This is a genomic window from Schaalia sp. lx-260 (assembly GCF_021083645.1).
In the GTDB taxonomy this organism is placed as follows: domain Bacteria; phylum Actinomycetota; class Actinomycetes; order Actinomycetales; family Actinomycetaceae; genus Pauljensenia.
Genome location: NZ_JAJNRQ010000005.1, coordinates 57,672 through 100,095, shown reverse-complemented (window position 1 = coordinate 100,095; position 42,424 = coordinate 57,672). Strand labels below are relative to the sequence as shown.

36 protein-coding genes and 1 tRNA gene (1 of these 37 running past the window's edge) are annotated in these 42,424 nt (G+C 47.6%); 26 read left to right on the top strand and 11 right to left on the bottom strand.

All coding sequences use genetic code 11. From position 1 onward, the window contains the following. Nucleotides 1–460: 460 nt before the first annotated feature. Nucleotides 461–533 (bottom strand) — tRNA-Ala (locus LRP57_RS07330). Between the two features lie 341 nt (nucleotides 534–874). Then, complete coding sequence (locus tag LRP57_RS07325) at nucleotides 875–1,528, bottom strand: hypothetical protein (RefSeq protein ID WP_231205884.1); 654 nt, start codon at nucleotides 1,526–1,528, stop codon at nucleotides 875–877. A 949-nt stretch (nucleotides 1,529–2,477) separates the two neighbouring features. Between LRP57_RS07325 and LRP57_RS07320 the strand changes: the two genes are divergently transcribed. The 6 genes from LRP57_RS07320 (at nucleotide 2,478) to LRP57_RS07295 (ending at nucleotide 10,588) form a co-directional block, all read left to right on the top strand. Then, nucleotides 2,478–3,137, top strand: a complete 660-nt coding sequence (locus LRP57_RS07320) for a hypothetical protein (protein ID WP_231205883.1) — start codon at nucleotides 2,478–2,480, stop codon at nucleotides 3,135–3,137. Between the two features lie 89 nt (nucleotides 3,138–3,226). Further along, the gene (locus tag LRP57_RS07315; RefSeq protein ID WP_231205882.1) at nucleotides 3,227–4,369 is read left to right on the top strand and encodes a peptidoglycan-binding domain-containing protein; all 1,143 of its coding nucleotides are present in this window, start codon (nucleotides 3,227–3,229) and stop codon (nucleotides 4,367–4,369) included. A gap of 154 nt (nucleotides 4,370–4,523) precedes the next feature. Continuing rightward, complete coding sequence (locus LRP57_RS07310) at nucleotides 4,524–5,648, top strand: ABC transporter permease (protein WP_231205881.1); 1,125 nt, start codon at nucleotides 4,524–4,526, stop codon at nucleotides 5,646–5,648. 876 nt (nucleotides 5,649–6,524) lie between these two features. After that, complete coding sequence (locus LRP57_RS07305) at nucleotides 6,525–8,441, top strand: DUF7933 domain-containing protein (RefSeq protein ID WP_231205880.1); 1,917 nt, start codon at nucleotides 6,525–6,527, stop codon at nucleotides 8,439–8,441. Between the two features lie 436 nt (nucleotides 8,442–8,877). After that, on the top strand, nucleotides 8,878–9,354 hold the full coding sequence (locus LRP57_RS07300; RefSeq protein ID WP_231205879.1) for a LacI family DNA-binding transcriptional regulator: 477 nt from the start codon (nucleotides 8,878–8,880) through the stop codon (nucleotides 9,352–9,354). A gap of 124 nt (nucleotides 9,355–9,478) precedes the next feature. After that, nucleotides 9,479–10,588 carry a sialidase family protein gene (locus LRP57_RS07295; protein WP_231205878.1) on the top strand — a complete coding sequence of 370 codons (1,110 nt, stop codon included), beginning with the start codon at nucleotides 9,479–9,481 and terminating at the stop codon, nucleotides 10,586–10,588. Between the two features lie 44 nt (nucleotides 10,589–10,632). Here LRP57_RS07295 and LRP57_RS07290 read toward each other — a convergent pair whose 3' ends face one another. The 8 genes from LRP57_RS07290 to LRP57_RS07255 all read right to left on the bottom strand — a co-directional run bounded on the left by LRP57_RS07290 (nucleotide 10,633) and on the right by LRP57_RS07255 (nucleotide 19,674). Further along, entirely contained in the window at nucleotides 10,633–11,736 is a 1,104-nt protein-coding gene (locus LRP57_RS07290) for a hypothetical protein (protein WP_231205877.1), read from the bottom strand. Continuing rightward, a complete protein-coding gene (locus LRP57_RS07285) occupies nucleotides 11,733–12,467 on the bottom strand; it encodes an ABC transporter ATP-binding protein (RefSeq protein ID WP_231205876.1) in 735 nt (244 codons plus the stop codon). Before LRP57_RS07285 ends, LRP57_RS07290 begins: the two co-directional genes overlap by 4 nt. Further along, complete coding sequence (locus LRP57_RS07280; protein ID WP_231205875.1) at nucleotides 12,458–13,438, bottom strand: peptidoglycan-binding domain-containing protein; 981 nt, start codon at nucleotides 13,436–13,438, stop codon at nucleotides 12,458–12,460. The genes LRP57_RS07285 and LRP57_RS07280 overlap by 10 nt, the downstream gene beginning before the upstream one ends. Nucleotides 13,439–13,540: 102 nt before the next feature. Beyond that, the gene (locus tag LRP57_RS07275; protein WP_231205874.1) at nucleotides 13,541–14,233 is read right to left on the bottom strand and encodes a hypothetical protein; all 693 of its coding nucleotides are present in this window, start codon (nucleotides 14,231–14,233) and stop codon (nucleotides 13,541–13,543) included. Nucleotides 14,234–14,600: 367 nt separating this feature from the next. Beyond that, nucleotides 14,601–15,053, bottom strand: a complete 453-nt coding sequence (locus LRP57_RS07270; RefSeq protein WP_231205873.1) for a Dps family protein — start codon at nucleotides 15,051–15,053, stop codon at nucleotides 14,601–14,603. 219 nt (nucleotides 15,054–15,272) lie between these two features. Further along, nucleotides 15,273–17,138 carry an acyltransferase family protein gene (locus tag LRP57_RS07265; protein WP_231205872.1) on the bottom strand — a complete coding sequence of 622 codons (1,866 nt, stop codon included), beginning with the start codon at nucleotides 17,136–17,138 and terminating at the stop codon, nucleotides 15,273–15,275. Between the two features lie 422 nt (nucleotides 17,139–17,560). Beyond that, nucleotides 17,561–18,436 (bottom strand): phosphoserine phosphatase SerB, encoded by an 876-nt coding sequence (gene serB, locus LRP57_RS07260; protein ID WP_442984718.1) that lies wholly within the window; start codon nucleotides 18,434–18,436, stop codon nucleotides 17,561–17,563. After that, nucleotides 18,436–19,674 carry a glucose-1-phosphate adenylyltransferase gene (locus LRP57_RS07255; RefSeq protein ID WP_231205871.1) on the bottom strand — a complete coding sequence of 413 codons (1,239 nt, stop codon included), beginning with the start codon at nucleotides 19,672–19,674 and terminating at the stop codon, nucleotides 18,436–18,438. Before LRP57_RS07255 ends, serB begins: the two co-directional genes overlap by 1 nt. 292 nt (nucleotides 19,675–19,966) lie before the next feature. On the opposite strand from LRP57_RS07255, the gene glgA reads away from it, so the two are divergent. From glgA to LRP57_RS07220, 7 genes are all read left to right on the top strand, one after another. Then, nucleotides 19,967–21,190 (top strand): glycogen synthase, encoded by a 1,224-nt coding sequence (gene glgA, locus LRP57_RS07250; protein WP_231205870.1) that lies wholly within the window; start codon nucleotides 19,967–19,969, stop codon nucleotides 21,188–21,190. A 41-nt stretch (nucleotides 21,191–21,231) separates the two neighbouring features. Next, a complete protein-coding gene (locus LRP57_RS07245) occupies nucleotides 21,232–22,026 on the top strand; it encodes an ABC transporter ATP-binding protein (protein ID WP_231205869.1) in 795 nt (264 codons plus the stop codon). 21 nt (nucleotides 22,027–22,047) lie between these two features. Then, nucleotides 22,048–22,479 carry an NfeD family protein gene (locus LRP57_RS07240; protein WP_231205868.1) on the top strand — a complete coding sequence of 144 codons (432 nt, stop codon included), beginning with the start codon at nucleotides 22,048–22,050 and terminating at the stop codon, nucleotides 22,477–22,479. A 258-nt stretch (nucleotides 22,480–22,737) separates the two neighbouring features. Continuing rightward, entirely contained in the window at nucleotides 22,738–23,634 is an 897-nt protein-coding gene (locus tag LRP57_RS07235) for an SPFH domain-containing protein (protein ID WP_231205867.1), read from the top strand. A 21-nt stretch (nucleotides 23,635–23,655) separates the two neighbouring features. Further along, on the top strand, nucleotides 23,656–24,990 hold the full coding sequence (locus LRP57_RS07230) for a glutamine synthetase family protein (RefSeq protein WP_231205866.1): 1,335 nt from the start codon (nucleotides 23,656–23,658) through the stop codon (nucleotides 24,988–24,990). Next, nucleotides 24,990–27,998: a bifunctional [glutamine synthetase] adenylyltransferase/[glutamine synthetase]-adenylyl-L-tyrosine phosphorylase gene (locus tag LRP57_RS07225; protein ID WP_231205865.1), complete on the top strand. Its 3,009-nt coding sequence runs from the start codon at nucleotides 24,990–24,992 to the stop codon at nucleotides 27,996–27,998. The genes LRP57_RS07230 and LRP57_RS07225 overlap by 1 nt, the downstream gene beginning before the upstream one ends. Nucleotides 27,999–28,031: 33 nt before the next feature. Continuing rightward, nucleotides 28,032–28,733, top strand: a complete 702-nt coding sequence (locus LRP57_RS07220) for a histidine phosphatase family protein (protein ID WP_231205864.1) — start codon at nucleotides 28,032–28,034, stop codon at nucleotides 28,731–28,733. Nucleotides 28,734–28,744: 11 nt separating this feature from the next. Here the strand turns inward: LRP57_RS07220 and LRP57_RS07215 are convergent, their stop codons facing one another. Continuing rightward, the gene (locus LRP57_RS07215) at nucleotides 28,745–28,969 is read right to left on the bottom strand and encodes a hypothetical protein (RefSeq protein ID WP_231205863.1); all 225 of its coding nucleotides are present in this window, start codon (nucleotides 28,967–28,969) and stop codon (nucleotides 28,745–28,747) included. 202 nt (nucleotides 28,970–29,171) lie between these two features. Between LRP57_RS07215 and LRP57_RS07210 the strand changes: the two genes are divergently transcribed. The 13 genes from LRP57_RS07210 to LRP57_RS07150 all read left to right on the top strand — a co-directional run. After that, complete coding sequence (locus LRP57_RS07210) at nucleotides 29,172–29,813, top strand: SixA phosphatase family protein (protein WP_231205862.1); 642 nt, start codon at nucleotides 29,172–29,174, stop codon at nucleotides 29,811–29,813. Nucleotides 29,814–29,890: 77 nt separating this feature from the next. Beyond that, entirely contained in the window at nucleotides 29,891–30,652 is a 762-nt protein-coding gene (locus tag LRP57_RS07205; protein WP_231205861.1) for a YebC/PmpR family DNA-binding transcriptional regulator, read from the top strand. A 4-nt stretch (nucleotides 30,653–30,656) separates the two neighbouring features. Then, nucleotides 30,657–31,562 carry a pyridoxal 5'-phosphate synthase lyase subunit PdxS gene (pdxS, locus tag LRP57_RS07200; protein ID WP_231205860.1) on the top strand — a complete coding sequence of 302 codons (906 nt, stop codon included), beginning with the start codon at nucleotides 30,657–30,659 and terminating at the stop codon, nucleotides 31,560–31,562. Further along, nucleotides 31,556–32,188: a pyridoxal 5'-phosphate synthase glutaminase subunit PdxT gene (gene pdxT, locus LRP57_RS07195; protein ID WP_231205859.1), complete on the top strand. Its 633-nt coding sequence runs from the start codon at nucleotides 31,556–31,558 to the stop codon at nucleotides 32,186–32,188. Before pdxS ends, pdxT begins: the two co-directional genes overlap by 7 nt. Then, entirely contained in the window at nucleotides 32,169–32,798 is a 630-nt protein-coding gene (gene ruvC / locus LRP57_RS07190; RefSeq protein WP_231205858.1) for a crossover junction endodeoxyribonuclease RuvC, read from the top strand. The genes pdxT and ruvC overlap by 20 nt, the downstream gene beginning before the upstream one ends. Nucleotides 32,799–32,939: 141 nt before the next feature. Then, complete coding sequence (gene ruvA, locus LRP57_RS07185; protein WP_231205857.1) at nucleotides 32,940–33,539, top strand: Holliday junction branch migration protein RuvA; 600 nt, start codon at nucleotides 32,940–32,942, stop codon at nucleotides 33,537–33,539. After that, nucleotides 33,529–34,560 carry a Holliday junction branch migration DNA helicase RuvB gene (gene ruvB / locus LRP57_RS07180; protein ID WP_231205856.1) on the top strand — a complete coding sequence of 344 codons (1,032 nt, stop codon included), beginning with the start codon at nucleotides 33,529–33,531 and terminating at the stop codon, nucleotides 34,558–34,560. The genes ruvA and ruvB overlap by 11 nt, the downstream gene beginning before the upstream one ends. A 197-nt stretch (nucleotides 34,561–34,757) precedes the next feature. Next, nucleotides 34,758–35,150 (top strand): preprotein translocase subunit YajC, encoded by a 393-nt coding sequence (locus tag LRP57_RS07175; RefSeq protein ID WP_231205855.1) that lies wholly within the window; start codon nucleotides 34,758–34,760, stop codon nucleotides 35,148–35,150. A 44-nt stretch (nucleotides 35,151–35,194) separates the two neighbouring features. Further along, on the top strand, nucleotides 35,195–37,267 hold the full coding sequence (gene secD, locus LRP57_RS07170; protein ID WP_231205854.1) for a protein translocase subunit SecD: 2,073 nt from the start codon (nucleotides 35,195–35,197) through the stop codon (nucleotides 37,265–37,267). Further along, nucleotides 37,264–38,352, top strand: a complete 1,089-nt coding sequence (gene secF, locus LRP57_RS07165) for a protein translocase subunit SecF (protein WP_231205853.1) — start codon at nucleotides 37,264–37,266, stop codon at nucleotides 38,350–38,352. The genes secD and secF overlap by 4 nt, the downstream gene beginning before the upstream one ends. Beyond that, nucleotides 38,349–38,888, top strand: coding sequence for an adenine phosphoribosyltransferase (locus LRP57_RS07160; RefSeq protein ID WP_231205852.1), 540 nt, complete (start codon nucleotides 38,349–38,351; stop codon nucleotides 38,886–38,888). The genes secF and LRP57_RS07160 overlap by 4 nt, the downstream gene beginning before the upstream one ends. Before the next feature lie 54 nt (nucleotides 38,889–38,942). Then, the gene (locus tag LRP57_RS07155) at nucleotides 38,943–41,279 is read left to right on the top strand and encodes a RelA/SpoT family protein (RefSeq protein ID WP_231205851.1); all 2,337 of its coding nucleotides are present in this window, start codon (nucleotides 38,943–38,945) and stop codon (nucleotides 41,277–41,279) included. Between the two features lie 142 nt (nucleotides 41,280–41,421). Beyond that, a protein-coding gene (locus tag LRP57_RS07150; protein WP_231205850.1) for a DUF349 domain-containing protein crosses the window boundary here: on the top strand, nucleotides 41,422–42,424 show its 5' portion. The gene runs 356 nt beyond the window's last position; the window shows 1,003 of its 1,359 coding nt (coding positions 1–1,003); its start codon is at nucleotides 41,422–41,424; the stop codon falls past the right edge of the window.

Below are 42,424 nucleotides of genomic sequence, written 5' to 3'. Positions count from 1 at the left end.
GGCAACGATGTAGTCGATTCACCCATCACCATTACACGCCCGGGAAAAAAAAGGGGAGTTAACGACCGAGTTTTGACCACCAACACACCACAAAAGTTCACTCCACACCAACAAGATTTGTCGTATAAACCCCACCCGACACCCCGAACCTAAGAACGGACCTTTCCGTGTCACTTCAACAAAAAACCCTGATCCCACCAACAGGATTTGTCCAACCTTAAACTCCAGTCAAACCAACCTAAAAAGGCACCTTTCAGCACCAACACAACAAAAAACAAGAACCCCACCAACAAGATCTGTCGTATAGGCCGTGATGGGGGCTTGTTGAGTGCTTATGTCGGCTATGCGTCAGTTTTTCCTTGTTTTGGGTTGCTTAGTTCTGTTGTAGTGGTGCTCAAGTAAGCCGTCCGGAATTTCTAACGTAAAATCCCGTGATTGTAACGAAATCACGGGATACGTGTGGAGCATACGGGATTCGAACCCGTGACCTCTTCCATGCCATGGAAGCGCGCTACCAACTGCGCCAATGCCCCGATCGGGAAAGTGTTGCATACTTTGACGCAACGACCTATTAAGGATAGCGGTCAACCTAGTGGCCTGACAAATCGGCACAGTATGCAGGGTGCCACATCTATTGAATCGAATGGTAAGGTGGGAGGCTGCTACTCCCATATAAAACCTCTATAGGGGTACAGGTGCAGGCTTATCCTACAGCCCGTCGCACCTCGCATATGCCCGGACTTTCCCCTTCGTAATACTCGCAGGAGGGATGAAAAGATTCCACATGTGATTTTTATATGTGCTCCACAGAAGCAGGTGTGTTTTTGTGGAGCACAGCAACACGACTTATTCATTGCTGAATATTTAGTTGCGTTTAGTGGAGTAGGCCGCTGCAGCTGCCGTCAAGCCAATATTGAGCAAAATCCTGATCGCCTTGACGAAGCCTCGGAAGAACATCAGCCGCGTGACCAGCACCTAACTCTGGATTGTATTTACGAATTGCCTCAAGTGAGGGAAAGCGCTCTAGTTGTGTCAGTGCTTCTTGCACAGCCTGATCGTTTCCAGCTCGTCCTGCTCGAACATATTCTGAAATCCAGGCACATTCCCAACGTAATGCTGCTTGCACTGCGATATCGCCACTTTCGGTGACCACGGTGACATCAGTGGATCCGTCCTGCGGGTTCATGCCTGCACTACGCATGAGTGAAGCGGTGTATGGATTGGAGTCGGGGGAACTGTACACTACAGATTCCCCTTCACTGCTCAAGATTTTGGCACCGTGCGCATAGGGAAGAAGATCCTCTATGCGAGTTGGTGCAACGGTGCTTGGATAAGGTTGGTCGCCAAACTCAGTGAGTTCATCTTGTGCAATGTCGCGTAATGTTTCAGGAATAAGCTGATTTTTCGCTAGGGGCGTTCCCGTAGTTGCTTGGGCGATGGGTTGAGCGGCAAATTTTGCTCCGAAAATCGCTAAAGTCAGCAGAATAACAGTGAAAAGTACCTTGTTTTTGAGTGTTTTCGTTTGCATCAGAATTGAATCCTTCCCCATACACTCCGATATCGCTCATATGGAGGAGCGCCACATGTGCCTTCCATTTTGAAAGACATGACAAAATCGCGGGGTCCGTATGAAGCCAGAGGGAACATTTTCCATGAATAAGCGACTGGTTTAAAGTAAGTTACAGCGAATTGGCTTCCATTTGCTCCTGGCCACCGTAGGGCGACCGCATCACCTCTAGCGCCTCCGCAGTAAGTATTAGTGACACTACCGTCGCTCCATCCGGTATTTCCTCCTTGATTTTCCCAAGACATTGGACCAACGTTATGATGTCGAACCTTTGTGAAAATAGTAAGTGATTTATAATATGTTGCGCTTGTATCTTCGCTGGCAGCATGTGAGATGCTTGGGGTGATGAGCATAAATAGTGTTATCAGCACTGAAGCAAGAAATATGTGCTTGTTCTTGGTAATGCTTATCGGTTGGTAATAATTGATGGATGTTTCCATGCCATCGCTCCTTTGTGATGGATGAGTAAAAAGAGATGACTTGATGCATGTATCAGTCATGATGAGTAGCGCGCAATCGGATATCCGACTTTTTGAGCATAAGACCAATACTTTGTAAAGTCAAGAGTTTGAAAAAAATTCGTGCCATTTTATGCTTACATGAGATTATGTCGGCACTGATGGAGATTGTGCAGTTCTGCTTACGTTCCTCTGTGATTCAAAAGATTATTTTATGCTGTTGTTCAATGAGGGAATTATGTGAAATAAAGTTTTAGTATAGGTAAATATTTCGTATATCTCACGATTTAAGACAGTAAAGGGATTTAATTAAAATCTCTTGATAAAGATTGTGTTGTCGCTTAATGTTTTGCTATCACAGTAATGATGCTGTGATGAATTTATCGTATGAGACGGAAGGAGAACTCACGATATTGATTAGTCACATCAGGCATGCTTCTTCTGTCGCACACATGAGTCACGGAAAAATTATGGGGAATTATAAGCAGCTTATATGGTGCGGGATTGTATTTCTTTCGACTATTGCGCTCACGGCTTGTGCTTCAGAAGTGCACCAAAGCAAGGAATCTGCTGAGCTCAGTGCTTTTAAGCCGGAAGCTGTTCAATCAGAAAGCGGCGAGGCGCAGGATTTTGTTTCCTATTGGGATAAAGCTGAACATCTACCTCCCGCTGCTTCTGATGAAGAATACGAGGAACTATTCGCAGAAGCTGTTGGAAAGTATGCTGACTGCATGGAGGGGCACGGCTGGCCTCGTCCTAGGTTGGATAATCCGCATACGCCCTTTAGTAGTCTTGCTGAGGACGTGCCTCCTGTTGGACAAGAAGCTGCGAAGTTTAAAGATGAGAAAGTATGTTTAGACTTGGCAGCACCGTGGCCGCAAAAACCAACGCTGACCACTGAGTATGTCAGTGCCCAATATGACAAACTGGTGAATTTTCGCCAGTGCATAACAGAGCATGGGGGTACTATTTCCGAACTTCCCAGTCGGGAAAAATACATTGCAGACATGATATCCGGTGATCTTTCGTGGTTTCCTATACCTGAATTGCTCAAGAGTGGTTTTTGGGCAGGGAAGCCCCAAAGCGAGATTTATAAAATTTGCCCGTGGTAACTATCTGAGGGCTGCCTCAATAATTGACTAAATGTGAAAGTCGCTGCTTTTCCCCCTATAAGTGACCGTTACGAGAGGATTATCAGCGTATGCGGGCTAAAGTTTCACCGGGTTTTTTGCTTCTGCTATTTGTGCTTGCGGCGTTATGTGCTGCTGTAGGGTGGGCTGCTCATGCCTTGCTGCTACCTTCCAAAAAAGTGGAACCTGCTGCCCAGTATGCTATCGGTCAGGTCGTGCAGGGTCATTTGGGACGTAATCTGAGTTTGGCGGCAAAAGCTGAATGGGTTGTCCAGTCATCTGTATCAGGTAAGTTTGCTGGTACGTTGACGTCGATTCCTACTGATCGTCAGGGGCGTATATCTGCAGGTGACGTGTTGTGTACGGTTGATTTGCGTCCTATTTTTGTCCTGCCGGGCCAAGTTCCTGCTTTTCGTGACATGGGAATGGGAGTTGAGGGTACGGATGTCGCTCAACTTCAGGCCTACTTATTTGAAGTGTATGGGCGGGATATGGTTCCTAATGGGAAGTTTGGTGACATCACTGAGGGTCTAGTAAAGAAATGGCAAAAGGATCATGACCTTGAAGTGACAGGTGTGATTCCTGTGGGGCAGGTTGTATTTATTCCATCTTTGCCTGTGAATATTGCCTGGGAAGATGGCGTGCATGTGGGTTCAGAAGTGCAATCGGGAACAAAACTGGTGAAAATTTTTGATTCAACACCGACTTTCATGATTCCTTTACCTGAGGGGCAGCTGCGTGCTACTCATGAGGGGCAAGAAGTGCTGTTGGAATATGAAGGGCACACGTGGCATGCGGTGATTGATACGATTATTGAGAATTCTGAAGAACACACATTGCTTGCGCAGCTTGCTCCTGTTTTAGGGCAGGACAGTATTTGTGCAGATACGTGTGAAAGTATTCCCGTTGCAGGGCTAAAAGGAATCTCAGCGAACGTTATATTAGTTCCTGAGGAAGAAGGCGCTCAAATTCCTCTTACTGCAATACGTGTTGACGCGCAGGGCAGGACTGTTGTTGTCGATGTGGCTGGTACACAATATCCGGTGTCGGTGCGGACCAGTGTGGGTGGACAAGCAATTGTTGATGGCATTGATGTGGGAATGAAAATACGCCTGTGGGGTGATCCTCAACAAAATGGAACACAGTTCAATCCGCAGAATGGACTTGGAGAGAAAGCCCAATCAGAGGATTTGAGTTCCCAATCTGAGAAATAACCACGGCATTTTTTTGGGGAGGCTCAGTGTGGAATACGCATACCCGCACAGCAGTGAAGAAGGTGTCGAATGGGATACAAGCTGTGAATCTGACGGTGGCAGTGAGAACTGCGAATGAGGAAAATAATCTTCCCTTCACTTGAGGAGCAGGTGCATGGGTGTCTGGATATTTATTCGTGAAGTACTGGTAGCATGTCGTTCCCAAGGATTAATCTCTGCTGTGGTGGCGATTATTTCAGCTGTGTCGGTGGGCGTGGTATTGGGAACGGCTGGAGTATCTGCTGCTGCGCAGTCCGCAGTTTTGTCCACTGTAGATCAGATAGGTACACGATCGGTGTCGGTGTATTCCACGCAAATGAATGGAGGCATACCAAGCCGTATCCTCGATTCATTAGAACGTGTAGACATTGTGGAAAGCGCAGTGGGTTTTAGTCAAACTGTAGATGTTGCCAATGTATCTTTCAATGGTGGTAAGCGTGCTGCATTGCGCTTGGTCTATGGGCAGCTTGGGCGTGAACTTATGGAACGCGCACACAACATTATGGGTATTGATTCACAAAATACTCAACTAGCAGATTCTTTGGTAGGTTTTGCCACTCAAGACGCTTATGATGTGCTTGCTTTGCCGCCTCAAGGTGGGGGTGCGCGTGTGGTTAATGACGGTATTGATGTTAATATCATCGGCAGCGTCGCTTTGCCTGAACACTTAGAAAAACTTACTCCCACTATTCTTGCTCCAATAGATCACGTTGATACTTTGTCGGTTATTTACCTGTCAACATATAGTCCTGACCAGGTTCCTTTGCTGACAGATCTTGTGCGTGGTGAACTGCGGGATCTCAGTAACGAAGAATATGCAATCGAAACATCTCAAGCCTATGTGGATTTGCGTGCTACCATTGATGGGAAACTCGCTGCATCGCACCGTATCCTCATTATCAGTGTTCTTGGTGCAGGAGCTGGAGCGACCATGCTTATGATCTGGGCGCTTGTTCTTTTGCGACGTAAAGACTTGGGGCGTCGTCGAGCGTTGGGAGCAAGTCGTCTAATGATTCTGGGGCTTATGTTGGGACAAGTTGGCCTTCTTACCAGTCTGGGGGCAGGCGTAGGAGCAATTGTCAGCATGATGGCAATGGCTTTCTTTGAACATCTGAGTCCGCCCATTGACTTTATGAGCGCAGTCATCATTTTGATAGCTGCCGCTAGCACGGTACTTTCTATTATTCCCGCGCTGTGGGCGGCTAATCGTGATCCGCTGTGTGAACTCCGTGTCCCATAGATTAATGAATCTGATTTTTAATAATCTTCATTAGGAAATCTTCTGAAAATTCGTAATATACCTTTTGAATCCTGAATATTTATTTAAGTTTTGGTGCAGGTTTGGAAATTTTGAATATCTACGCATTATTATGCGTGATACGTGTTGTGAAATATAATTTTCATTTGAGCTTAAATTAATAGTTATAAATATTGTTTATATTGAATTCTGTGCAATTAACACTAAAAACTAGAGCGCTCGTTAAATGGCTGAATAATGATATGTAACTCTTTATAGCGTGGCGTGCTGATATAAAAATATTGTGACCAATATGTAATTTATATATTGTTTATATTCATGACCTGTGATGATATTTATTTTATCTAAAAATTAAAGTGGAATATTAATTTTCCCGCTATTTATTGCGATAAATCTGATGTAGTGTGCAATTAAATCTTTTGCTAGATAAAAGGTTATAAATCTGAGGCATTTTACATTTTAAGGATCTGAGGTTTCATGTCTTTTAGATTTCATCAAGTGATAATAGTGGCTTTCGCTGCGAGTATTGGAGCGGCGGCCTTGTGCCCAGCTTCAAGTTATGCAGCAGACGAGGACCATGATCTTTTGTAACCACGACTGATTGGAGGAACAGATTTTACTCCTCCGAATCCGAATAATACGGCCCCCTATTTAATAAATTCTCCAGACTCTCCATATACGGCAGCTCAAGCATGGGATCAATGGAGGGGAAACTGTGACGGAATTATTGTCTCTGGTTCTCAAATTCCCGTCAAAGAAGAAGGATGGTCTGGATATATTGGCCTCCCTCCACGAGCACCACTTGGATGGGCAACTAAAGAATGTCTTATTACGGGTTCTGCAGCTCAGGTGCAATTTATGACCCGTGCTCTGGGAAAATTTGCTGTTGAACTCACAGGAAAAACACCAAGTCACGCAGATGGGACCGCAAACTTTGCCTTGTCATCTCTTACAGATACCGGTTATACAGCAGTTTTCTACGACAATGCGCTTGATGAGCATGGTAGGCTCACACGTCGTCCAACTGAAAAAGATCGAGGTTCTTTTTGGCTGCCAAGTAATGGAAAACCCCCTTTCATGGTACGACTCAAACAAGGTATGCCCTTCACAAAAGGACGCTACTACAAAGGCGTATTGAACTATGCGGTCAGTAGCTGCCAAGCACAATACCATCCACATGTTGCTCTGCGCGTTGAAAGCAGTGACGGTCGAATAGGGAAAACAACCAGATCGGTTGATCTGTGCTCATTAACTGCTATAAAAGAAATGCGGCCTATGGATGTAATGACCGAGCAAGAAATAACCGACTACAAGGTATCGAGAACGCTTCAGGCCAAACTGGGACGTGCTGAAATTGGTTTCCACACACGTGATATGCCCGAAGGAACCTACCATTTCGGAGTTTTGAACCACACTCTCACTGTTGCAGGTAACGATTCAGCATTTGATGATATCTACGTATACGACACAACTCCCTCTATCAAAAAAACTATGTCACCTGCTCTCATTCCTGTAGGTGGGCAAGCAGTTGTGACTCTGACAATCACAAATACAGCAGACATGGAAAGTAAAGAGGGAATATCAGTCATTGACATGCTTGCCTCGGGAATGAAAATTGTGCCCGAAAATCCTATTGAATCATCCAGTACCTGTCGCAATATTGCTGTCACAACAACAGGAACTCCAGATGCCGCGCTAGGTGAAACAACGATTTCTGAGAGTTCCCCACGTTTGACAGCTGATCTTGCTCAAGGAATGAAATCATGCACTATTGCTTTCAAAGTGCATATAACAACTACAGGCGATCATACGAACGGCGTTGATAACCTTGTGACACCTCTCGAAAAAGAAAAACATGAAAGTAGTAACGTGCGCGCATTTGCGCCGACTGATGAACCAGAGGTGGACAGAACAGAATATGCAACACCAAAGACCATTGATCCTTTCGTGAATTTTCAGCCCTCTGAGCACTTACCCGATGAACTGAAAACACATATTCCAGATGACCCACATTTTACTTTTGTGACCAAAGAAGGCCGACACTTAGGGAATACATTCGATGTCCCCGGGAAAGGAACTTTTGTTTACGATCCCCAGAAAAAGAAAATTATTTTCACCCCTGCTGAAGGCTATGTGACGATGGAGGACGGAGGAGCTGTCGCTCCTTATATGTATGAGGACTCGATGGGAGCTGAACTACGATCAACGGCTACAGTTACCGTAGGGAAATTACCTTTAATAGGTGTAGAAAATCAAAGTTCAGGTAAACAAGATGAAACACAAGAAAGTAAATCCTTAAATCCTGTGAATTTGCGACCAGGACAAAAACTCGACCCTAAAAAATCAGGTTTCAAGCAGGCTGATGGCTCATTTGCGCTCACTGTGCCAGCAAAGCGTCAGGATAAAGAAATAGGGACATATTTATTTGATCCGGTACGTGGGAAAGTCACTTTTATCCCTCATTATGACTTTACAGGTACACCAGAACCTGCCCGCGTGGTTTTCACAGATATGTTCGCTACAGAGGCAACTTCAATATATACGCCAACAGTTATAGGCACACAAGAAAAGCCTGCGGGCGAATCTGTAGCTGAGGAACAAAGAAAAGCAAACGAAAAAGCGACCCACACTACTAAAGAACGTGCCCATTCACATACTTATCTTGCTCAAACGGGTACGGGTATTCTCTTTTATCAGGTGAGTACAATCGCGTTGCTTATATGTGGTGGAGGACTTGTCTTTTTCACACAATGCCGCGGTAAAACCGCTCAATAAAACACTGAAACGCATCATGCCATGTTGAGGAAGAAAACTGCAGATCTTTTTCCTCCTCAACATGGCATGTAAGTACTCGCATGGCACGAAAGGTGATTTTCATATGCGTTCACAACTTTCAGGGGTGATATGCAAGGCCGAATGTGAGGAAATAGAAGGAAGTGCCCGAGGATCTGAGCTGTGTAATACCGCGTCAATCTCTTATCGAGTTGGGATACATACGTGAATAAATATCTGTGTACGAATAGTCGAAAATACCGCACCTATGGGGCAGGTGATAAAAGATGAGAGTTTTTCTCATCATAGGGGTGGGACAACTTCATGGTTCACAGTCTTATGAAGTCACACGATATAGTTTATGAACTTACTGCAAAAGTCTTTTATACAAACTATGGTGAAGGTAATCCGTGTTTGTGAATAAGTTCGAGGAGCCTTTATGCCCCGTGCTACTCGTGCCGATGGTGTACGTATCGCCGGTGTGGCACCATCGACTGTTTCCCTCATTGTGAATGCTCGTGGTCCTGAAGTAAAGGTCGCTCCAGCAACGATTGAACGGGTACAAGAAGCGGCCCGCCACCTCAACTACATTCCCAATGCTGCTACGAGTTCATTAAAAGTAGGAAGATCGCGGGCCATCGCCCTCAGTATGGCGCAATTGCCTCAAGATCCTTTCGTGCCTGCTGTATATACCGTACCGACCACAGCCATAATCGAAGCGGAAAAATGTGACTATTTGTTAATCCCTATTTTCCAGACTGGTGCAGAAGATGAAGACACTGATTTTATTCGCGCAGTCATCAGTGATATCCAGTTAGCCGGTGTTATTTGCGAAACAACGTCAGGGCCTCGCTCTGTTGGCTCTATTCTGAATAATTATTGCTGCAGAATCACCAAAAGAAACAGCGACCCATGAATTTGCTACTCATGTCAATCAGCAGGAAATAAATCAAAACTCTGAAGCTACTGTGGTGAATGTTTTACCTACTTCCCCGTGTGGCATCACTCAGCGCGATCACGCAGTTATGGAGAATAAAAACATGCAATGGACAACGCTTGCTCAATTTTCAGATCCTTTCCCCCTTTCCGCTTTCCCTCAGCCTCTGTACCGCATACCTGCTCTGACAGTGACCAATACGGGACGTATCCTTGTTGCCTACGATGTGCGTTCTGATTGGCGAGATTTACCTGCAGATTTTGATATCGCCTTGCGTACATCTGATGACCGCGGACAGACCTGGTCACCTGCACGTCCTTTACGTGCGCATACGCCAGGACACGGTTTTGGTGACGCCTCGCTTATATATGACCCGCATACAGATACTGTGATGTGCTGGTATGTAGGTTCACAAGGAAAATCGTACTTTACCGCAGAAAAAGGGGGAGAAGGCCTTGAACTATGGCTGGCCTCCTCAACAGATCACGGGAATACATGGAACCATCGGGATATGAGCTACCTACGTCCCGAATATGTTGCTGGCATGTTTTGCTCATCCGGAAACGGTGCAGTTGCTCCAGATGGCACGATTTTTCAAACTTTTGTTGCTCGTATAGACGGCGAAAACTATGCAATCTGCGCACATTCATCTGACCACGGGCAGACATGGCATATGGGAGAGCCGATTGGTCCTTGCTGTGATGAAAACAAAGTAGTGGTCACTCCCTCTGGGAAACTCCTCCTGCATGCGCGAGATACGCCCTATCGTCGTCAAGCTATTTCAGAGGATAACGGCCGCACATTTACTCAGCCTCATCCTGTTCCTGCGCTGATTGAACCTGGATGTAATGGGGGATTGATTTGCGTGGGAAATACGCTCATTGCATCCATATGTGCTGATAGTGGAGGGCGCGCACGCTTATCCTTACATCTTTCGGAAGACGAAGGTCAGACGTGGAGCCTTCCTATCCTCGTTGATTGCGGTGCGACGGCATATTCTGTAATGACAGCACTTGATTCAGATACATGCGCTATGGTGTGGGAAGCGGACAACTATCAGCGGATCGTATATGCCACATTTGATGTGAATGAACTGCGTGCTTTGTGCGCTTTTCCTGCCACCTCACATGAACAGCCGCTGAGCGTGCTCTCATGGGAACCTCGTAAAGGAACCCCAGGATATGCTCATCCACCCGCAGTAAATGCTAACTGAGTAGAAAGTGATTACCTGCGAATCCTGTACGTGAGTAGTCGATATTATCGCGCTTTAAAAAGGGCGAAAAGTTGGTTTTCTTGAATACGCAATGCCCCTAAAATAACGCCTAACGCCCCACACAGGTAACTGGCGCTCACAATCAGTATGCCGCTGACCCATAGGTTCCATTGGATAATTCCTGAAGCCGTTGACGTGAAGAACAAGATCGGTAACAGTACTGTCCACGACAGTATGGCTGCGAACCCATATTCCACAGTCAATTGGATGACAAACGACAAACGATCAACACCAGCATGTAAAGCTGAAGCTCCCTCTAGTCTGCGGCTCCACGAAAAAGCTATCCCAATGATCTGAGCAAAACATAGCGCAGCGGCGGTGTAGAACCAGAAAGGTAAGGGGCCAAGCCGTTTGGTGACATCGAAATGCTGACCCAGTGATGTATTAAAAAGTTGAGTTTCTGCTTGAGCTGAATCGTCTTGTCCGTTTACCACTGCATAAGTCAATAACTGTTCTAAAGCGGAGGATTCTGGCCAGATTTCAGCCCAGCAGGCATCAAATAATCCATGAGCTACCACCGGTATCACGATGTTACGGGCAAATATAGGTGCGCGCCCGTCTTCTACCTGTGGGAATATTCCTGAGACAGGCACAATATTAGGAGCTGACGTATCTGAATCAGTATGCAAGATAAGCGATGAAGGGGAGGAATCGTCAGAAAGTAGCGCGGCAAGATCGCTTGACACCCACATGCCGCCGCCACGGGTTTGTGAGTGAGGCGCTTCTACGTGCAGTACTTTTTCCATCCCTGGTGATACTTCGAGCGAGGACATAGGGTTTTGTGGAAGCTGTGCCAATGTGAGTGTAGGACCTGAACGAAGCGCTCCAGAAGCATGAATACCTTCAATGCGGGATAGTGACTCACACAGTTTTCCATTGATGCCTCCGGGGACATTCAGAATATGGATTGAGGCTCCAGCGTTTCTCCACTGGTACGTATCGCGTAAAACATTTCCGATAGTAATAACGTGTACTAATGCTAATCCGCCAATTAAGACAGTCAATATGCTAGCGGTCATGAGAAGGCGAGATGTTCCGCTGATTGTATTACGCCATGCTTCAGAGATAATGGAGGAAAAACGCATCATAGGTATTCCTGCCGATCAGTTGTTGTAGCTGTGTCCTGCTTTCCTTGAGATTGAAGGGAAAACGTGGGTGCTATTTGGTCATGAGCATCGTGAATACTCTGAGCGGAAGATGAAATTTTTTGCTGTGGTGATGCGAATTTTCCGAGGTCAAGAACCGAATGGCATGCTTTGTGCGTGTCGCTATCATGGGTAGCGACGATCACAATGGTGTGTGTTGATGCAATATGCGATAAGACTTTATTTACTGAGGCGGCTAACGTTCGGTCTAATTGAGCGGTCGGCTCATCAACGAGGAGGAGATCGGGTGCTTTCATATGCGCTTTGGCGAGCATGAGGCGTTGTGCTTCTCCACCAGATAATTCTGAAAATCGTTTATCCGCTAAGTGCTCTAAGCCAAAGATGGCGAGTGTTTCTAAAGCGCGCGGATAGGCTTCGCGTCGAGTAAAGCCTTTCGCTAATAACGGGAGGCAGACATGGTCAAGGGTGCTGCGATTCTTGAATCCGAGTGGATTTTGGAATACCCAGGAAATCGAGTCGATGCCTTCGCGGGTGATGTGACCGCGCGTTGGGGATAACCATCCCGCTAATATGCTGAGTAATGTGGATTTTCCACTACCGGAAGGGCCAATAACGGCGACCATGTCACCTGCAGTGAATCTGAATGACAGGTCGGAAAAAAGTTCATGCTGTCCGTCAAAGGAATGTCCAAGGGCGTGTGCTTCTAGGAGCATGAGGCGGCCTTAGGGTCAGGTGAAAGAGTAATACTTCCCAGAGGATTATCAGATACGACTATCGTATTTCCGTAGGATGAGCCAATGATTTGGACTTGTGTGGGTATCTGATCAGATATAAGGCAGGCTTTTTCACCTGTTATCTCGTAGAGCGCACTGGGAGGCACACGGTATGAAGAAATCGGAGTGACTAGGCGTGTGGGAATTGAAATTTGTTTGCCTTCAGGCAATGTTTGGGAAAACTGGGAGAGTTTATATAAAGCCTGAATGAAAGTCTGATTGCTGATAACACCATCGGAGGGAATAATTGTTGCGGTATCACCTGCGAGGGCTTCCCGTTCTCCTGCGAGAATATCGTGAGGGAGCGACACGGTGACGCTTGCGGGTAGGGTTAAGAGGGTAAAGAGTGCTTGATCGGTCGTTACTTTTGTTCCTATGTGTACGTCACATGACTCAGGCGTGACTTCTGTGGAAGGAATCCAAATAATTTCACTCAAACTCAGCTCAGAGGAGCGGGGATCAAGCCCAGCTTTTTTCTTCAAAGAGTTCAGCGCTTGAACGGTGGCGGGACCAAATATTCCATTTGGTGACTCTGAAAAGAAGCCTAAACGTGCAAGTTCGCTTTGAAGTTGCTGTACATCGTCGCCTTTCATCCCTGGTGTGAAATCACGGTAGGGTGGCTGTTCAAGGTGCAGGGCAATCACAGGTGAATCATCAATGGTAAATGCGACTTGTCCTGAATGAAGCGGGCTAGCGGGAAGGCATGAACTGGAACGTATGATGCCTCCAATGGGTGAGGTTGCTATCCACTTTGTCCGTTCTGGGACTTGGAGGGAGAACGAACGCTGGTCATCAAATGTTTCAGCGCTTACGGGTATTGATTGTTCCTGTGTAGATGGGGGAGTGAGAGCAGTTCGCGTACTGTATGTCATGATACCTGCACCGATAGTGCTCCCTAATGCAAATGTCACTATAGCGAGAATAAGGAATAGACGCCAATAGGTGTTTTTATGTAGTTGCTTGCCAAACAATTGACGTTCCTTCGTGTGTGAATCAAATAAGCGGTGGGTGAATTATTTTTGAGGGTTGTCAATTCCTAAGAGAGGTGCACTTGTGCAGGCTTGACCTTCTGGTGTCTGGCTACTTTTGCCGCCTGGAAGTATGAAATCACCTGTCAGGTGGTTGGGGGTTGGTGGGTTATCTGAAGAATTGTATGTGGTGCCATCAGGGAGGGTGCATACACCGTTAAGACATTGTGCTGAATTAGCGGCAATGAAGTCTCGGTAGTCTTGTGCGCTAAATCCTGCGCTGACCAGTCCTTTGCGGACGAAACATTCAGCAATGAGTTTATCCATGTCTTCTTTACGTGGATTGATGATTTGATTTCGATATGCTTCACTGATTCCGGTCGTTTTACCGTCAAATTGCTGATCGCAGTGCTCAAGTGCATCTTCTTTTTCGGCACTCATTTCAGAGAAACCAAACTGTATCAGCCCGAGGCCAAGGTCATCCATATATTCAGAAAACTCAATACCGGCGGCCTTATAGCAGGATGCAAGTTTTTGTCGTGATTCCTTATAGTCGGTAGCGGAGATTGTGCCATTATCAATCGCGTGGGAAAACACCTGTTTGACGTACTGGCTTTCATTGCCATCCCGAGCGCGTTCAAAATCGGTGCGGTATGGGGATTCTTGAGGGTTTGAGCACCCTGTCAACAGAATGAATGACAGTAAAACAGCAGACAATACAGGTATTTCCCGACGCATGTAAATTTCCTTTACAGATGATTGAGGGGTAATTTAACGTTCTTGAGCGCCACCGCCTCCATCAAAGGTATTTTTAGGGCGTTCTATGTACGAGTTTTCAGAGCTTTTCCACTGTCCGTATTTTTTCTGTAAATGCGGATTGTTATCGTGCCAGTAGTTTTTTCTTCATCATTGAATCCTGTCATGTGGGAGAAAATAGAGGGAATACGTAAAGAAAAACCCCTCTAGGACAAAGATACTATGAAGTGATCCGCGTTACAAGAGATTGTTTCATTATTTGATATTTATTCTCACATTTGTCCTATCAATATACAAAAAGTGGGAGGTGCACATGTGCACCTCCCAGCTAGATAATAGCGGCAGTAAATCAGCTCTCCTGAGCAGCCATGCGGAGCATCCATGCCTGCTTTTCTAAGCCGGATGCAATACCGATCAGCAGGTCAGCGCTCAAATGATCTTCTTCGTCAACTGCATCAAGAGTTGCTTTGATGCGATCTGAAACTCCCATTAAAAGTTCTTCAAACTGTGCATACACATCAGCGACCTGAAGCTTACCAGCTTCAAATTGCTTCAACCCAGACTGCTGAGCCACAGTCGCTGCGCGAGCATCAGGGGCCTCGTCAAGAGCGGCCATTCGTTCTGCTACTTCATCAGCTGCATTACGAACTTCGTCAACGATTTCATCCAGAGCAAGGTGCAGAGAACGGAAATGAGAGCCAATGATGTTCCAATGAGCCTGCTTACCAAGCAAAGAAAGATCAGTCAGATCCACAAGTGCTTGTTGGAGGGCTTTGGATACTACGGGTGAAGTGAGCGTCATATTCATCAATCTCCTAGGATATACGGCCTCATAAATCAGCAGAACGAATCATGAGGTATCAACCCGATCTTCTGTTTACTTTCCTATTTTATGTCCGATGAAACAATTATGTGAATCTAGCGTGGAAAGTAAGGTAGGTAAATGTGGTGACTCAGAGATAAACAGAAAAATTTTTCCATAACAATTTCAGGCATAGATATCTGCCTTACACTGTTACTCTTAGCCGTTATTTTTATGCGCTTCTAAAGCGTCAATAATTGCCTGCGCATAATACTGTCCACCTGCAGGGCTTGGATGAATCCCATCTGCTGCGATCTGTTCCGGATGAGCAATGGCAGCGGATTGCCAATCTGCAAGCAAAACATTGGGGAACTCTGAGACAACTTGACGGATCTCAGAATTTACACGTTCTTCCCATGCTACTGGTGCCGACACTGACATGATAACAACAGTACGCTGCGCACACGCTTCAACAACTTCACGTAAAGTCTGAGCGTCACCCACACCATTTACTCCAAGCCCTACAATGACAATTTGTGTTTCAGGATGTGCGGACAGAAAATCAGTAACCAAAGCCGGCCCGTCAACAAGCTGGCGACTGGTGAGTGCGTCAACTGTGATATGTGGAAATGTTTCATACAGAGCAGAAATTGAAGCCAGCATGACAGAATCGCCAACAGCGTAGATTGATGCATTTTGGTAATCATCCGGTATCAGTGGCTTTTCGGGTTCAGATTGAGTTTTATTTTGTAACTCAGGAAGGTGTGGTACTTCAACGGGTTCATTGACAGGTGGCTGTCCCATAGTGACAGATGAATTTTCTGTTGGCGGCTCGCTTTCTTGATCTTGGGATTGCGAATCCCCTTCGCAAGAATTACATGATTGAGCGGAGGTAAGCATACGTTCAACTGATGTTGACTCTGGCGCAATGTAAAACAGTATGGTCGCAACGGCAACTAAAAGTAAACCCATGCCTGCACTAAGTCGTGCGCGTAATGGATGCGAAAAGAAAGCTGTGAACCCTTTTTTTCTAATGGGTTGTTCAACGTAGCGATAACTGAGGACAGTTGCACACAAGACGCATATGATGGCGCAGATGCGACCATAAAAACGTGTGAAACCAGGAATAGCGCTATAGGTGGCATCGGCAATCACAATAAAAGGCAAATGCCAAAGATATAACCCATATGAACGTTCACCGATCCAGCGCAGGGGAGCGATATCAATGACACGGGGAATCCACGAGGGTGCGAGCAGACATCCAAGAATAAGGAAAAGACCTGATACTGAGCCGAAAAGTGTGACAAGCATTTGATGTCCAGCATGGAGTGTCAGGCTCGTAGTCAAAGAAAAAGTGAAACCAAGTATTCCTAAGATCAGAGAAATACAAGAGAAAAAAGACGTCGTAAGGTTACGTTTGGGTGCATAGTGAAAATATCCGATACTAAGCAAAGATCCCAGCAAAAGACCGGTCGAATGTGAAGGTGTCGCAAGATAAGCCTGAGAACTCACGCCATATTTTTCAAGAAATAAAGCGCTAGATGCACTGAGTACTGCAAGTATGCTCACAATGAATAGCTGCGTGTTTGGACGCCTTTTGACAAGGAAAAACAGAATAAATGGCCATATGAGGTAGAACTGTTCTTCTATTGCAAGGGACCAAAAATGATCAAAAAGTCCCGTTTGAGTATGAGCGAAATAGTCACTGCCTGATATCAACATCACCCAGTTCGCTGACAGAGTGAAAACGGAAATCATTGAACGCAAAGCACCAACAGTGATATCCCCACCAATGCATGTGGCAAGTAGACCCGCACAAGTGATAACAAGGAAAGCGGCAGGTAAAAGTCTGCGGATACGTCGAAGGTAAAAACCAGCGAAATCTATGCGACCTGTGTGTTTTTTTTCTTTGAGCAGAAGATACGTAATAAGAAATCCGCTGATAACAAAGAATAAATCCACTCCAACAAATCCGCCAGGAGCTTTGGTGGGAATAACGTGATAGACCAAAACAGCGATGACTGCACATGCGCGCAGGCCATCAAGTCCGAAAATACGATCAGCGTGTGTGTGCGGGGGAGCCATTCCCTGCCTCCAAATGATCGTTCGTGTACTTGATGCGCATTTCTCTCTCTTTCGCGCATGAGTGCGTTCAGCATGTAACGGTCTTTCTCCCTCTAGGGTACGTGCTCAATCACAGGCTGCATGACCAAGTATGTGTGATGAGGACCTGATAGGCCGAATAAAAGGGGCGATATCTTTTATTTTTCCTTTATTTCTATTGAAATTTTTATGTACCATATGTGAAGAAAGTGAGCAGAAAAACATTATTCCCTCGCGTGTCTTTAGGTATGAAAATGCAGGAAATTTCCAGACTTTTTACCGTGTATTTTCAGTAATGGCGCGGAAAATTTATCTATGTCACATACGGGGGGGGGCACATAGGTGTGAATATTTGAGTGCCTCATCCGAGAAAAGACATACGAAACAGGAACGCAGACCGGAGGCTAAGCCCACAAAGCTGTCAAAATATCCAGACGAGGATAATTAATATGCGCATGGACTTGGTCCTGAACTGTTGGCTTAGCACAAAAAGCCACACCTAAACCTGCATGTGACAACATGGGAATATCATTTGCGCCATCGCCAACAGCAAGAACGTGATTTAGGGGGATTCCTTGCTGTGCGGCCCACTGCTGCATCATACGTACCTTGACATCTGCAGTAACAATTTCGCCTACAACACGTCCCGTAAGGTATCCATTTGCAACCTCTAAACGATTGGCAATCCAATAGTCAATGCCCATACGTTCACACAAGGGAGCAACAACTTCGGTAAAACCACCCGAAACAACAGCGAAAGACGCGCCATGATGATGGGCTTCATCAATGAGAAGCTGCGCCCCAGGCCTCGGATGAATATGCTCAAGAACATCATGAAAAACAGAATGTGAAATGCCAGCAAGTGTAGCCACACGGGCACGCAAAGACTGGGCGAAATCACGTTCACCATTCATCGCTTCTGCGGTAATACGTGCCACTTCCTCATACGTTCCTGCCCAACGAGCAAGTTCTTCAATGACTTCTTCACAAATCAGTGTGGAATCCACGTCCGTGACAATAAAATCAGGACCCTTATGTAAAGTCTCGGGAACCATGAAAACACTCGATTGAGGATCAAGTGGCTCATCACTATGCGCCTGTATCCAAGAAAACATGGACTTGGCAGGTAGCGCACCTTCTAAAATAGGCGACTCGCAGACAAGGCCATACCACGTATCAGAGCCAGGTAAATTAACTCCGGCCACCGGACGCACAATCCACCCCTGAGGGGGGCGGATATGCGTAGGTTTGCGTGAAATATACAGAAAACGTTGACTCATCACCGAGTGACAATAGTTCCTTTAGGGACAACAGTGATACCTGACTCAGTGACCGTATATCCGCGAGCACGATCATGTTCAAGATCCACGCCCACAACAGCGCCTTCTTCAACAATGACACCCTTATCCAAAATTGCTTTAGCAACAATGGCGTGACGGCCAATACGCGAATGATGCATGATGACAGAATCGGTGACCTGCGCCCACGAATGTACGTAGACCCACGGTGAAACGATGGAATGATAAACCTCGCCCCCGGAAATAATTGCCCCAGGGGAGACGAAAGAATCAACAGCATGACCCATACGTGAATGCTCTTCACCATAGACGAATTTTGCTGGAGGAAGGGAACCCTCTAGCTGAGTCATCGTCGGCCAGTCCGTGTTATACAAGTTAAAGACAGGATGGACACTAATGAGGTCCATATTTGCCTCATAATAAGCGTCAAGAGTACCAACATCACGCCAATAGTTACGATCACGGTCAGTGGAGCCGGGAACATCATTGTCAATGAAGTCGTACACACCGCATGCGCCGCGCTCAACGAACCAAGGGACAATATTTCCGCCCATATCATGTTTTGAGGCCGGATCTGCGGCATCTTCACGTAAAGCAGCCACAAGGTCTTGCGTAGTGAAAACATAATTTCCCATAGAGGCAAGAACCTTCGTTGGATCGTCAGCTAAGCCTTCAGCATGTGCAGGTTTTTCAAAGAAATTCCGTACAACGCCGTCCTGCGCATCAATAACACCTAACGCAGGGGCAAGCTCGATGGGCTGGCGAATACCGGCAACAGTGCACGGCAGACCTGAAGCAATATGATGCTCCACCATTTGCGAAAAATCCATGCGGTAAATATTGTCCGCTCCGATGATGACAATGTAATCAGGGCGTTCATCCTCAACAATATTGAGGGACTGGTAAATTGCGTCTGCGCTGCCAAGATACCAGTGTGGGCCGCGACGTTGCTGAGCAGGAACAGGAGCAACGAAATTTCCCAACAGAGGCGACATGTACCATGTCTTTGTAACATGACGGTCTAAAGAGTGGGATTTATATTGGGTTAAAACGACCACTTTCATGTAGCCCGAATTGACCATATTCGATAAAGCAAAATCAATGAGTCGGTAGTGTCCACCGAAAGGAACTGCGGGTTTTGCGCGATCCTCAGTTAACGGCATAAGCCGCTTTCCTTCACCACCAGCAAGGACAATAGCAAGTACATGTTTTTTCGCCATACCTCTAGCGTATGGGGCAAAAGAAAATTTTGGGGGCGAATGACCGATAAAAATAAAAATAGCGGCACATCAAATGATCCGCCTTCACTATCTGCTTCCCGCGTGATCTGGCTTTATTAATGGAAAGACAAACGCGCGCGCGTTTGAGTAGCAAAAGAAATACTTAGTCCTTTCGTCCTTAAAAGACCTCAATATCAGCATCAAAGAAAGAAGTAGTGAGTCGGCTTGCCCACAAAAATATCATTCACCCGATAGGCTGAGAGTTGGTTATACAGAGAAAGGAAAGTTCATTATGCGTGTTGATCTACTGACTCGTGAGTACCCACCGCATATTTATGGTGGTGCTGGTGTACACGTATATGAGCTTTCGAAAGTTTTACGCGCACATATAGAGGACCTGAGAGTACATTGCTTTGACGGTCCACGTCTGCCCGGAAATGACGGCAGCGAAACGGGTGTGAGCGGCTACGATGCGATTGCTGAATTAAGTCAAGCTAACCCTGCTTTAAGTACTATGGGGATCAACCTTGCAATGGCAGAGCACACCGCAGGGACAGACCTCGTTCATTCACATACTTGGTACGCCAATCATGCAGGCCATATGTCAGCTTTACTTCATGACGTGCCGCACGTGATTTCCGCTCACTCATTAGAACCCCTACGACCATGGAAAGCTGAACAACTGGGAGGCGGGTACCGTTTATCGTCGTGGATTGAGCGGGGCGCCTACGAAACAGCTCAGGCCATCGTTGCCGTATCCCATGGAATGAAAAAGGATATTCTGCGCTGCTATCCCACTATTGACCCACAAAAAGTGCATGTCATTCATAACGGCATTGACCTAGCTGTTTGGCATAGTCCTCAAGGTGAGGAAGGAAAAGAATTACAAGAACGAGTCCTCAAAGACAACGGTATTGATCCGAGCCGGCCGACGGTAGTTTTTGTTGGTCGTATTACCCGTCAAAAAGGCCTACCGTATTTCTTACGTGCGGCACGACTACTACCACCAGATACGCAAATTATCCTGTGTGCGGGAGCGCCTGACACCCCTGAAATCGCAGCAGAAGTTGATGCTCTTGTGGCGCAATTACAGTCTGAAAGAAGCGGTGTTGTACTTATTACACGGATGCTCCCTCAAAAAGAATTAGCGTGTGTCCTCGATGCGGCAGATGTCTTTATCACACCATCTGTGTACGAGCCACTAGGGATTGTTAACCTTGAAGCGATGGCTTTGGGACTTCCAGTTGTCGGAACATGCACAGGCGGTATCCCAGATGTCATCGTTGATGGGGAAACAGGCTATCTGGTTCCTATCGAACAAATGCAAGACGGTACAGGAACTCCACTGCAACCTGAAACCTTTGAAGCGGATATGGCTGAACGCCTCACGTATCTACTGGAAGATCCGGAACTAGCGCGTCGCATGGGACAAGCTGGGTACCAACGTGTACGTGATTTCTTTGCTTGGGAAGCAATTGGCCAACGCACGGCGGAACTGTATCGCACACTCGTATGAAAGACAGGGCTAACGTCCCAAGAAACCGATAGGCTGGGCACATGCAGACCTTACTTGATGTCCGTGACGTGACATTAACATACGCAGGAAAAACTATTCTTGACTCTGTGACGTGGCAAACCCACGCCGGCGAACATTGGGTGATCCTTGGTCCCAATGGTGCGGGGAAAACCTCTCTTGTACGTACCGTGACCGGTCGGGAAATACCACAAGCAGGGCAAGTGACAGCATGCGGCATGGATTGTGCGACAACAGAACACGCACTTTTATCAGCTTCTCTTGGATTTTCCTCTCAAACAGTAGCTCAACGTATTCGTCCTACTGTGAGTACGCGCGATGTCGTACGCACTGCAGCGTGGGGACTACATGAAAGCTGGAAAAATACATACGAAGAATGCGACAACGAACGCGCAGACCTCCTGCTGAATGCTTTCGTCATAAGCCATGTCGCAGATCAACCTTTCGGTACTCTTTCTGAAGGAGAACGTCAGCGCTGCCTTTTAGCCCGCTCACTCATGACAGATCCGGAGGTCTTAATTCTTGATGAGCCTGGAGCGGGGTTGGATTTAGGAGGACGTGAAATCCTTGTGAACGCCTTGACAGAAATCATCGAAGGAGAACACGCGCCTCAAATCTTGATGATTACCCACCAGGTAGAGGAAATACCTGCAGCTATGACTCACGCACTGGTGATGGCGGAAGGAAAGATCCTTGCTGCAGGTCCTATAGGCGATGTGCTGAATGGTGTGACTTTATCTCACGCCTATTCTTTGCCGTTGAGTGTTGGATGTACCGAAGGACGCTGGTGGGCGCGCGCACTTCCTCAAATTCTGTGAACGCGCGTTGAGGAGGCAAATATGGAATGGCTCTTGTGGTCACTCGGAGCGCTTATCTTAGGCGTTATTGAGCTACTTACTCTTGACTTCACATGCCTGATGCTTGCTGTTGCCGCTTGTGCGACGGCTAGTGCTGCTTTTCTTGGCGCACCCGTGTGGGGACAGATCCTGATTTTTTGTGCTGCTTCAACTCTTTTACTTGTGCTCATTCGCCCGTGGGCACGCAAATACCTTGATCGTCATACGCCTCGGGTACGTATGAATGTCCACGGGCTTGTAGGCCAAGAGGTACGTGTTCATGAGCGCGTTGACCATAGCGATGGGCGTGTATTCCTTGCAGGAAGTATATGGAGCGCTCGCACCAATGACGATACACCTCTTATGCCAGATACTGTCGCCTATGTTGTCAGTATTGAGGGGGCGACAGCAGTAGTTTCTGCCGTCCGTGCGTAAGTAGGACTTTCCTTGGAATGAAAGTGCGGCTGTATCCCCGGTGCTCACTCGTATTTATGAGAAACGAAATATCGCAAATACGCCGTGAAGATATCTGTACGTGTCAAGGGAATAATCCACACCTACACGTTTATGCAGACACTGCCGTAGAAAATCGCTATTGTGGGTAGGTGCTGCACGTGAGCCGACCGATGGTGCTGCAAGGCAACGTGCTGTTAGGGAAGGACTGATAAAGGACTGATAATGGAGATATTTCAGATGCTCACACGCCTTTTTACATCCTCGGGCGGGCCTATTATTGTTTTTATTCTGCTTGCTTTCATGGTGTGTCTTGTAGTTGCGCGAGCAATCCAAGTAGTCCCACAATCCCGCGCACTTGTTGTGGAACGACTGGGGAAATTTCATTCCGTGCGATTTGCAGGTCTACATGTGGTCGTTCCATTTATTGACCGTATTGCAAGTAGGGTAGACCTGCGTGAACAAGTCACCAGCTTCCCACCTCAACCCGTGATTACTGCTGATAACGTCGTGGTTTCTATTGACTCGGTTATCTACTACCAAGTAAATGACCCAATGCATGCCACCTATGAGATCGCGAACTACATTCAAGCTATTGAACAATTAACAGTCACAACACTACGCAATGTGATCGGATCTCTTGACCTTGAAGCTACTTTGACTTCACGCGACCAAATCAACGGTCAACTACGTGGAGTACTTGATGATGCCACAGGTCGCTGGGGTATTCGTGTGAATCGTGTCGAACTGAAAGCTATTGACCCTCCTCCCTCAATCCAGCAAGCCATGGAACAGCAACTGCGTGCTGAACGCGACAAACGAGCAGCAATTCTTACCGCAGAGGGCGTGCGTCAATCAGAGATTTTGCAGGCAGAAGGTGAAAAACAATCCGCTATTTTGCGTGCTGAAGGTGAAGCGCAAGCAGCCGTGACGCGAGCCGACGGTGAAGCTCGTGCAATTCATACCGTATTTGAAGCAATCCACTCAGGAAATCCCACACCTGAGCTACTGAGCTATCAGTATTTACAGATGCTTCCAGAAATCGCGCAAGGTGAATCCTCAAAGATTTGGGTGGTTCCTACAGAACTCACAGCGGCTTTAGATGCTGTGTCACGAGGATTTGGTTCTCAGAAGTAAAACATTGTGGAAAGGCGCATCATGGATCGGCAGCAAGAACGTGTTTTACGTGAAGTAGCAGATCAAGGCATACGTTTCATTCGCTTATGGTTTACCGATGTTGCAGGACAACTGAAATCGGTAGCGATGGACCCGGGAGAACTAGAAGAAGCCTTCACGGAAGGCGTAGGTTTTGATGGTTCAGCTATTGAAGGTCTGACTCGCGTACACGAATCAGATATGTTGCTGCGTCCTGATGCCTCTACTTTCAGTGTCCTGCCGTGGCAAGGCAATGCTACTCCTGCTGCCCGCATGTTTTGTGATGTACTGACGCCCGATGGTTTGCAGTCACGCTCTGATCCTCGTGGAACGCTTGAACGCGCTGTTGAACGTGCATGCGATATGGGTTTCACAGTGATGGTGAACCCTGAAATCGAGTTCTACCTGCTGTCACGTCCAGTCACACCAGAACGCTTAGTTCCAATAGATGACGGTGGTTACTTTGATCATGTAGCCAGAGACGGGGATAATGATTTCCGCCGCAAATTAGTGCTTATGCTGGAAAGCATGGGAATTTCAGTGCAATTTTCCCATCATGAAGGCGGGCCTGGACAAAATGAAATCGACCTGAGAGCTGTGGACGCAGTAACGGCCGCAGATAACATCATGACTGCTCGCGTCGTTATCGAAGAAATAGCGCTGCGCGAAGATATGGTTGCCACTTTCATGCCGCGACCATTTATCGATCACCCAGGTTCGGGTATGCACACGCATATTTTCCTCATGGAAGGCGAACACAATGCTTTCTATGACCCTGCAGGCGAACACGACCTTTCGCTCACTGCTCGCCAATTTATTGCCGGCATGCTGGCTCATGCCGGAACGATTTGCGCCGTCACAAACCAACACGTGAACTCGTATAAACGACTATGGGGTGGAGGGGAAGCTCCTTCATATGTGTGCTGGGGGCATAACAATTCTTCCGCTTTGATCCGAGTTCCTCAGGTACGTCCCAGCCGTCGAAATACTACACGTGTGGAATATCGGGCACTTGACCCTGCGGCGAATCCTTACCTTGCGCTTGCTGTCCTCATTACCGCCGGTTTAGATGGCATAGAAAAACAGATGGAACTCATGCCTGAAGCTGAAGATAATGTGTGGGCATTAACCGATAAAGAACGTCAAGTCCTTGGTATTGAACCACTTCCATCATCATTACATGATGCCCTTCGACGAATGCGTACCTCAGAACTTGTCGCAGATGCGCTAGGTGAAGAAATGTTCCTTTACCTCTTACGTGATAAAGAACGTGAATGGCGTGATTACCGTGAACAAATCACAGCAAAAGAAATTGCGCAATTTATCAGGATGCACTGATGATTTTTGCTGTGAAGGACTTGCGTGCGATGGGCTTTATTGCTCCCGAGCAAGCTCTGAAACACGTAGAAACGCTCCCTGAAGGCCATGTGTGGCTCAGCGTAGCTGCCGCAACAGATGACCCTGATCTTGCGATTCTTCAACTTCGACGCCTCCACGAAGCTGCTCCTGAGCTCATTCAGACACTAGGTTCTCCCCATGAACGCCCAGCGCAGCGACTCATTGCTGTCCTTGGCGGATCACGTTGGTGGGGTGACTACCTGATTGCGAACCCGCAGCGTGCGCATGACGTGTGGACGCAGCCTCCTTCTGCACGAGAAGTCCTCCTCACAGCGGTCGGAGCAAACACAAACGCCCACGTGCCAATTGCTAAGCAGGGTAAAACCAGTGATGACATGCGTGTGGCCTACAGGAAAGTACTCCTCGACATTGTTGCTGACGATCTCACAAGTAATGATCCGGTGCAGCATATGCCGATAGTAGGGCAACGGATGGCGACTCTTGCAGATGCAGCACTTGAGGCATCACTTGCGCTGGCACGTCGAGACATCGATCCAGATGGAAGGATTCCTTTTGCCATCATCGCTATGGGAAAAACAGGAGCACAAGAACTGAACTATATTTCTGATGTTGATGTGCTCTACCTTGTTGGATCCGAAAAAAACACAACCAACGAAAACAAGGCCCTCAATAGCAGCAAAACATCACAACCGGTAAATTACGATGCCACTGTCCAGCCAGATCACGATAAACACGATGTCATTGAAATAGCAACCCGTCTTGCTGCAATGACCGCTCAAGGATGTTCAGGAGCCGGCAACGAACCACCCCTATGGACAGTAGACCCGAACCTACGTCCTGAAGGCCGTCAAGGTGCCCTTGTGCGAACCTTAGATTCATACCGTCAATACTGGGATAAATGGGCACAATCCTGGGAATTTCAAGCTCTCATGAAAGCACGTCCCTGCGCGGGCGACTATGAACTAGGCGAACGATTTATCAACCTTGCTGCCTCCTACGTATGGAATGTTGCAAGCAGAGAAAAATTTGTTGATGATGTCCGAGCCATGCGTACCCGTGTTGAAGAAAATATTTTGCGTCATATGGCAGGACGTGAACTGAAACTGGGACCAGGCGGTTTACGTGATGTGGAATTTACTGTTCAACTACTGCAACTTGTTCATGGGCGAACAGACGAAACACTACGGGTCCGCGAAACACACGAAGCAATTACTGCCCTCGCTCACGGCGGATATATTTCACGGCTTGACGCGACCGAACTTAAACGATGCTACAGCTATCTTCGTGTCATTGAACATCGCGCACAGTTGACACGGATGCGTCGTACACATACAGTTCCTTCCCGCGAGGATGAGCTTCGTGCACTGAGCCGAAGCCTAGGCCTGCCACATACACAAGAATTCACACGCGAACTTGAACGCGTCCGCGCACGTGTGCGTTCCCTCCATGAAAATATTTTCTACAGACCCATCGTGGCAGCCATCGCCCGTTTAAGTCCCGATGAAGCAGCCCTTGATCGTGATGCGGCAAAAGATCGTTTATCTGCCATTGGCTACCGTGACACTGAAGGCGCACTCGCGCATATCAGCGCCTTGACACGCGGAACAAGTCGCAGAGCAACAATTCAACGACACCTCTTACCGGTTTTTATTTCATGGCTTGCTGCAGGAGCTGACCCAGATATGGGTCTCCTTCATTTCCGAACCCTTTCTGAACATATCGGTGATTCACACTGGTATCTGGCATTTTTACGCGATTCCGGTGTGGCAGCTTCACGCTTATGCTCACTTTTACCCAACTCACGGTGGGTTGCTGATGCGCTATGCGTTTTACCTGAAGCCGTACAAATGCTTGACGACGATACTTTGCTGCTCCCGCGTACACGTCAGCAACTCGACACTGAAATACAGGCTGTACTTACCCGCCATGAGAATCCTGAAAAAGCGATAACGCGTATTCGTTCTGTACGAAATCGTGAAGTAACTCGTGCAGCTTTAGCTGATGCACTGGACACAATAGAAGCACACCGATCGTCAATTGCTGACGCATGTGATGCTTTAATCGCAGGCGCGCTCGCCGTTGCTGAACGTGAAGAAAAACAAGCTAAAGGTGTCCTCCACGCGCGGGTTGCTTTGGTAGCGATGGGACGCTATGGCGGAGCCGAATCTTCCTATGCCTCAGATGCAGATATTCTTGCGGTCCACAAATCATGTTCTGGAGCCACTGAAGAACAAGCGACATCATGTGCAGTATCACTGATTCAACGTGTGCGCTCATACCTTGGGCAAACTGGTGTCGGCTATCCCGTCAATGTTGATTTAGATTTACGTCCTGAGGGACGTTCTGGCGTGATGAGTAGGACAGTGGATTCTTACAGGGAGTACTACCAGCGATGGGCCTGCGTGTGGGAACGACAGGCACTGCTTCGTGCTCGACCACTGGCTGGCAACCCTGATCTGTTACAGGAGTTTTTTGAGGTTATTAACCCAATCCGTTACCACATGGTTCCTTCCCAGCAGGATGTGCGTGATATTCGTTTATTGAAAGCACGTATGGAGAATGAACGTCTTCCTCGTGGTATTGAACCGTCACGGCACGTCAAACTAGGGCCCGGCGGATTATCAGATGTGGAGTGGATGGTTCAGCTGGCACAAATGCGATATGCGCACGAATGTCCTGCTGTGCGCCTGACCTCCACGATTCCAGCTCTGAATGCCCTGCGAGATGAAGGAATCATTGATCCAGAGCATGCGCAGATCATGTGTGAAGCATGGTCTTTGGCTTCACGCATACGTGCAGGTAATGTGCTTGCTACAGGTCGTATGAGTGGTGTCAAACTTGATGTGTTACCTCATGGGGTAAAAGAATTGGTTCCCCTGGCTCGTTTGTTAGGTTGGGGGGCCGGTCAAGAAAAAATGCTTGAAGAACAATGGCTTCGAGCCAGTCGGCGTTGTCGTGACGTGATGGATAGTGTTTTTTGGGTGTGATATGTGCACCGACTACAGGGAAGTTGAGTGAGAATGAAACTTGTTCTTGTGAGGCACGGACGTACCGCTGCGAATGTCAGTGGTGCTTTGGATACTGGCTGGCCGGGATTACCTTTAGATGCCACGGGCTGTAAACAAGCTGAGGCATTGGCGCAGCGCTGGGAAAAAGAAGTGACCTCAAAGCCGAACCTTGTACTCGTATCAGGTCTGTTGCGCACACGAATGACAGCGGCACCTTTGTGTGAACGTTATGGCATGTCGCCGCGTATCGCTTGGGGTTTGCGTGAGATACGTGCAGGTAGCTGTGAAATGGGTACATCTGATGTGCAGAATATGTACTATCACGGAACTGTTCACCAGTGGATTTCAAAGAACCGTGAATTGCGTATGCCTGAAGCAGAAACTGGTTGGGAAGTCTTAGGGCGAGCTTTACCTGAGGTATATCAGGGGATTAGTCAGGTGTATCAGTCAGTTGGCGATAAAGGTGTTCTTGTTCTTGTTATTCACGGGGCACTCACACGCTTTCTGACCTCTGCTTTGAGCAGAGATGATATGAGTGCTCTGCTGACCAATTGTTTCATGACAAATACAGGGACTACGATTTTTGAAGTCCCTCATAGTGTTGCTTCCTCATGCGCAGATGGGACTTTCCATCCTCACGACCTGTTGGAATCACTTCCGTTGCTGACTTGGAATGATACGCCAGCCCCTTGTGTATCAGATATCTGTGTCTGAATGGTGTTGTTTTATTGCTCATCTGAATGTGTAGGTTCAGTGTATTCCTCCACCTCTACAGGGAAACGACGATAAGCAAGGTATTGTTCAAGTTCATGACGGTGCTGTTCGCAGCTGAGCCATATTTTTTTGCGCCCTGTGCGTACAGCAGGATTTGTCCATGTGAGACGCCAGAGTGCGTGTTTTTCGCAGTGTCGAGCTGTGCACACATGATCTTGTGGTCCACGTGAAAGCATAAAAGCCGCCTTTCTTGTGTTTATACAAATTATCGCTGTATTACTTGAGGAAAGCTAAAGGGAAGATCTGTGCTTTCGGGCAGGTGCGGCTGTGCTTTCGGGAAGGGCACGTGTGTATGTGAGAGGCAAGGGAATCTGTGCAGCTTTACTGAGAAGCCTCACGTAGATTCATACTCTGTTCCTTCGCATAGAATGTGTGCTTGTGACAATGAAAAGAACGCTTGTCCTTATTCGTCATGCGCAGGCAGAGCCTTTTTCATTAAATGGAGATCACGGGCGCGTACTTACCTCTTATGGGCACCAGCAAAGCAGGATGCTTGGTTTTTCACTTGCTCATGCTTTACAAGAAATGAAACAAGATGAGGCAAAGAAAGAGGGAGAAAAACCTCAAGTAGATTGGGTCGCACTTTCGGATGCTCAACGTACACGTGAAACTTTTCGTGGACTTGCACCTCAATTCGATATTGCACATTCTTTTTCGGATCGCAGTTTATACAGCGGTGACATTGAGGAAATACTCCATATTGCCCGAAGTTTTACAGGACAGACAGCATTTATTATTGGCCACAATCCAACGATTTCAGATGTGGCTCTTTATTTGACCTTTCCTGACGCTCTTGTTGAGGAACATAATGAAAGTGTTGCGTCCTTCCAAAAATATGCGAGTGAAGAAATACGGACACATTCATTGAATATGCGCCGGATAAAAGCTTTATCACGATACGGTGCAGACTTGGCTCAGGCAATGATTCTTCGTTTTGGAGGAGAATGGAAAGACTTGCGCAAAGGCATATGTGAACTCGAAATTGTGACCTATTGCGATCTTTCTTCGTCCCACGGGTAATGACTTCCTGTGAGTTCTTTGGTGTGAGGGCGTTAAACTGGGGGAGTACAGATCCACCCCCGCAAGAGGGAGAACTAATGTCGGGACACTCTAAATGGGCGACCACCAAGCATAAGAAGGCCGCTATTGACGCTAAACGAGGCAAATTATTTGCTCGTTTGATTAAGAATATCGAGGTTGCAGCACGTACAGGTGGTGGTGATCCTGCAGGTAATCCCACCTTGTTTGACGCTATCCAAAAGGCAAAGAAAAACTCTGTTCCTTCGGACAATATTGATCGTGCTGTTAAACGTGGTTCCGGCGCTGAAGCTGGTGGCGCAAATTATGAAACCATCATGTATGAGGGCTACGGTCCTAATGGCGTAGCTTTCCTTGTGGAATGTCTGACAGATAACCGTAATCGCGCAGCATCGGATGTCCGCTTAGGCTTTAGCCGCTCAGGAGGTTCTTTAGCTGATCCGGGTTCAGTGTCGTACCTATTTACACGTCGCGGCATTATTGAAGTTCCAGCGGCAGAAAACGTAACCGAAGACAGTATCATGGAAGTTGTCTTGGACGCAGGAGCAGAAGAAGTCATTGACACAGGTGACGGTTTTATTATTGAAACGGACCCGTCAGACCTGATTCCTGTGCGTTCAGCTTTACAAGAAGCCGGAATTGACTATGACTCTGCTGAGGTTCAATTTGTCGCCTCAACTGAGGTTGATCTTGACGTTGAAGGTGTCACGAAAGTGAATAAACTGATTGACGCTTTAGAAGACTCTGATGATGTCCAGAACGTCTATCACAATATGACAATGTCAGATGAAGTGCGTGCGCACTTTGAAGAAGAGGACTGAGTTCATGTCTGAAAATGTCACCGCAGAGCGCCAGGTAGGTACTCCACAGGTCAAACGAGGTATGGCGCATATGCTCAAAGGCGGCGTCATCATGGATGTTGTGACACCTGAGCAAGCTAAAATTGCAGAAGACGCTGGCGCAGTGGCAGTCATGGCTCTTGAACGCGTGCCAGCTGATATTCGCGCTCAAGGCGGAGTGGCGCGCATGTCGGATCCTGACCTCATTGATGGAATCATTAATGCTGTCTCAATTCCTGTGATGGCGAAGGCACGTATTGGACATTTTGTTGAAGCGCAGGTTTTGCAATCTCTTGGTGTCGATTACATTGATGAATCAGAGGTTCTGACACCTGCCGACTATGAGCATCACATTGATAAGTGGAATTTCACGGTTCCTTTTGTCTGCGGTGCAACGAATCTGGGTGAGGCTTTGCGTCGTATTAACGAAGGCGCAGCAATGATTCGTTCAAAAGGTGAAGCAGGTACGGGTGATGTGTCTAATGCGACTACGCATATGCGCAAAATTCGTGATGAAATTCGTCGTCTGACTTCATTGCCAGAAGATGAACTGTATGTAGCGGCTAAAGAACTGCAAGCTCCTTACGAACTGGTGGCAGAAGTAGCACGTGAAGGCCGTTTACCGGTTGTACTTTTCACCGCCGGGGGCATAGCTACTCCCGCTGATGCAGCTATGATGATGCAACTGGGCGCAGAAGGCGTATTCGTTGGTTCAGGTATTTTCAAGTCCGGTGATCCTGCACGTCGTGCCGCGGCAATCGTTAAAGCGACAACTTTCTACGATGATCCTTCAGTGATTGCTGAAGTTTCACGTGGTTTAGGTGAAGCTATGGTGGGAATTAATGTGGACGATGTGCCCGTGTCGCACCGTTTAGCGGAGCGCGGATGGTAACAATCGGCGTCCTTGCTGTGCAAGGTGATGTTGCTGAGCATATGCGGGCACTGGAGGAATCTGGTGCCCGCACCTGTGCTGTTCGTCGTCTGACAGAACTAGCTGAGGTAGACGCATTAGTGATTCCTGGTGGGGAATCCACAACAATGTCAAAGCTTTTGTGTGCTTTTGATCTTTTTGAACCGATTGCTGCCAGAATTCGTTCAGGTATGCCCGTGTGGGGAACATGTGCTGGCATGATTATGCTGGCAGATACGGTACTTGATGGTCGTCCTGACCAACGTTCTTTCGGAGCAATCACTATGACAGTGCGCCGTAATGCCTTTGGACGTCAGGTAGATTCCTATGAAGAGGATCTGCATATCGCAGGACTTGATGGGGGACCTTTCCGTGCCTTCTTTATTCGCGCGCCTTGGGTTGAATCAGTTGCAGATGACGTTGATGTTTTAGCTCGTGCTGGTAATGCTCAAAACGGTCCTATAGTGGCTGTGCGGCATGGAGCTGTGATGGCTACGTCTTTTCACCCTGAAGTGGGAGGCGATAACCGTATGCATGATCTTTTTGTGCGTATGGTGAAAGATTGCCTTTCCTCACGTAAGGAACAATGTGCGTGTGATGGGGATTGATCCAGGTCTTACACGGTGTGGCCTTGGAATCATAGATATGGATCAGGGGAAACGAGCTGGCCTCGTTCATGTTGAAGTTGCACGTACTCACAAAGATCTTGCTACTCATTTTCGTTTACGTACAGTAGCTGACGCGATTGATCGTCTGATCCACGAGTATGAACCTGAGATCGTAGCAATTGAACGAGTTTTCGTACAAGATAACTTGCAATCTGTTGCAACAACTATGCAGGTGATGGGTGCTGCGATGACCTGTGTTGGTCGCGCAGGTTTGCCTATGGCTGTGCATACGCCTTCCGAGGTAAAGTCAGCAGTGACAGGTAATGGGACAGCAAGTAAAGCTCAGGTGCAGCATATGGTTGCTCGTATTTTAGGTTTGTCTGCTGTTCCAAAACCTGCTGATGCTGCAGATGCTTTAGCGATTGCTATTTGTCAGGGGTGGCGTGGAACCGGCCTATTGGGTGCAGGTGATGATTCGGCTGTTTCTGTGTCAATCTCTGGTCGTGTACGTGCGCGTGGTGAAATGACGCCTGCGCAACAACTGTGGGCGCAAGCACAAGCAGCGCAACGCCGAACTGGTGCAGTAGACCCGCGGCTACGGCAACGATAGTATCTATCGTACATATGTTCGCTTTGTCTCTCCTGTGATCTGAAAGAGAAATATGTTAGTCGTCAAAACCGAGTTCTGATGACAGGAATCTTTGCGTACGTACGATACAAGCGGTGACCGAAAGAAACAGCGGAGGTACATATGATCGCGCAGCTCGCGGGGACTGTTACATACGCAGGCATTGATGAGGTCATACTCTTGGTTGGAGGTATTGGATGGCGTGTGGTTGTGGCTCCGCCTTTCGCTCAGGAACTTCATGTGGGTCTTGATGTAACGATCCATACCTCTATGGTGGTACGTGAAGATTCAATGACCTTATATGGTTTCCGTGATACAGATGAACGCATTATTTTTGAGAAACTTCAATCAGTGAGTGGCGTAGGCCCGCGAACAGCTTTAGCTGCTCTTACCGTGCTGTCACCTGATGATCTGCGGCGTGCGGTTAGCTCAGGTGATACTGCTACTTTGCAGAAAATACCGGGTGTTGGGAAAAAATCTGCTCAGCGTATGCTACTGGAAATTGGTGACAAATTAGGTACGGTAGCTGCTTTACCTGAAGGCGCTGCTTCAGAAACAACACCTACAGAGGATGAAATGCAGGTACGTGCTGCTTTGGTTCAACTGGGCTGGAGTGAAAGTGTTGCTGCTCAGACGGTGGAAAAGTTTGCCGGTCATGGCATGAGCGTTTCCGATATGCTTCGTGCTGCTTTACTGAGTTTAGGAGGTAACCGTGGCCACTGAACCTGATTTTTCACGCATTGTGGCACCTGATGCCGGTGACCTAGAACGTGCAGCAGAGGCTGCACTTCGACCGAAACGCCTCAGTGAATTTGTTGGGCAAACAAAGGTATGCGATCAGCTGCAGCTTCTTTTAGATGCTGCACGCGGTCGTGGAGCGCCGTCAGATCATGTGCTCCTTGCTGGTCCACCAGGATTAGGTAAAACTACTTTAGCGATGATTATTGCCGCAGAGATGGGGACATCTTTGCGTTTAACATCAGGACCTGCGATTCAACATGCCGGCGATTTGGCGGCAATTTTGTCAGGTCTACAAGAAAACGATGTGCTATTTATCGACGAAATACATCGCCTTGCCTGTACAGCTGAAGAAATGCTTTACCTTGCAATGGAGGATTTCCGTGTTGATGTTGTTGTAGGTAAAGGTCCAGGTGCGACATCTATTCCTTTGGCTTTGCCACCTTTCACAGTTGTAGGCGCAACCACACGTTCCGGTCTGTTACCTGCGCCTTTGCGTGATCGTTTTGGTTTCACTGCGCATCTTGAATTCTATGAGGTGGAGCAGCTTCGTCATGTTGTTGCGCGTTCTGCTCATTTGCTTGGTGTGGAACTCAGTGAAGATGCCGCTTATGAAATAGCTTCACGTTCGCGTGGGACCCCTCGTATTGCGAATAGATTGCTTCGTCGCGTCGTGGATTATGCGCAAGTGCGTGGTGATGGCAATCTAACTTTGGAGGCAGCTCAGGGGGCACTTACTCTTTTTGAAGTGGACCGTCATGGGCTTGATCGTTTGGACAGGGCAGTCCTTGAAGCTATATGTCGACGTTTCGGTGGGGGGCCAGTTGGCCTCACAACTCTTGCCGTGACTGTTGGTGAAGAAGCGGAGACTGTGGAAACTGTTGCTGAGCCGTATTTAGTGCGTGAAGGTTTCTTGATCCGTACGACGCGTGGACGAGCAGCAACACGTGCTGCGTGGGAGCATTTAGGGCTTACGCCCCCGCCTGAGGCTGTTCTTTTTCAATAAAATGGCAGGATAAATCCTATTCATCCTGTGACTTAGGACGCATTTGTATCTTTATGACATTCTTTTGTGGGAAAAGTGAGCTTTACTTTTGCGCAATTGCGCTCATTTTCATCTATCACGTGGCCTAAAAGCACTCAAGGGCACTAGACTGCAACAAGTGTGCGTCTATTCGCACGTGAGTAATGAAAGGGCTATTCGTGGACCAGCTTGTACAGCAATACGCTTTCCCTTTGATGTTGGGTGTTTTGCTCATCTTCATGTTGTTTTTCTCTAGTCGTTCCCGCAAGAAAATGCTTGCCCAGCAAGCTGAACGTGATCGTAAACTTCGGGAAGACCTTGTCCCTGGAATGTGGGTGAAAACCGCATTCGGTTTTTGGGGTCGTTTCGTTGATTTTGACGGCGACGTTGTTGTTCTTGAAACTGCTGACGGGACAGAGACTTACTGGGATCGCGCGGTTGTACGGGAAATAGGTAATCCTCCATTCGCTTCGGTTCAAGAAGTTGAAGAAACAGAAGAACCTGAAACCCAAGAAGAAGACGAACAAGTCCTCGGCCTCGATAATGATTCATCGACCGGAATTGAGAAGTAGTTATACGTGTCCCTGCGTGGGAACATCTGAAAGCAGAATGACAAGTGGCTATTAAGAAACGCCGTCCGCTCCGTTCTTTGCTGGCGCTTGCCTTACTTGCTGGTGTAAGTATGGGCTCGCTTATTGTGGGGAACGTGACCAATCATGGGGCATCTTTTGTCCCTTCTCTTGCCCTTGACCTTGAGGGCGGTACCCAGCTGATCCTGACTCCGGTATCAACAGATAACTCGTCACGTCAGGTAACTGAAGATGATATTGCTGAGGCCATTAACATTATTCGTTCGCGTGTGGATGCTTCCGGCGTAGCGGAGGCTGAAATTACCTCGATGGGTTCTGACAACATTGTTGTTGCCATTCCGGGTACTCCTTCGCAAGAAACTCTTGACCTTATTCGTTCATCTTCACAGATGAATTTCCGTCCAGTTTTGAAAATCGGTCAAGCCGTGTCAGTTCAACGACCGACAACGCCTTCTGCTGAAGCCGGGCAGTCGGATTCTTCTGCACAATCGGGTCAATCATCTGAAGACGCACAGTCTGCGACAGATGAGCAATCTGGTGATCTGAGTGCTTCAGAAGGAAGCGACCAGTCTGCGCAGGAAGCACAGTCCGGCGACTCTGCGGCTTCGGGTGAAACTGCTCAGTCAGCAGAAGCTGACAACAGCCAATCTGCTCCTCAGATACAGCCCAATGTTCTCAGCGAAGAAGAAGCGAAAACTTTAGCTGATGCAAATAAAGACGGTGAACTGTCAGATGCACCTGCGACGACTCCTGAAAATAACTCAGATCTAGCATGGATGACAGAAAAAGTTACCTATGACTATCTCACTTTAGATTGCGGCGCAAAAGGGACACGTACAGAGGCAGCGGCAGATAAGCCTTACGCGGCCTGTAACGCAGAAGGCACCTTAAAGTACATTTTGGGTCCTGTGGATGTGAGTGGTTCGCAACTGACAACTGCTGCGGCCGCAATGATTACAAATAATCAGGGTCGCAGTACAGGTGAATGGGGCGTTGATCTGCAATTCAATGCTGAAGGCACAACAAGTTTTGCCGAGGCATCTGAACGCTTATACGGTTTTGCTTCCGCTGATTCTCAGGGAGGCGCAGCTTACGTAAAACCTGACCGCAACCATTTTGCTGTCGTTCTTGACGGTAAAATCATTACCGCACCAAGTATGAATGCGGTCATCAATAATGGTCGAGCACAAATCAGTGGATCTTTTACCGCAACATCAGCGAAGTCCCTTGCTAATCAGCTGAACTTTGGTTCATTGCCATTGAACTTTGAAGTCCAATCCGAGCAGCAGATTTCAGCAACATTGGGTTCTGAACACCTGCAAAAAGGTATTTGGGCGGGTCTGATTGGTTTGCTGTTGGTGGTTGCGTACATGGTATGGCAATACCGTGGTTTGTCAGTGGTTTCAGCAGGCTCATTGCTGGTGGCGGGCGGATTAACCTATCTTGTCATTACTTTGCTGTCGTGGACTATGGGTTACCGTTTATCTTTGGCTGGTATTGCTGGTTTGATTGTTGCTGTGGGCGTGACAGCAGACTCGTTCATCGTTTACTTTGAGCGTATCCGAGATGAAGTTCGTGATGGTCGTCCTCTTGTTGCTGCTGTTGATGAAGGATGGCAACGCGCGAAACACACCATCATTGTTTCGGATGCGGTTAACCTTGTGGCAGCCGTTGTCTTGTACGTTTTGGCTGTCGGTGGCGTTCAAGGTTTCGCATTCACCTTGGGTGTGACAACTATTGTTGACTTAATCGTGATCTTCCTATTCACACACCCGATGATGGAGCTTTTGATTCGTACCCGATTCTTTGGCTCAGGCCATAAGCTTTCAGGTTTGGACCCAGAGCACTTAGGTGCGACATCTGCAGCTATCTATGCTGGTCGAGGCCGTATTCGTGTAAATCGGGGCGCACAGGAACAACGGATGGCCGTTGAAGATGCTCAGGAACGTCCTCTGTCCATTGCAGAACGCCGATATGCAGAGGAAAAACGACAAGAAGCTTTAGAAAAAGAAGCAGAACAAACGTCTGAAACCTCGACCACTGAGGGTGCTACTCAAACAGATGATGGTTCAGTCGAGGAAAAGGAGCAGAACCGATGATGAGTTTCGCTCAATGGGGTAATGCCCTGTACTCGGGAAAGAAATCCTACCGAATTGTCGCTAACCGCAAAGCCTTCCTGGGGGTTTCCGGTATTGTTCTCCTCCTTGCTTTGATCTTCACGGCTGTTTTAGGTATCAAAGGATCCATTGAATTTACCGGTGGTTCCCAGTTCACTTTGACAGGTGTTGCTGATATCAGCCAGCAAAAGGCTTACACAGCTTTAGAAGCAACCGGTCACGACTCAAATGCGCGTGTCTCAAGCGTAGGTAGTGACGGTATCCGCGTGCAGACAGACTCTTTAGATTCGGTTCAAACCGCTGCCGTACGTGATGCTTTGGCGCAGGCATACGGTATTGAGAGTTCAGAAGTGCAGTCCAGCTCGATTGGTCCTTCCTGGGGTCATGACGTGACTGCAAAAGCACTGAAATCGCTCGTGATCTTCCTTGCTTTGGTTGCTTTGTTGATGGCTGTGTACTTCAGGTCATGGACGATGTCGCTTTCTGCGATTGTGGCATTGCTGCATGACGTGGTGCTTACTATTGCTTTCTTTGCGGTGGTTCGTGTCGAGGTTTCTCCTGCAACAGTGATTGGTTTCCTCACGATTTTGGGCTACTCGCTATATGACACGGTGGTTGTTTTCGACAAGGTTCGTGAACTTACACAAGGACTGACCGACCAAAAGCGTTTCACCTTCGCTGAACTAGTGAACTTGGCAGTCAATCAGACAATGGTGCGTTCAATTAACACCTCTGTTGTTGCTTTACTTCCCGTGGGTTCAATTTTGCTGATTGGTTCACTGCTTTTGGGTGCAGGAACTTTGACAGATATTTCTTTGGCTTTATTCGTCGGTATGATCGCAGGTACCTACTCGTCAATTTTCATTGCTTCGCCACTTCTGGTGACCTTTGAAGAACGCCGTACCCGGACCAAAGAACACACTGCCGTTGTTGAAAAAGAACGCGTTCGTCATGCCCAAGGTGAGGAAGGAACGGAGTCAGATCCATCCGTGCGCGTCGCACCACTGCAACCGGGACACCACTTGGGACGTTCAGCGCAGCCTCAAAGGAAGAAGCGGAAACGATGAGCAGTGTTCTGAGCGAAAAAGTAGGAAAAATCCTCACCGATAATTTACGTGAAATTCAGGATTTTCCTGAACCGGGTGTACTTTTCCGCGACATTACACCTCTGCTAGCTAATGGTCCGGCTTTTTGTGAACTCATTGAGCAATTCGCTGAGTATTACCGTGGTCGTATTGATGCAGTTGCGGGCCTTGAATCCCGAGGATTCATTTTGGCAGCGCCTTTGGCAACACGCTTAGGGATCGGTATGCTGACCATCCGTAAAGCAGGGAAACTTCCTGGTCCTGTTATTGGTGTGGACTACGATTTGGAATATGGTTCTGCCCGTATGGAATTGCGACCGGATTCAGTCACTCCTGGGCATCGTGTTCTTATCCTTGATGACGTTTTAGCAACCGGGGGAACTGCCGCGGCTTCAGCTCAGCTTATCCGTGAGGCCGGTGCTGAAGTTGTGGGTATTACCGTCCTTTTGGAGCTAGCTGGTCTTGGAGGTCGGCAACGGCTTGAAGGCGAAAATGTTGAATCAGTTGTTGTGCTCTGACCTGAATAATGGCACATGGCACACAAAATGACTGCGAAAGTCTAAAATGAGGTAATGACTGATCCTCATATGCAACCAACGACACAAGCGACCCGTCCTCCTGCGGCTGGGTCGCTTGTGCGTTCTGGGCTGATGTGGTTTGGTAATCGATCCCGTACAACAGCTCCAGAAATTGAACCTTTGGTTCGTGCTTTACGGGCAAACCACCCGAAAGCTGATGTAGGACTCATTGAACGCGCCTATGCAACAGCGGAGTTGCATCATCGTGGGCAGATGCGTAAATCAGGGGAACCCTACATTACTCATCCCGTTGCTGTAGCAACAATTCTTGCTGAAATGGGAATGACGACTCCTACACTTGTTGCCGCCTTATTACACGATACAGTTGAGGACACCGATTACACGGTGGAAGAACTGACAGCAGATTTTGGCGAGGTAATCGCGCAGCTTGTTGATGGAGTGACCAAACTCGATAAAGTACGTTACGGTAGCGCTGCTCAGTCAGAGACTTTGCGTAAAATGGTTGTGGCGATGAGTCATGACATACGTGTTCTCCTCATCAAATTAGGTGATCGTTTACATAACGCTCGCACCTGGCGTTTTGTTTCTGCTGATTCAGCAAAACGTAAAGCTCAAGAAACTTTAGAAATATATGCTCCACTGGCTCACCGCCTCGGTATGAATATGATTAAGTGGGAGCTTGAAGAACTTTCATTCAAAACCCTCTATCCTGAAATTTACGAGGAAATTGATCGACTTGTTCATGAGCGTACGCCACAGCGTGAAATATATTTACGAGAGGTAATTACCCAGATTGAAGGGGATTTACGGCACTCAGGAACACAAGGAACTGTAACTGGCCGTCCAAAGAATCATTACTCGATTTATCAGAAAATGATTGTTCGAGGTAAAGCTTTCGATGAAATCTACGACCTTGTGGCAGTGCGTGTTCTTGTACATTCTGTAAAAGATTGTTACGCGCTTCTTGGAGCACTTCACGGTCATTGGAATCCTATTCCAGGGCGTTTCAAAGACTATATCGCCATGCCGAAATTTAATTTGTACCAGTCTTTACATACGACTGTGGTCGGTCCTGGCGGTAAACCTGTTGAAATCCAGATTCGTACATATGAAATGCATGAACGCGCCGAACATGGCGTTGCTGCACACTGGAAATACAAGCAAAATCCGAATGCTACTTCGGGCGATACTGACCGAATGAGTGCTACTGAACAGATGAACTGGATGCGGGCACTCGTTGAAATGGAACGGGAAACTGGCGATCCGGAAGAATTTCTTGACGCATTACGTTATGAAATTGCTGGTGATGAAGTATATGTTTTCACGCCTAAGGGTGAGGTGATTGTTCTGCCGGCAGGGGCAACACCTATTGATTTCGCCTATGCAGTTCACACTGAGGTAGGACACCACACTGTCGGAGCAAAAGTGAATGGGCGACTAGTTCCTTTAGAATCGCGCCTGCAGTCAGGCGAAACCGTTGAAGTAGTGACATCAAAATCTGACAAAGTAGGCCCTTCACGGGACTGGTTAGTTTTTGTTGCTTCACCGCGCGCGCGCTCAAAAATCAAAGCATGGTTCTCAAAAGAACGTCGTGAAGAAGCAGTGGAAACAGGTAAAGAGCACTTGGCTCGTGCGATGCGTAAACAGAATTTACCTTTACAGCGTCTCATGAATCATGAATCTTTACTTTCCGTTGCTAATGCTCTGGGATTGCTCGATATTACTGCGCTATATGCATCAATTGGGGAGAACCATATTTCGGCTCAAAATGTGGTATCGAAATTGGTGGATAACCTTGGCGGAGATGACGGGACAGAGGAAACACTTGCTGAGGCTGTTATTCCGAGTGCAGCGAAAGTACGTGCGCATATATCCTCCACATCAGGGGTGAGCGTGCGCGGAATGAATTCAAATGAAATTTGGGTGAAATTAGCGAAGTGTTGTACTCCAGTACCTGGTGATGAAATTGTGGGATTCGTTACTCGTGGTCAGGGCGTATCTGTGCATTGTGCCAGCTGTGTGAATTCTGTACAGCTCATGAAAAATCAGCCGGAGCGTTTTACAGATGTTGCTTGGGATACGGAACGTCAAGGAGTGCAGTATCTTGTGCAGATTGAAACTCGGGCATTAGATCGCCCAGGTTTGCTTTCTGATTTGACGAAAGTACTGTCAGATCATCGGGTAAATATTCTGACAGCAAGTACAGTTACTTCACCCGATCAGGTGGCGAGTGCGCGTTTTGCTTTTGAATTAGCTGATATGGCTCATCTGAAAGCCGTCCTTGCAGCATTGCGTCGCGTTGATGGTGTGTTTGAAGCTCAACGTTTAACAAGTCCTGCCACACGTCGTCATCAGATCTCAAACATATGACGATTTCGTCCACTAGGTGTTATCTGTTTTCTGCAGCATGAATAAAGCCGTAGGATAGTCCTGTGCCGTAGGTGGCATGAGCGTACACATAAGGTGCGCACCGCGCCGAACCTTTCGAGGTTCTATCGATCAAAGGAACATCGTGACTGACTCGACCAATGAGCTCCACGCTGAAAATACTTCTGAGCCTACACAGGCTGCTTCATCAGCGAATTCTCCCGTCTCGCAACCTGCTACTGAAAGTGCTGCACCACAGTTATCTGCTGCGGAAACCTCAGAATTTGGTCGGGTGGATGAAGCAGGAAATGTTTTTGTTCGTGATGGGGATGCTGAACGCCAGATTGGAGCATACCCTGACGGTCTGCCTGAAAACCCATTAGGGCTGTACTTGCGTCGTTTTGAGTCACTTGAAGCAACAGTTAAGTTGTTTGAAGATCGTCTTGCCACACTTGCGCCTAAAGAAATAGATCAAACGCTGGCAACGTTACGTGAATCCGTTATTGAGCCTGCTGCTATCGGTGATCTCGTTGCTTTGCGTGCCCGTGTGGAAGCAGCTGCTGAGCGCGCACAGGTACGTAAAGAACAAGCACGTGAAGAACGCCGCTTAGCCAAAGAAGCCGCATTGCGTGAACGTACTGAATTAGTGGAACGTGCAGAAGCTATTCTCACCCAAGATCCTCACCGTATGCATTGGAAGCAATGCGGCCAAACCCTGCGTGAGCTCTTAGACGAATGGAAGAATCTGCAACGTCGTGGCCCACGTTTAGATAAAGCAACAGAAGATGCGCTGTGGAAACGTTTCTCGGGTGCGCGAACACAGTTTGATCGCCAACGTCGTCAGTTCTTCTCTGCTTTGGACCAAGCTCAGACGGATGCGAAACGTGTGAAAGAACAGTTGATTGCTGAAGCTGAAGCCCTTCAAACGTCAACAGATTGGGGAGCAACAACTGCTGCCTATCGTACGTTGATGGATCGCTGGAAAACAGCTCCTCGTGCTTCTCGTAAAGAAGATGACGCATTATGGACTCGTTTCCGTGCAGCTCAGCAGGTATTTTTTGATGCTCGTCGGGCAAAAGATTTAGCGACAGATTCTGAATATCGTGAAAATCTTGCTGCAAAAGAAGCTCTTTTGATTGAAGCAGAAG

Coding starts and splice junctions, on each gene's coding strand:
- pdxS (WP_231205860.1), top strand. CDS start 30,657: ATGTCTGAAAATGTCACCGCAGAGCGCCAGGTAGGTACTCCACAGGTC.
- pdxT (WP_231205859.1), top strand. CDS start 31,556: ATGGTAACAATCGGCGTCCTTGCTGTGCAAGGTGATGTTGCTGAGCAT.
- LRP57_RS07230 (WP_231205866.1), top strand. CDS start 23,656: ATGGATCGGCAGCAAGAACGTGTTTTACGTGAAGTAGCAGATCAAGGC.
- LRP57_RS07205 (WP_231205861.1), top strand. CDS start 29,891: ATGTCGGGACACTCTAAATGGGCGACCACCAAGCATAAGAAGGCCGCT.
- LRP57_RS07275 (WP_231205874.1), bottom strand. CDS start 14,233: ATGCGTCGGGAAATACCTGTATTGTCTGCTGTTTTACTGTCATTCATT.
- serB (WP_442984718.1), bottom strand. CDS start 18,436: ATGAGTCAACGTTTTCTGTATATTTCACGCAAACCTACGCATATCCGC.
- LRP57_RS07305 (WP_231205880.1), top strand. CDS start 6,525: ATGACCCGTGCTCTGGGAAAATTTGCTGTTGAACTCACAGGAAAAACA.
- LRP57_RS07285 (WP_231205876.1), bottom strand. CDS start 12,467: ATGCTCCTAGAAGCACACGCCCTTGGACATTCCTTTGACGGACAGCAT.
- LRP57_RS07215 (WP_231205863.1), bottom strand. CDS start 28,969: ATGCTTTCACGTGGACCACAAGATCATGTGTGCACAGCTCGACACTGC.
- LRP57_RS07270 (WP_231205873.1), bottom strand. CDS start 15,053: ATGACGCTCACTTCACCCGTAGTATCCAAAGCCCTCCAACAAGCACTT.
- LRP57_RS07160 (WP_231205852.1), top strand. CDS start 38,349: ATGAGCAGTGTTCTGAGCGAAAAAGTAGGAAAAATCCTCACCGATAAT.
- LRP57_RS07325 (WP_231205884.1), bottom strand. CDS start 1,528: ATGCAAACGAAAACACTCAAAAACAAGGTACTTTTCACTGTTATTCTG.
- LRP57_RS07240 (WP_231205868.1), top strand. CDS start 22,048: ATGGAATGGCTCTTGTGGTCACTCGGAGCGCTTATCTTAGGCGTTATT.
- LRP57_RS07245 (WP_231205869.1), top strand. CDS start 21,232: ATGCAGACCTTACTTGATGTCCGTGACGTGACATTAACATACGCAGGA.
- LRP57_RS07220 (WP_231205864.1), top strand. CDS start 28,032: ATGAAACTTGTTCTTGTGAGGCACGGACGTACCGCTGCGAATGTCAGT.
- LRP57_RS07315 (WP_231205882.1), top strand. CDS start 3,227: ATGCGGGCTAAAGTTTCACCGGGTTTTTTGCTTCTGCTATTTGTGCTT.
- glgA (WP_231205870.1), top strand. CDS start 19,967: ATGCGTGTTGATCTACTGACTCGTGAGTACCCACCGCATATTTATGGT.
- LRP57_RS07155 (WP_231205851.1), top strand. CDS start 38,943: ATGACTGATCCTCATATGCAACCAACGACACAAGCGACCCGTCCTCCT.
- LRP57_RS07295 (WP_231205878.1), top strand. CDS start 9,479: ATGCAATGGACAACGCTTGCTCAATTTTCAGATCCTTTCCCCCTTTCC.
- ruvA (WP_231205857.1), top strand. CDS start 32,940: ATGATCGCGCAGCTCGCGGGGACTGTTACATACGCAGGCATTGATGAG.
- LRP57_RS07235 (WP_231205867.1), top strand. CDS start 22,738: ATGCTCACACGCCTTTTTACATCCTCGGGCGGGCCTATTATTGTTTTT.
- secF (WP_231205853.1), top strand. CDS start 37,264: ATGATGAGTTTCGCTCAATGGGGTAATGCCCTGTACTCGGGAAAGAAA.
- LRP57_RS07300 (WP_231205879.1), top strand. CDS start 8,878: ATGCCCCGTGCTACTCGTGCCGATGGTGTACGTATCGCCGGTGTGGCA.
- LRP57_RS07225 (WP_231205865.1), top strand. CDS start 24,990: ATGATTTTTGCTGTGAAGGACTTGCGTGCGATGGGCTTTATTGCTCCC.
- LRP57_RS07290 (WP_231205877.1), bottom strand. CDS start 11,736: ATGATGCGTTTTTCCTCCATTATCTCTGAAGCATGGCGTAATACAATC.
- LRP57_RS07310 (WP_231205881.1), top strand. CDS start 4,524: ATGGGTGTCTGGATATTTATTCGTGAAGTACTGGTAGCATGTCGTTCC.
- LRP57_RS07320 (WP_231205883.1), top strand. CDS start 2,478: ATGAGTCACGGAAAAATTATGGGGAATTATAAGCAGCTTATATGGTGC.
- LRP57_RS07265 (WP_231205872.1), bottom strand. CDS start 17,138: ATGGCTCCCCCGCACACACACGCTGATCGTATTTTCGGACTTGATGGC.
- LRP57_RS07255 (WP_231205871.1), bottom strand. CDS start 19,674: ATGGCGAAAAAACATGTACTTGCTATTGTCCTTGCTGGTGGTGAAGGA.